This window comes from Ruegeria sp. CRTD044, from assembly GCF_059613485.1.
In genome coordinates this window covers 557,322-611,651 of record NZ_JBXWSP010000004.1, presented here as the reverse complement: position 1 = coordinate 611,651, position 54,330 = coordinate 557,322, and the positions used below count along the sequence as shown (strand labels likewise).

General features: G+C 61.7%; 61 protein-coding genes (2 of these 61 running past the window's edge). 24 read left to right on the top strand and 37 right to left on the bottom strand.

The annotated features are described in order from the left end of the window. Nucleotides 1-299 carry the 3' portion of a hypothetical protein gene (locus tag AC2FNL_RS06005; protein WP_496832819.1) on the top strand. The gene continues 133 nt to the left of window position 1, outside the view, so only the last 299 of its 432 coding nucleotides appear in the window; its start codon lies beyond the left edge, outside the window; the stop codon is at nt 297-299. Here AC2FNL_RS06005 and AC2FNL_RS06000 read toward each other — a convergent pair. The 4 genes from AC2FNL_RS06000 to AC2FNL_RS05985 form a co-directional block, all read right to left on the bottom strand. Then, complete coding sequence (locus AC2FNL_RS06000) at nt 296-874, bottom strand: DUF924 family protein (RefSeq protein WP_496832818.1); 579 nt, start codon at nt 872-874, stop codon at nt 296-298. The genes AC2FNL_RS06005 and AC2FNL_RS06000 overlap by 4 nt on opposite strands. A gap of 108 nt (nt 875-982) precedes the next feature. Beyond that, nucleotides 983-2,254, bottom strand: a complete 1,272-nt coding sequence (locus AC2FNL_RS05995) for an MFS transporter (protein ID WP_093962373.1) — start codon at nt 2,252-2,254, stop codon at nt 983-985. A gap of 108 nt (nt 2,255-2,362) precedes the next feature. Next, a complete protein-coding gene (queA, locus tag AC2FNL_RS05990; protein WP_260066292.1) occupies nt 2,363-3,409 on the bottom strand; it encodes a tRNA preQ1(34) S-adenosylmethionine ribosyltransferase-isomerase QueA in 1,047 nt (348 codons plus the stop codon). Nucleotides 3,410-3,453: 44 nt separating this feature from the next. Beyond that, nucleotides 3,454-6,840, bottom strand: coding sequence for a YhdP family protein (locus AC2FNL_RS05985; protein WP_496832817.1), 3,387 nt, complete (start codon nt 6,838-6,840; stop codon nt 3,454-3,456). A 68-nt stretch (nt 6,841-6,908) separates the two neighbouring features. Here AC2FNL_RS05985 and AC2FNL_RS05980 point away from each other — a divergent pair, with 68 nt between their 5' ends. From AC2FNL_RS05980 to AC2FNL_RS05955, 6 genes are all read left to right on the top strand, one after another. Further along, a complete protein-coding gene (locus AC2FNL_RS05980) occupies nt 6,909-7,370 on the top strand; it encodes a peroxiredoxin (RefSeq protein ID WP_496832816.1) in 462 nt (153 codons plus the stop codon). 77 nt (nt 7,371-7,447) lie between these two features. Continuing rightward, complete coding sequence (locus AC2FNL_RS05975; protein WP_496832943.1) at nt 7,448-8,266, top strand: ferritin-like domain-containing protein; 819 nt, start codon at nt 7,448-7,450, stop codon at nt 8,264-8,266. Nucleotides 8,267-8,441: 175 nt separating this feature from the next. Further along, entirely contained in the window at nt 8,442-9,767 is a 1,326-nt protein-coding gene (locus AC2FNL_RS05970; protein WP_093962376.1) for a M23 family metallopeptidase, read from the top strand. Continuing rightward, nucleotides 9,757-10,260 (top strand): bactofilin family protein, encoded by a 504-nt coding sequence (locus AC2FNL_RS05965; RefSeq protein ID WP_093962377.1) that lies wholly within the window; start codon nt 9,757-9,759, stop codon nt 10,258-10,260. Before AC2FNL_RS05970 ends, AC2FNL_RS05965 begins: the two co-directional genes overlap by 11 nt. 178 nt (nt 10,261-10,438) lie before the next feature. Next, nucleotides 10,439-11,128 (top strand): aquaporin Z, encoded by a 690-nt coding sequence (gene aqpZ / locus AC2FNL_RS05960; protein WP_093962378.1) that lies wholly within the window; start codon nt 10,439-10,441, stop codon nt 11,126-11,128. Between the two features lie 152 nt (nt 11,129-11,280). After that, nucleotides 11,281-12,585, top strand: coding sequence for a hypothetical protein (locus AC2FNL_RS05955; protein ID WP_496832815.1), 1,305 nt, complete (start codon nt 11,281-11,283; stop codon nt 12,583-12,585). 16 nt (nt 12,586-12,601) lie between these two features. Here AC2FNL_RS05955 and AC2FNL_RS05950 read toward each other — a convergent pair whose 3' ends face one another. From AC2FNL_RS05950 to AC2FNL_RS05940, 3 genes are all read right to left on the bottom strand, one after another. Further along, a complete protein-coding gene (locus AC2FNL_RS05950; RefSeq protein ID WP_496832814.1) occupies nt 12,602-13,564 on the bottom strand; it encodes a DUF3179 domain-containing protein in 963 nt (320 codons plus the stop codon). Nucleotides 13,565-13,686: 122 nt separating this feature from the next. Further along, entirely contained in the window at nt 13,687-14,232 is a 546-nt protein-coding gene (locus AC2FNL_RS05945; protein WP_496832813.1) for a peptidylprolyl isomerase, read from the bottom strand. Beyond that, nucleotides 14,225-14,731 (bottom strand): peptidylprolyl isomerase, encoded by a 507-nt coding sequence (locus AC2FNL_RS05940; RefSeq protein ID WP_093962382.1) that lies wholly within the window; start codon nt 14,729-14,731, stop codon nt 14,225-14,227. The genes AC2FNL_RS05945 and AC2FNL_RS05940 overlap by 8 nt, the downstream gene beginning before the upstream one ends. Nucleotides 14,732-14,865: 134 nt before the next feature. Here AC2FNL_RS05940 and AC2FNL_RS05935 point away from each other — a divergent pair, with 134 nt between their 5' ends. The 3 genes from AC2FNL_RS05935 (at nt 14,866) to AC2FNL_RS05925 (ending at nt 16,923) form a co-directional block, all read left to right on the top strand. Beyond that, a complete protein-coding gene (locus tag AC2FNL_RS05935; RefSeq protein WP_496832812.1) occupies nt 14,866-16,056 on the top strand; it encodes a phosphoglycerate kinase in 1,191 nt (396 codons plus the stop codon). Between the two features lie 176 nt (nt 16,057-16,232). Then, nucleotides 16,233-16,460 carry a lysozyme inhibitor LprI family protein gene (locus AC2FNL_RS05930; RefSeq protein ID WP_496832942.1) on the top strand — a complete coding sequence of 76 codons (228 nt, stop codon included), beginning with the start codon at nt 16,233-16,235 and terminating at the stop codon, nt 16,458-16,460. A gap of 163 nt (nt 16,461-16,623) precedes the next feature. After that, the gene (locus AC2FNL_RS05925) at nt 16,624-16,923 is read left to right on the top strand and encodes an FtsB family cell division protein (RefSeq protein ID WP_170338112.1); all 300 of its coding nucleotides are present in this window, start codon (nt 16,624-16,626) and stop codon (nt 16,921-16,923) included. Here AC2FNL_RS05925 and AC2FNL_RS05920 read toward each other — a convergent pair. Continuing rightward, nucleotides 16,920-17,639 (bottom strand): hypothetical protein, encoded by a 720-nt coding sequence (locus AC2FNL_RS05920; protein ID WP_496832811.1) that lies wholly within the window; start codon nt 17,637-17,639, stop codon nt 16,920-16,922. The genes AC2FNL_RS05925 and AC2FNL_RS05920 overlap by 4 nt on opposite strands. Nucleotides 17,640-17,863: 224 nt before the next feature. Here AC2FNL_RS05920 and pdhA point away from each other — a divergent pair, with 224 nt between their 5' ends. From pdhA to AC2FNL_RS05905, 3 genes are read left to right on the top strand one after another with little or no spacing between them, the layout of a single operon-like run. After that, a complete protein-coding gene (gene pdhA, locus AC2FNL_RS05915; protein WP_093962386.1) occupies nt 17,864-18,853 on the top strand; it encodes a pyruvate dehydrogenase (acetyl-transferring) E1 component subunit alpha in 990 nt (329 codons plus the stop codon). A 15-nt stretch (nt 18,854-18,868) separates the two neighbouring features. Continuing rightward, nucleotides 18,869-20,242, top strand: a complete 1,374-nt coding sequence (locus tag AC2FNL_RS05910) for a pyruvate dehydrogenase complex E1 component subunit beta (RefSeq protein ID WP_093962387.1) — start codon at nt 18,869-18,871, stop codon at nt 20,240-20,242. A gap of 14 nt (nt 20,243-20,256) precedes the next feature. Further along, the gene (locus AC2FNL_RS05905; RefSeq protein ID WP_170418302.1) at nt 20,257-21,567 is read left to right on the top strand and encodes a pyruvate dehydrogenase complex dihydrolipoamide acetyltransferase; all 1,311 of its coding nucleotides are present in this window, start codon (nt 20,257-20,259) and stop codon (nt 21,565-21,567) included. Between the two features lie 69 nt (nt 21,568-21,636). Here AC2FNL_RS05905 and cysE read toward each other — a convergent pair whose 3' ends face one another. Beyond that, nucleotides 21,637-22,446: a serine O-acetyltransferase gene (gene cysE / locus AC2FNL_RS05900; RefSeq protein ID WP_093962389.1), complete on the bottom strand. Its 810-nt coding sequence runs from the start codon at nt 22,444-22,446 to the stop codon at nt 21,637-21,639. 86 nt (nt 22,447-22,532) lie between these two features. On the opposite strand from cysE, the gene AC2FNL_RS05895 reads away from it, so the two are divergent. Beyond that, a complete protein-coding gene (locus tag AC2FNL_RS05895) occupies nt 22,533-22,871 on the top strand; it encodes a TraR/DksA family transcriptional regulator (protein ID WP_496832810.1) in 339 nt (112 codons plus the stop codon). Here the strand turns inward: AC2FNL_RS05895 and AC2FNL_RS05890 are convergent. From AC2FNL_RS05890 to AC2FNL_RS05815, 16 genes are all read right to left on the bottom strand, one after another. Next, nucleotides 22,852-23,148, bottom strand: a complete 297-nt coding sequence (locus tag AC2FNL_RS05890) for a DUF7742 family protein (RefSeq protein ID WP_496832809.1) — start codon at nt 23,146-23,148, stop codon at nt 22,852-22,854. The genes AC2FNL_RS05895 and AC2FNL_RS05890 overlap by 20 nt on opposite strands. A gap of 7 nt (nt 23,149-23,155) precedes the next feature. Then, nucleotides 23,156-27,121 (bottom strand): baseplate multidomain protein megatron, encoded by a 3,966-nt coding sequence (locus AC2FNL_RS05885; protein ID WP_496832808.1) that lies wholly within the window; start codon nt 27,119-27,121, stop codon nt 23,156-23,158. After that, the gene (locus AC2FNL_RS05880; RefSeq protein WP_093962393.1) at nt 27,121-27,564 is read right to left on the bottom strand and encodes a C40 family peptidase; all 444 of its coding nucleotides are present in this window, start codon (nt 27,562-27,564) and stop codon (nt 27,121-27,123) included. Before AC2FNL_RS05880 ends, AC2FNL_RS05885 begins: the two co-directional genes overlap by 1 nt. Continuing rightward, nucleotides 27,564-28,451 carry a phage/gene transfer agent baseplate hub protein gene (locus AC2FNL_RS05875; protein WP_093962394.1) on the bottom strand — a complete coding sequence of 296 codons (888 nt, stop codon included), beginning with the start codon at nt 28,449-28,451 and terminating at the stop codon, nt 27,564-27,566. Before AC2FNL_RS05875 ends, AC2FNL_RS05880 begins: the two co-directional genes overlap by 1 nt. Beyond that, nucleotides 28,451-29,083 (bottom strand): phage distal tail protein, Rcc01695 family, encoded by a 633-nt coding sequence (locus AC2FNL_RS05870; RefSeq protein WP_496832807.1) that lies wholly within the window; start codon nt 29,081-29,083, stop codon nt 28,451-28,453. The genes AC2FNL_RS05875 and AC2FNL_RS05870 overlap by 1 nt, the downstream gene beginning before the upstream one ends. 15 nt (nt 29,084-29,098) lie before the next feature. Then, a complete protein-coding gene (locus AC2FNL_RS05865; protein ID WP_496832806.1) occupies nt 29,099-29,761 on the bottom strand; it encodes an RcGTA-type gene transfer agent tail tape measure protein in 663 nt (220 codons plus the stop codon). Then, nucleotides 29,739-29,957 carry a rcc01693 family protein gene (locus AC2FNL_RS05860; protein ID WP_170449621.1) on the bottom strand — a complete coding sequence of 73 codons (219 nt, stop codon included), beginning with the start codon at nt 29,955-29,957 and terminating at the stop codon, nt 29,739-29,741. The genes AC2FNL_RS05865 and AC2FNL_RS05860 overlap by 23 nt, the downstream gene beginning before the upstream one ends. Continuing rightward, nucleotides 29,954-30,274, bottom strand: a complete 321-nt coding sequence (locus tag AC2FNL_RS05855) for a gene transfer agent family protein (protein WP_170538692.1) — start codon at nt 30,272-30,274, stop codon at nt 29,954-29,956. The genes AC2FNL_RS05860 and AC2FNL_RS05855 overlap by 4 nt, the downstream gene beginning before the upstream one ends. Continuing rightward, nucleotides 30,274-30,687: a phage major tail protein, TP901-1 family gene (locus AC2FNL_RS05850; protein ID WP_170363235.1), complete on the bottom strand. Its 414-nt coding sequence runs from the start codon at nt 30,685-30,687 to the stop codon at nt 30,274-30,276. Before AC2FNL_RS05850 ends, AC2FNL_RS05855 begins: the two co-directional genes overlap by 1 nt. A gap of 20 nt (nt 30,688-30,707) precedes the next feature. Continuing rightward, nucleotides 30,708-31,121 (bottom strand): DUF3168 domain-containing protein, encoded by a 414-nt coding sequence (locus AC2FNL_RS05845; RefSeq protein ID WP_170338594.1) that lies wholly within the window; start codon nt 31,119-31,121, stop codon nt 30,708-30,710. Then, nucleotides 31,118-31,456 carry a phage head closure protein gene (locus AC2FNL_RS05840; protein WP_496832805.1) on the bottom strand — a complete coding sequence of 113 codons (339 nt, stop codon included), beginning with the start codon at nt 31,454-31,456 and terminating at the stop codon, nt 31,118-31,120. Before AC2FNL_RS05840 ends, AC2FNL_RS05845 begins: the two co-directional genes overlap by 4 nt. Further along, nucleotides 31,453-32,052, bottom strand: a complete 600-nt coding sequence (locus AC2FNL_RS05835; RefSeq protein ID WP_496832804.1) for a head-tail connector protein — start codon at nt 32,050-32,052, stop codon at nt 31,453-31,455. Before AC2FNL_RS05835 ends, AC2FNL_RS05840 begins: the two co-directional genes overlap by 4 nt. 177 nt (nt 32,053-32,229) lie before the next feature. Next, nucleotides 32,230-33,408: a phage major capsid protein gene (locus AC2FNL_RS05830; RefSeq protein WP_496832803.1), complete on the bottom strand. Its 1,179-nt coding sequence runs from the start codon at nt 33,406-33,408 to the stop codon at nt 32,230-32,232. 34 nt (nt 33,409-33,442) lie between these two features. After that, entirely contained in the window at nt 33,443-33,988 is a 546-nt protein-coding gene (locus AC2FNL_RS05825; protein ID WP_496832802.1) for an HK97 family phage prohead protease, read from the bottom strand. 26 nt (nt 33,989-34,014) lie between these two features. Next, nucleotides 34,015-34,239 carry a GTA head formation protein, RCAP_rcc01685 family gene (locus AC2FNL_RS05820; RefSeq protein WP_093962401.1) on the bottom strand — a complete coding sequence of 75 codons (225 nt, stop codon included), beginning with the start codon at nt 34,237-34,239 and terminating at the stop codon, nt 34,015-34,017. Beyond that, nucleotides 34,232-35,404 (bottom strand): phage portal protein, encoded by a 1,173-nt coding sequence (locus AC2FNL_RS05815; protein ID WP_496832801.1) that lies wholly within the window; start codon nt 35,402-35,404, stop codon nt 34,232-34,234. Before AC2FNL_RS05815 ends, AC2FNL_RS05820 begins: the two co-directional genes overlap by 8 nt. Nucleotides 35,405-35,596: 192 nt before the next feature. Here AC2FNL_RS05815 and AC2FNL_RS05810 point away from each other — a divergent pair, with 192 nt between their 5' ends. Beyond that, nucleotides 35,597-36,439, top strand: a complete 843-nt coding sequence (locus tag AC2FNL_RS05810) for an SDR family NAD(P)-dependent oxidoreductase (RefSeq protein WP_496832800.1) — start codon at nt 35,597-35,599, stop codon at nt 36,437-36,439. Here AC2FNL_RS05810 and AC2FNL_RS05805 read toward each other — a convergent pair whose 3' ends face one another. Both AC2FNL_RS05805 and AC2FNL_RS05800 read right to left on the bottom strand, forming a co-directional pair. Then, nucleotides 36,440-37,810 (bottom strand): DNA-packaging protein, encoded by a 1,371-nt coding sequence (locus AC2FNL_RS05805; protein WP_496832799.1) that lies wholly within the window; start codon nt 37,808-37,810, stop codon nt 36,440-36,442. Next, nucleotides 37,719-38,063, bottom strand: coding sequence for a hypothetical protein (locus AC2FNL_RS05800; RefSeq protein WP_093962994.1), 345 nt, complete (start codon nt 38,061-38,063; stop codon nt 37,719-37,721). The genes AC2FNL_RS05805 and AC2FNL_RS05800 overlap by 92 nt, the downstream gene beginning before the upstream one ends. Nucleotides 38,064-38,402: 339 nt before the next feature. Here AC2FNL_RS05800 and AC2FNL_RS05795 point away from each other — a divergent pair, with 339 nt between their 5' ends. Both AC2FNL_RS05795 and AC2FNL_RS05790 read left to right on the top strand, forming a co-directional pair. Then, nucleotides 38,403-38,702, top strand: coding sequence for a hypothetical protein (locus tag AC2FNL_RS05795; protein WP_496832798.1), 300 nt, complete (start codon nt 38,403-38,405; stop codon nt 38,700-38,702). Nucleotides 38,703-39,011: 309 nt separating this feature from the next. Beyond that, entirely contained in the window at nt 39,012-40,262 is a 1,251-nt protein-coding gene (locus AC2FNL_RS05790; protein ID WP_496832797.1) for a DEAD/DEAH box helicase, read from the top strand. Between the two features lie 115 nt (nt 40,263-40,377). On the opposite strand, the gene mltG is transcribed toward AC2FNL_RS05790, so the two are convergent. The 7 genes from mltG to fabD all read right to left on the bottom strand — a co-directional run bounded on the left by mltG (nt 40,378) and on the right by fabD (nt 46,694). Further along, on the bottom strand, nt 40,378-41,538 hold the full coding sequence (gene mltG / locus AC2FNL_RS05785) for an endolytic transglycosylase MltG (RefSeq protein WP_170338572.1): 1,161 nt from the start codon (nt 41,536-41,538) through the stop codon (nt 40,378-40,380). Next, nucleotides 41,539-42,804, bottom strand: a complete 1,266-nt coding sequence (gene fabF, locus AC2FNL_RS05780; RefSeq protein WP_093962406.1) for a beta-ketoacyl-ACP synthase II — start codon at nt 42,802-42,804, stop codon at nt 41,539-41,541. Between the two features lie 183 nt (nt 42,805-42,987). Then, entirely contained in the window at nt 42,988-43,731 is a 744-nt protein-coding gene (locus AC2FNL_RS05775) for a 1-(5-phosphoribosyl)-5-[(5-phosphoribosylamino)methylideneamino]imidazole-4-carboxamide isomerase (protein WP_496832796.1), read from the bottom strand. A 123-nt stretch (nt 43,732-43,854) separates the two neighbouring features. Then, entirely contained in the window at nt 43,855-44,394 is a 540-nt protein-coding gene (locus AC2FNL_RS05770) for a GNAT family N-acetyltransferase (RefSeq protein WP_093962408.1), read from the bottom strand. 138 nt (nt 44,395-44,532) lie between these two features. Then, a complete protein-coding gene (locus AC2FNL_RS05765; RefSeq protein ID WP_005982462.1) occupies nt 44,533-44,766 on the bottom strand; it encodes an acyl carrier protein in 234 nt (77 codons plus the stop codon). A gap of 210 nt (nt 44,767-44,976) precedes the next feature. Continuing rightward, a complete protein-coding gene (gene fabG / locus AC2FNL_RS05760) occupies nt 44,977-45,714 on the bottom strand; it encodes a 3-oxoacyl-[acyl-carrier-protein] reductase (protein ID WP_093962409.1) in 738 nt (245 codons plus the stop codon). Nucleotides 45,715-45,755: 41 nt separating this feature from the next. Next, nucleotides 45,756-46,694, bottom strand: a complete 939-nt coding sequence (gene fabD, locus AC2FNL_RS05755) for an ACP S-malonyltransferase (protein ID WP_093962410.1) — start codon at nt 46,692-46,694, stop codon at nt 45,756-45,758. A gap of 172 nt (nt 46,695-46,866) precedes the next feature. On the opposite strand from fabD, the gene AC2FNL_RS05750 reads away from it, so the two are divergent. Beyond that, nucleotides 46,867-48,096: a cytochrome b/b6 domain-containing protein gene (locus AC2FNL_RS05750; RefSeq protein WP_093962411.1), complete on the top strand. Its 1,230-nt coding sequence runs from the start codon at nt 46,867-46,869 to the stop codon at nt 48,094-48,096. Nucleotides 48,097-48,167: 71 nt separating this feature from the next. Here the strand turns inward: AC2FNL_RS05750 and AC2FNL_RS05745 are convergent, their stop codons facing one another. Both AC2FNL_RS05745 and AC2FNL_RS05740 read right to left on the bottom strand, forming a co-directional pair. Beyond that, on the bottom strand, nt 48,168-48,740 hold the full coding sequence (locus tag AC2FNL_RS05745; RefSeq protein ID WP_093962996.1) for a YceI family protein: 573 nt from the start codon (nt 48,738-48,740) through the stop codon (nt 48,168-48,170). A 127-nt stretch (nt 48,741-48,867) separates the two neighbouring features. Continuing rightward, the gene (locus AC2FNL_RS05740; RefSeq protein ID WP_254920134.1) at nt 48,868-49,377 is read right to left on the bottom strand and encodes a hypothetical protein; all 510 of its coding nucleotides are present in this window, start codon (nt 49,375-49,377) and stop codon (nt 48,868-48,870) included. A gap of 279 nt (nt 49,378-49,656) precedes the next feature. On the opposite strand from AC2FNL_RS05740, the gene rpsF reads away from it, so the two are divergent. From rpsF to AC2FNL_RS05710, 6 genes are all read left to right on the top strand, one after another. Beyond that, entirely contained in the window at nt 49,657-50,010 is a 354-nt protein-coding gene (gene rpsF / locus AC2FNL_RS05735) for a 30S ribosomal protein S6 (RefSeq protein WP_093962413.1), read from the top strand. 28 nt (nt 50,011-50,038) lie between these two features. Next, complete coding sequence (gene rpsR / locus AC2FNL_RS05730) at nt 50,039-50,266, top strand: 30S ribosomal protein S18 (protein ID WP_005608650.1); 228 nt, start codon at nt 50,039-50,041, stop codon at nt 50,264-50,266. A gap of 12 nt (nt 50,267-50,278) precedes the next feature. Beyond that, nucleotides 50,279-50,899: a 50S ribosomal protein L9 gene (gene rplI, locus AC2FNL_RS05725; RefSeq protein ID WP_093962414.1), complete on the top strand. Its 621-nt coding sequence runs from the start codon at nt 50,279-50,281 to the stop codon at nt 50,897-50,899. 149 nt (nt 50,900-51,048) lie between these two features. After that, nucleotides 51,049-51,531, top strand: coding sequence for a lytic transglycosylase domain-containing protein (locus AC2FNL_RS05720; protein WP_170338057.1), 483 nt, complete (start codon nt 51,049-51,051; stop codon nt 51,529-51,531). Nucleotides 51,532-51,757: 226 nt separating this feature from the next. Next, complete coding sequence (locus AC2FNL_RS05715; RefSeq protein WP_170338055.1) at nt 51,758-52,459, top strand: helix-turn-helix transcriptional regulator; 702 nt, start codon at nt 51,758-51,760, stop codon at nt 52,457-52,459. Between the two features lie 95 nt (nt 52,460-52,554). Then, entirely contained in the window at nt 52,555-53,418 is an 864-nt protein-coding gene (locus AC2FNL_RS05710; RefSeq protein ID WP_222456842.1) for an acyl-homoserine-lactone synthase, read from the top strand. A 225-nt stretch (nt 53,419-53,643) separates the two neighbouring features. Here AC2FNL_RS05710 and tig read toward each other — a convergent pair whose 3' ends face one another. Then, on the bottom strand, nt 53,644-54,330 hold the 3' portion of the coding sequence (gene tig / locus AC2FNL_RS05705) for a trigger factor (protein WP_170338051.1). 645 nt of this gene lie beyond the right edge of the window; 687 of the gene's 1,332 nt are visible here — the last part of the coding sequence; its start codon lies off the right edge, out of view; the stop codon is at nt 53,644-53,646.

The window sequence follows — 54,330 nt, the reverse complement described above, 5'->3', positions numbered from 1 at the left end:
TGCAAATCGTTCAGCCGCTGCGAAAACAGGCGCAGGGCGTCCGAGAGGATCTTGCAAGTCTGCGCGCTGATCTGTCCGGTATTCGCATCCTGGGAGATGATGAGCCGGAGTTGAAGCAGAAGCTTCAGCAGGCGCTGGTGCGATTGGACGAGGTTCAAGCCAAGCTGGAAACCACGCAGGCCCGCCTCAACGAACTGGTCGAAAATCCTCAGATGCTGATTGATTACGCAATCACCACGACCGTCGATGCCACAACGGCCAGGCTTATCGAATTGCGCGGATGTGGAGAGGCGGCCTAACCCGCCGCCTGCAACTCACGCACCGTTGTGCCGTATCCACCGCCGCTGACATATGCGGCTTCGGGTGCCGTGGTCTGACGGGCAAGCGCCGCGTTGCGGTACGGGAAACGCCCGAACTGGCGGATCACCTCACGATGGGCCCGGGCATGCAGCAGATTGCTTGAACCATGTTCAGGCATACGCTGGCACATCAGGCGCACACAGCGCTCCTGATCGCACAGGTTCTCTGAATGCATCATCGGCAGGTAGAAGAACTGTCGGGCGGGCTCGTCGATCTTCAGATCCCATTCCTTGTCGACGGCACATTTCGCTGCTGCCAGTGCCGCCTTGTCCGATGAGAAGGCTTTGCCGCTGCCTCGGAACATGTTGCGCGGAAACTGGTCCATGAGGATGATGTAGGCCAGCGATCCGCTGGGATACGTCAACCACAGAGAGAACTTACCCTCGCACGCGGCTTGCCATGTCTCAAGGAAGCGGTCCCGTATCTGCGCATCCAGCGCTTCATCTTCGCGGTACCACCCCTCGGGGCCTACTTCATCCAACCAGAAACTCAGTACTTTTTCAGGACCAACCATTGCCCTTGACTCCGTCTGTTCCCCCCCGAGGGACGTAACGTCATTTAAGTCGGTTTTACAGACTTGTTACAGTAACATATTGCAACAGTGACGACACAAATCCGGCGGTCAGGCAGGTTGGTGCTCATCCTCTTCGTCCTGAGCCGCTTCGATCGCGACTTCCTGAGCAACTTCCAGTGCGACCGGCGATGCCGTCGGGTACAGCGGCGACATGGTGCCGGTCTCGTCCACGGGCACCGAGGCGCGCTGGGTCATCCGGTAGACCGCATAGCCTGCCATGACAAAAAGCAGTGCGGCAATGAACAGGAAAAAGCCGGGCGGCCCGAACACGGCATCCCCCATCAACCAGCCGGTGATCAGCGGGCCGGCAATTGCGCCAAGCCCGTTGATGAAAATAAGCCCGCCGGACGCGGCCGCCATATCTTCATGTTCGAGGTAGTCGTTGGTGTAGGCGATGAGCAGGGAATACAGCGGATTGGACATGCCACCGATGACAAAGGCCGCAGCCAGCAAAACCGGGAAGTCGACCCCAAAAACCATGCCCACCGCCGCACTGATGCCGCCAACGACCGAAACCAGCAGGATCAACAGGCGCCGGTCCATGCGATCCGAAAACCAGCCCAACGGATACTGCAGCACCAATGCGCCGATATAGAATGACGCCACGAAGGTCGAAATCTCGACCAGTGTCAGCCCGGCCCGCGCGCCGTAAACCGCGGCCATGCCGAACTGAGCCGAGAAGATGCCGCCCAACAGGAACATGCCGACACAGCCCAAGGGCGACGTGTCCATCAGCTGCTTGAGCGTCATCGGCTTGGTCGTATCAAAAGCCGGGGTAGGAGAAATCGACAACAGGATCGGAGCAAAGGAAACGGAAACCAGGATCGAGGCAATCACAAAGGTTTCGTACCCGGCCGGGTCCCCTGCAAGCATCAGTGCCTGCGCGCTGACAATGCCGATCATCTGGACGATCATATATAGCGACAATGCCTGGCCACGGTTTTCGTTGCTCGCGGCGTTGTTCAGCCAGCTTTCGGCGGTCACGTACACGCCGGAAAAGCAGAACCCGATGACCACACGGCCCAGCGACCACGCGATCGGATCGGTCAGCATCGGATAGCTGATCATCACGGCAGAAATGAATGACGCCAGCGCCGCGAAGACCCGCACGTGCCCGACCCGCCGTATCATCTCGGGTGCAAGTCGGGATCCGCCCAGAAAGCCCAGGAAATACGCGGACATGACAAACGACATCTGCAGGGTCGAAAACCCTTCGATCTCGCCCCGGACACCCAACAAGGTGCCCTGCAGGCCGTTGCCGATCATCAGCAGACCCATTCCGAGTAGAAGCGCCCACGCGCTGGCAAGTACCTGAAGCATGTTTGCACTCCAAATCCGCTGAACAATGGCTTTCGTTAAAGGATCAAACGATGTCCCGGTCGCGCTTGTCTACGACATTCACCAGATTCGATCCCGCGATCCCGCCCTCTAAGGGATCAAAAGCGACGCGTCACCATAAGAAAAGAAGCGATAGCCACTTTTGATCGCATGATCATAGACCCGCAGCATCCTGTCCCGGCCCATCAGCGCCGAAACCAGCATCAGAAGCGTCGATTTCGGCAGATGGAAATTGGTCATCAACGCATCGGTGACCTGAAACTGGAAGCCGGGGTAGATGAAGATGTCGGTCTCTCCCTCCCAAGGCTGGATCGATCCATCGCGCGCGGCACTTTCGATCAGTCGCAAGGCCGTGGTGCCAACCGGGATGACGCGGCCACCCGAGGCCTTGGTCGCCTGAATCTCGGCTGCGGCCTGCGGGCTGACCTGCCCCCATTCGGCGTGCATCTTGTGGGTCGTCACATCCTCGACCTTGACCGGCAGAAACGTTCCGGCCCCGACGTGCAGGGTAACATGGGTGAACTCGACTCCTCGATCTGCAAGGGCTTGCAACAATGGCTCGTCAAAATGCAGAGAGGCGGTGGGTGCCGCCACGGCCCCGGCCTGCCGTGCCCAAACGGTCTGGTAATCGGTCTTGTCACGCTCGTCCGCCGGCCGTTTGGCCGCGATGTAGGGGGGCAAAGGCATTGCTCCGGCCTGCTCGAGCGCCCGGTCGAAATCATCGCCCTTCAGATTGAAGCGCAGATGGGCCTGGCCGTCGGCGACCCCTTCCAGAACCGCGCTGAGGTCGTCGGAGAACACGATCTCTTCGCCCAACCGGATCTTCTTGAGCGGTTTCAGCAATGCGCCCCAGGTGCCGTCGGCGCGGGGCTCCAGCAAGGTGGCCTCGATTGCGGCCGAGACCGGACCCTGGGCGCTGTCGCGATGGCGCCGACCGCTCAGCCGGGCCGGGATGACGCGCGTGTCGTTCAGCACCAGCCGATCACCGGGGCGAAGCCAGTCGGGCAGGTTGAACACCCGATCATCCGAGATCGCGTCACCCTGTGCCACCAGCAGGCGCGCCGAAGACCGCGGGCTGGCGGGCCGCGTGGCAATCAGGTCATCAGGCAGGTCGAAATCGAAATCACTCAGCTTCATGGCCGCGCCATACATCGCCCGAACAGATTCGGCCACACTCTGCGTCAGCGGTCCTCGCCCCGGCTTCCCACCGAAGGGCTGGGTCCTTCCGGTGCAACCGGCGTTGCGTTGGGGCCGTCGGAAACGGTTGGGGCAGGTTCTCGCAGCAGGTTGCGCAGAAACAGTGGCGCCAGACCGGACAACGGGTTCACCGACACTTGCGGGGCCGAAATCGGGCCCACCAGCGTATAGTTGAACGCGAAAACGCCCTCGCCCTTTTTGGTCAGGACGCTGCCAATCGCGTTCACCATATAGATCGGAGAGATCGCCCCGCGTAGGTTCAGGAACTTTCGTTCGGTGTCCACAGTCCCGTCGAAGGACAGCCCCATCGACGGCCCGACTGCGCTGCCGCTGAGAATCTTGACCTCGGTCGGCGTGATCCGCATCTCGCTGTCGATTGATGAGAAGTAGATCCCCTGCCCGGCCATCTCGGTCAGCAAACCGACCAAGCTGATTGCGTTCAGCAACGCCGCCATGGCCGGAGCATCCTGAATCCGCGTGTCCGTGATTTTCAGGGTCAGATCGTAGTTGCCCGGGCCAGCCACCGGATTCAACCGGAGTTGCAGCTTTCCCCCTCTGGCCTGGGTCAACAAACCGGCAGACCGCAGCACCGCACCGGCGTCCACGGACTGCAGGCTGACCGCACTGCGAGATCCGCTGGGCACAACCTGCCCCTGAACAGGGGCACCTCCGTTGACCTGAGCGGAAAATCCACCCTTCAACCCACCGGTCGTTTCGAAATTGCCCTTCAAACCGGTCAGGGCCACTTCCTCGGTCACCTGCAGCCGGTCCAGCGCCACGTCAAGGTTCGGGCCTCGACCGGATGACGCGCCGCCGCCGCTGCTGCTGCCGAACGTCGCTTTGCCCAGGTTGAGAACGCCGCCCAGCACGCGGATATCCGGCGCTGCTGCGCCGCGGCCGATCAGCTCGGCCGGCACAGCCAACCAATCGCCCAGTTCAAAAGAACTGAACTGAACCCGATCCAAAGCGCCATTTGCGATCGAGATCGAAGCCACCGCACGCAATCCGGCGGCATCAATCCGCAGGCTGTCCACCCGCAGTTGATCGCCCAGCGTCGCCTCGGTAGCCAACGTCCCGGCAGTGGCTGCGGATTTTTGCCAACCCAGTTCGGGAATTGCCATTCCGACGTCGACCAGATCGGAGGTCGCGGTCAGCTTTGTCGGCTCTCCCCCTCCAATTCCAAGACTGATCTCCGCCACGCCTTGCCCGGTCAGCATACCGGACGGCAATCCGGCTTTCAGTTCATCCATCAGCCGCGGGGACAGTTCGATCTGCCCGCTGAGCGTGCTGCGTTGCGCTGTCTTGCCGCCGATCGGCTGTCGCCAAGTCGCCTGTATCGGCACCTCTCCGAACAGACCGTCTCCGTCGATCGCCACCTGGGTCTGATCCCCGCTCAGGCGCAGTTTGGCGGCGCTGATGCGAAAGCCCGGAACCAGTTTTTCCGTATCCAGATCAATCAATTCGCCCAGAAAGTGAAATTGCGTATCCTCGAATTTCAGCCCCTTGATCAAGGGCAGAGACAGAGTGCCGCCCAGTCGCACACTGCCCGAAGCCAGATCGACCGGAAGGTTTGCCTTGGTCAGCAATTGCAGCGGCGCCCGGTCAAGCAACGACAAGGCCGAGGTCACACTGCCACTGGCCTGAACACGCACAATGCCCGGTGTATTCTTTTTGATGTCGGTATCGGGGATAATGAACGACGTCCCAGAGGCATCAACCGCGCCACCGTCATCGGCGATCACGACGCCCTTGCGGGCGGTTACCGTGAACCGACGGCCAATCAGCGTGGCCTGCCCACGCCCGCCTTGGATCGGCGGCAAGGTCTTGGCAAACCGAACCAGCGCATCATCGAAATCGAAATCAAGATACAATTCGGGCTTGGAGTCTCCGGGCCGCAGCCTCAGAACAAAGTCCATGTCCGACAGATTGCCTTCGTACAGGTTCTCGGTCACCCATTTGCGCGGTTTCGGAGCCAATCGGGGCGGCCAGTAATGCAGCAGCTTGTCCGATGCCATGTGCCCCAGCCGCGCGTTCAGATCCACGCTCCACCCCTCCGGCAGGCCCACAAGCTCGCCCGAAGCGCGCAACAGGTCTTCGCCATCTTCGACCACGACCTGCCCCAGTTGCAGCCGGAAGGGGTTCAGGCGCACTTGGAAGTCCAGATCGGCCTGCTTGACCTCAAGCGCATCAACGAACAGGTCGGCCGGGTTCACCCGGATACCGTTCAGACGGAACTGCACCGCCATGCTTTCCAGCGTGCCGGCCTCTACACCCTTCAGATAAGCTTTGCCCTCGCCCTGTACGCTGCCCCAGCCCGACACCACGGAAACCTCGTTGAAATCCAGTACCTGCTGCGCCGGGTCATAGGTAAAATACGTGCGGGCCGAGTCGAACGGAACCGGTCGGGTCTCGGGGTTGGGCTGAACGGCCCCGGCCCCAAGGTTCAAGGTTGCAAATACAGGCCCAAGCGCCCCGGCCCCGTCGATACTGCCGCGCAATGCGCCCGAGATCGGCGTGTCGAGCACCTGCAACCAGGCCAGTGCCGGGGATTGCGCCGCGACGTCGGTCGCCGGAAGATCGGTGATCGAAATCCCGAACTGCGCCTCGGGTGAGCCGAGCGTGCTGGTGTAGTTCGCTTCGATCATGCTGACATAGTCACGGCCCGCCAGCACCGAGAACCCGGTCGCCAGGCGCAGGGCGCCTTCGCTCCTCGTCGCCAGAATATGCCCGCCGTCCAGAACCCAGGACCGCCCAAGGCGCAGGTCCCGATAATCCAGCGTAATGGCGTCAAGCTCGACCGAGGTCAGGGACGACAGGACCGGTGACAGGAACACCTGATCGGACTGTTCGATCAATTCGGCCAAGGTTGGCGCATTCTGCACGGGCGCGCTGCCGGAACCGACGGTCAGCGAGAGCGATCCGTCCTCGGCTCGGGTCAATGCGATCTGCGCGCCGTTGAGGGTGATCCGCTTGGGCCGGACATGGCCGCGCAGCAGCGGGCGCATCGCCAGGCTGGCCTGCATGCTTGAGACCTGTGCGATCTGGCGCCCCTCGGCGTCGCTGATCGAAACATCGCTGAGCCGCAGACGCGGGCGCCATTCCTTGTTGATGATAAAGCTGACATCGCCGAACCGGATCTGCAGACCGCCCAATGCGTTTTCCAGCCGCGTTTCGACCCGGTCGCGCAGCCATTCCGGCGCATGGATCCGATGACCAAACACCATGACCCCGGACAGGACGGCCAGAAACACCAGCAGGAACACCCCGCGCAAGGCCCACAGCCCGGCTGTCCGCCGACGGGATCGGCGGCGCGGCGGTTTCCCGCCCTTCTCAGCCTCGTCCTGTTCGTCTTGCGCCAATTTGCCGTCCACGTCTTTCAACCTGCCCGAGCCGCCCTATGATACGCGGCATCACCTACAAATCCTGACCGGAGTTCAAAATGCCTGACGTTGCAGACATCGCCCCCGATTTCACCTTGCCCCGCGATGGCGGCGGCACGGTTACCCTGTCGGACATGCGCGGTCGTCCCGTTGTTCTGTTCTTTTATCCCCGCGATGATACGCCGGGCTGCACCAAGGAATCCATCGGTTTCTCGGAGCAGCTTCAATCCTTTGCAGACGCCGGCGCACAGGTTTTCGGCATCTCTCGCGACAGCGTTGCCAAACACGACAAGTTCGTTGCCAAGCACGGGCTGACCACTCCGCTGCTGTCCGACGAAGGTTCGACCGTGTGCGAGGATTACGGCGTCTGGGTCGAAAAAAACATGTATGGCAAGAAGTCGATGGGGATCGAGCGCTCAACCTTCCTGATCGACGCCGACGGCAAGATCGCCCGCGTCTGGCGCAAGGTCAAAGTTCCCGGCCATGTGGATGAGGTGCTGGAGGCCGTACGCGCGCTTTGACGCTGCGGGCCATCCGGTCTAAGAGGCGGCAGTTTTCATCCAACCCGAGGATTACCGTGGCCAAAACCCTGACCAAGATGGCAACCGAGGTTCTGACCACTGCGGATGGGCGGTCCAAGACCGCCCTTTCCAAACGCTATGCCGCCGAATGGTTTGCAGCGCGCAACGGCGACGCCCCCGCGATCGAAGTCGGAACAGCCACGCCACCGTTGCATCCGTCGCGTCCTGACAAGCCCAAGCTGCTGTCGCCGCGCGACGTGCCGCGCCGTCGCCCCGGCTCAGAGGCTGGGCGCATCGCGCTGCTGCACGCTGTGGCCCATATCGAGTTGAACGCAGTAGACCTGCACTGGGACATCATCGCCCGGTTCGGGCATGTGCCGATGCCGATCGGATTCTACGACGACTGGGTCAAATGCGCCGAGGAGGAGTCGCGCCATTTCGAGATGGTCTGCGACTGCCTGGAAGCGATGGGCAGCCACTACGGCGCCCTGCCCGCCCATGCCGGGATGTGGCGCGCGGCCGAGGACACCGCCGAAGACCTGATGGGCCGGTTGGCGGTGGTGCCGATGGTGCTCGAGGCGCGCGGCCTCGACGTGACACCGGGCATGATCGACATCTTCCGCAAGGCAAAGGCCGATCAGGCCGTGGCCGCGCTTGAGGTGATCTATGCCGAAGAAGTCGGGCATGTGGCCTATGGCTCGAAATGGTTCCACTTTCTGTGCGGCCGCGAGAATGCCGACCCCAAGTACGTGTTCCATCAACTGGTCCGGCGCTATTTTCATGGCGCGCTCAAGCCGCCCTTCAACGAGGAAAAGCGGGCCGAAGCCGGCCTGCCGCCCGATTTCTACTGGCCTTTGACCGAGGATCTGCCGCTCCCGGGAGACGGGAAGCGCTGACGGAAACGCGCCGATTTCGGCAATTTTCTGCCGATGACGTGCGGGAAAACACCGTAATTGTCGACCAATCGGTTAACAAACTTGCCCAACCGGGAACGGCCCTTTAAGCAATCGGCCCAAGGGGCGGCGATCCACTCACGACCGTTCCCGACATTGGGGATGAGAGGTAAGGCGCGTGAGAACACGTCTGGCAATCAAACTACACTCACTGCTCGAACGGCACTTCCCGGAACGCCGGGTCTTCCTGAAATCCGACAATGACACACGCTTCATCCGGCTCAGCTCGGAGACGCAGATCGTGGCGGCGCTTGGCGTTTCGATCATGGTCGGCTGGACGGCCGTCGCCACGGCAATCCTGCTGATGGACAGCATCGGGTCGGGCAATTTCCGTGAACAGGCCAAACGCGATCAGGCGACATATCAGGAGCGGCTGAACATCCTGTCGCAGGAACGCGACGCGCGCGCTCAGGAAGCATTGGCCGCACACGCCCGGTTCAACTCGGCGCTTCAGCAGATCTCGGCGATGCAGTCGGAACTGCTGGAATCCGAAAACCGTCGACGCGAGCTGGAAACCGGCATCGAGGTCATTCAGACCACACTGCGGTCGACCATGAAGCAGCGTGAGGAAGCCCGGGCGCAACTCGCCGAGCTTCAGGAGAAATCCGATGGCGCATCGGTTGCGATGTTCGCCTCTGCCGCTCCGGCACAGATCGAATTCATGGCCGACGCCCTGACCAGGACAGCACAGCAGCGGGACCAGATCGCCACGGATGCACAGGCGGCACTGGACCAGCGCGATGAGCTTGAGCTGGAAATCCTGCTGATGCAGGAACGCAATGACGAGATATTCCGCCAGCTGGAAGAAGCCATGGTGATCTCGGTCGAACCGCTGGACAAGATGTTCCGCGAGGCCGGAATGCCCACCGACCGGATGCTTGACGAAGTGCGGCGCGGTTACAGCGGCATGGGCGGCCCGCTGACGCCGATTTCGTTCAGTACCCGCGGCGAAGAGCTTTCAGCAGACGAGGTGCGCGCAAATCAGCTTCTGCAGCAGATGGACCAGCTGAACCTGTATCGCATAGCGGCCGAAAAGGCCCCGTTTGCCACGCCGGTCAAATCGGCCTTCCGGTTCACCAGCGGCTATGGTTATCGCCGCGACCCCAAAACCGGCGGGCGCCGGATGCACAAGGGCACAGACTTTGCGGCCCCGACGGGCACGGATATCTTCGCCACCGCCGACGGTGTCGTGGCCCATGCGGGCTGGCAATCCGGCTATGGCCGTCTGGTCAAGATCAAGCACGCCTTCGGGGTTGAGACACTTTATGCCCATAACTCGAAGATCCGCGTGAAGGTCGGCCAAAGGGTCTCGCGCGGGGATCACATTGCTGATATGGGTAATTCCGGACGGTCGACCGGAACGCATCTGCACTACGAGGTGCGCGTGAACGGAAAACCTGTAAACCCAATGGACTTCATCAAGGCTGCGAACAATGTTTTCTAAAAGCAAAATCAACGAGCCCGCACCCAAGGCATCCGAAACGGCCAAGCCGGCAGCCCCGGCGCCTCAGGCGACCCCTGCCCCGACCGAACAGAAGGCCGCAAGCACCGCGCCCAAGCCCAAGCCTCCGGCATCGGTTCTTTCGTCGGACCTGCACATCACCGGCAACATCAAGACCACCGGTGACATCCAGGTCGAAGGCACCATCGAAGGCGATATCCGCGCGCATCTGCTGACCATCGGCGAAACCGCGACCATCAAAGGCGAAGTGACCGCGGACGACGTGGTCGTGAACGGCCGCATCGTGGGTCGCGTGCGGGGTCTGAAAGTACGTCTGACCTCGACCGCTCGGGTTGAGGGCGACATCATCCACAAGACCATTGCCATCGAAAGCGGCGCGCATTTCGAAGGCTCGGTTCAGCGTCAGGACGATCCGCTGAACCCAGGACGCAGCGGCAAAACCGGAGCCAATCCGGCGGCTGAAGTCAGCCAGTAAACCGCTTCGAGTACCGAGTTCAAAGAACGCCGCGGCCACTGTCCGCGGCGTTTTTTATGCCCATCAGGCAACAATCCGGACCCCTATCAGGGCCGCAAAGCCCTGCACGCGCGATACATTTTCACAAAAGGTGTTTTTTGAATTAAACTTCACCTCGTTGAAATTGGGAGGTTTTATCATGCGAGCAAAACTGATGGCCGAATTCTTCGGCACGTTCTGGCTGGTTCTCGGCGGTTGTGGCAGCGCGGTTCTGGCTGCCGGGGTCGCCGATGTGGGCATCGGATGGCTGGGCGTGTCCTTCGCCTTCGGCCTGACGGTCCTGACCATGGCCTTTGCGGTCGGCCACATATCGGGTGGTCACTTCAACCCTGCCGTCAGCCTCGGGCTGATGATCGGTGGGCGTTTCCCGTCCAAGGATCTGCTGCCCTACTGGGCCGCGCAGGTGCTTGGGGCGATACTGGCCGCAGCCATTCTGTACGTGATCGTCAGCGGCGCACCTGGTTTCGAAGGCGTGGGCAGTTTTGCCTCGAACGGGTATGGCGAAGCTTCGCCCGAAGGATATTCGATGATGTCGGCGCTGGTGATCGAGATCGTTTTGACCGCCTTCTTCCTTATCATCATTCTGGGCGCTACGTCCGAAAAGGCTCCGGCCGGGTTTGCGCCCATTGCCATCGGCCTTGGGCTGACGCTGATCCACCTGATTTCGATCCCGGTCACCAATACGTCGGTGAACCCGGCCCGCTCGACGGGTGTGGCGCTGTTTGCCGATGGACCCGCCTTGGCGCAGCTGTGGCTGTTCTGGGTCGCCCCGCTGATCGGCGGCGCTTTGGGGGCCGCGATCTGGAAGATGATGGCCTCGGACGAATAGGAACTCGTCCTTTTAACGCAAACCCCTCCCGGTCTCTGCCGGGAGGTAATCTTGTTATCCGGTTGCGTGGGCCACACCCGCGGCAAGAATTCGACCGGTCGGATCAGGGTGGTTGAATTTCCGGAACGAACCGCCAGAATTCGCAGAACTCTGTGAAAGACCTGATCATGATTTTCTGGCCAAAGTTCCGGCGCCCCGCTTCCGCAATTCCCGCATCCACCGCATGGATTGCGATGGCCAGTATTCCGCTGGTTCATTATTTCTGGCCAGACCTCGGCGCGGTCTCTGATCGGGATCAGACTGTTCTGTTCGCTCTGACGATCTTTGCCATTCTGGCCCTATCCGAGATTTTCATAGCGCGAATTCATCGCAAGCCGGGCAGCGGCTTGGTCTACAACCCGGAAAACTTCAAAAACCCGGCGTATCTGTCTGATTTCTGGATCAAACTTATTGGTCTGGCGGCCAGTCTTGCGCTGCTTGCGCTGTTCTACTCCACCGCCGACCTCTACCGGGATGAATGGTATCAGCCGTTCTTTTCGCTGTTTGCCGACTACTGGCCTCTGATCCTTGCGGTTGTCCTTTCCGTTGTCACGGCGGTTCATTTCTCGATGCGACATCCGCGCGACGGCATGTGGCATCTGGGACGTGTGGTTTTGTCTTTTGGTCGCCAATCCACCGGAGCCCGCGAGTTGAAATCCTTTCTTCTTGGGCTGGGCGTCAAAGGGTTCTTTCTGCCACTGATGTTCTGCTATCTGGTCTATGACTGGAGCTTTCTGCAGACCCGTTCGCTGTGGGATGCGCAGGACTTTCAGCAGGTCTATGCATATCTCTACCGCTTTGCCTTCTTTCTGGACCTGACGATCGTCACCATTGGCTATGCCACTGCCACCCGGCTTCTGACCTCTCATATCCGTTGGACCGAGACGACGGTGAGCGGATGGCTGGTCTGCGTGATCTGCTATGCCCCGTTCTGGCAACTGCTGTCGCGCAGCTATTTCAACTATGTCGAGGATGGGTTCGCCTGGGGTGTCTGGCTGTGGGATTACCCTGTCCTCTACGGATTGTGGGGCGGCACCATCCTGTTTTTCCTGGCGGTCTATTGCCTAACTGCCGCGCGTATGGGTCTGCGGTTCTCGAACCTGACCTATCGCGGGCTGGCCTGCGACTTTCCCTACAACATCAGCAAACACCCGTCCTACATCAGCAAGAACATCACCTGGTGGATGATTTCGATCCCGTTCATCGCGGTCGACTTCTGGGCAGGCCTGGCCAACTGTCTGGCCCTGCTGGGCGTGAACCTGATCTATTTCGCACGGGCCTGGCACGAAGAGCGCTGCCTGTCACGCGCGCCGTCCTACCGAGCCTACAAAAAACACGTGAACGAATACGGTCTTCTGGCCCGCATCCGACGCGGCCTGAGCGGCTGGACCCGGAGCGTTGCCAGACAGGTGAATTGATCGCGCGACGCGCGTGTCAGCGCCTTGTCATCCAGATACCGTCGGGCCAGAAGGCGTGGAAGGCAAAGGCGAACATCACATCATGCACGACATCCCGTCCGGCACCATCCGTGACGCGGATGGATCCTATGTCGCGTCCCTTGTCGACGCGCCCGGCGTCCAGAGCCGAGGCTTGCCCCGCCGACCAAACGATGACAACGCCTGCTTCTGACAATCGCCCAGCCGCACGCAATCGCGTCAGAGGCCAGGCCCGCTCTCCGACACGCACCACCCGTTCGAGCGGTTGAATACCATGCGGAGGCAGCGCGCCGTCATACAGGAACGGTCTGCGCGCGCTGTCGTAACCGCGATAGGGGTTGCGCCCGTAGTCCCGCGCAAAATTCGGCTCGGCCATTACCAGACCGTCGGGATTGCGCTTGCGGAACTGGTCCCACCCTTCCATCCACGCTGGCAGCGCTGTCAACTGAGCACCGGTCAACTGGCCAACGATCGCCTCGCCGGTGGCTTGCTGCCACCAGCTTTCAGTTTCGCGGTCATACATGATCATGTCCGAATTTCGCAACTTGCCGGACACGCCAAAACTGAGCACCCGTCCCGAGATACGCCGATCAAACACCAGCCCCGAATTGCACAATGGGCAATATGTAACCGCGACTGGGCGGTTTCCGAAGCGATCATTCACGATCTCATGCCAGATCAGATATCGAAGCGGATAGGCGCGCGGGCGCTTACCGGGCAGTTCTACCGTGATCACGGCTTCGGTCATCCCCAGCCCGGCTGCCGCCGAAACCGGGACAAACTCGGGCTTGTCGATGGCCGGGATACCGTCTTTTGGCGGCCCGCCGGACCGGACCTCAGACCAGTTACCGATCGAGGTGACCGAAAAATCGGTTCTGGGCCATTCGTCGCGCCACAGGCTCGGGTCCGCGGACACCGCGGTTGCGCAGAACAGCAGAAGGGCAAACAGACGGCTTCGCATGAGGCACCTTTGGCTACCTGCCATCGTGCGTCAGGCCGTGCGGTCGGGCCAAGCCCCTTACACAGGGACGTGAAGCGCCGTGCGCGGACAACCCGGCGCGCAGTCCGCGCCGGGTCTAGGGATCATTCGGTGACGGTCACCTTGGTCATGACGTCCGGTTGGCCGACCACCGCGCCGTTCGGGCCTGTGCCGCGTTTGATCGCATCAACAACGTCCATGCCGTCGGTCACCTTGCCCACCACCGTGTACTGGCCATTCAAGGTCGGGGCCGGTTCGAACATGATGAAGAACTGCGAATTTGCGCTGTTTGGGTTGCTGGCGCGAGCCATTCCGACGATGCCGCGCTCGTACGGAACTTCGGAAAACTCGGCTGGCAGGTCCGGACGGTTTGAACCGCCGGTACCGGCGCGACGCATGTCGCTGCCCAGTTTACCGTATTCCACGTCCCCGGTCTGTGCCATGAACCCCTCGATCACGCGGTGGAACACCACCCCGTCATACTTGCCTTCGGCGGCCAGAGCGGTGATCTGCTCGACATGCTTGGGCGCGACGTCTTCGAACAGGTCGATCGTGATCGTGCCGTTGGCCTCGCCCTCGACTTCGATCTGCAGGCCTGCGGCCAGCGCGGGGCTGGACAACAGGGCAAAGGCGGCAGCCAGCTTATACATCGGCGGCCACCTTGACGCTGATCATGCGGTCGGGGTTCGCAGGCGGCTCGCCGCGGGTGATGGCGTCGACATGCTCCATCCCCTCGATCACGCGGCCGTATACGGTGTATTGGCCATTCAAAAAGTGGTTGTCCTTGAAGTTGATGAAGAACTGCGAGTTGGCCGAGTTCGGGTTGGCCGACCGAGCGGCACCCAGGGTGCCCCGGTCATGCGGCAGCTTGGAAAACTCGGCCGGAAGGTTCGGCAAGGACGAGCCGCCGGTGCCTGCCATGCGGATGTTGAAGCCGTCTTCCATGTCGCCGTGCTGCACGTCGCCGGTCTGGGCCATAAAGCCGTCGATCACCCGGTGAAAGGCCACGTTGTCATACTCGCCCGCGCGCGCCAGTTCCTTCATGCGCTCGCTGTGCTGAGGCGCCACGTCCGGCAGCAGCTCGATGACGACGTTGCCGTCCTTCAGCTCGATGATGATGGTGTTTTCGGGATCCTTGATCTCGGCCATGGGGCCCTCCTGTGGAATTGATTTGCGCAAATACCTATGCGCCAGACGCGCGAAAGCCAAGTGACGCATTGACCTGAGGGCAAAATGCAGGAAAAGAACCGCTTACGCGTGGTGACAACGGCGAGGATGATACGATGGGCTGGAAAACTCTGGACGACATGGATTTGCAGGGCAAGCGCGTTCTTGTGCGCGTGGACATCAACGTCCCGGTTCTGGATGGCGCCGTGACCGATGACACCCGGATCCAGCGGATCGTGCCCACGGTCCGCGACATTCTGGCCGCTGGCGGCAAACCCATCCTTCTGGCCCATTTCGGCCGACCCGGCGGTGAACGTCGGCAGAACCTGTCGCTGAAACAGCTGGTGCCCACACTGGAAGCCGCCTTTGGCACGAAGGTCCGTTTCGGAGAGGATTGCGTCGGATACGAGGCTGAAATCGCTGCCGCAAACCAGGGCGACGGCGAGGTTCTGCTGCTGGAGAACACCCGCTTTCACGCCGAAGAGACCCAGAACAGCATGACCCTGGCCGAAGGTATGGCCAAGATGGGAGACATCTACTGCAATGACGCCTTCTCGGCGGCTCATCGGGCGCACAGTTCGACCGAGGCACTGGCGCGCCTTCTGCCTTCCTGCGCCGGGCGCCTGATGCAGGCAGAGCTCAGCGCACTCGAAGCCGCTCTGGGCAACCCTCAGCGTTCGGTGACCGCTGTGGTCGGTGGGGCCAAGGTATCAACCAAGCTGGATCTGCTGGGCAACCTGATCGAGAAGGTCGACAACCTGATCATCGGCGGCGGCATGGCCAACACCTTTCTGCTGGCCAAAGGGCTGGACGTTGGCAAATCGTTGGCCGAGCACGCGATGACCGATACTGCAGCCGAAATCATGGCAAAAGCAGACGAGGCAGGCTGCCGGATCGTCCTGCCCAGCGATGTTGTCGTTGCCGAGAAATTCGAAGCACTCGCCCCACACAAGGTCGTCCCAGCGAACCAATGCCCCGCAGATTCGATGATCTTGGACGCCGGGCCGGACAGCGTCGCCGCGATCTGCAACATCTTCGAACAGAGCAAGACTCTGATCTGGAACGGCCCATTGGGGGCATTCGAACTGGAACCCTTCGACGCGGCGACAAATGCCGCTGCATTGAAAGCCGCAGAACTGACGCGGGCGGGCAAACTGGTTTCGGTCGCCGGTGGCGGCGATACGGTTGCAGCCCTCAACGCGTCGGGTGCCGCGCAGGACTTCACCTACATCTCGACCGCCGGCGGTGCGTTCCTGGAATGGATGGAGGGCAAAACCCTGCCAGGTGTGGCAGCGCTGGCCCAATAGCCCCATTCTAGTTGCCGATAGGCATTCATGGTATTCTCCCACAGACCGGGAGATGGGCCATGAAAGCCGTTGCCACGTTTGCAGTTATCCTCCTGCTCAGTGTTTCTGGCGCGCAGTCCCATTGCGCCGGGCAAACTCAGATCGACGCCACTTTCTGTGCCAAAGAGAAATAGGAAATCGCTGATAAAGAACTGAACCGCCTCTGGAAAGAGGTCAAATCAGCGGCGGATAGGCGCGGAAACGGCGAGGCCTTGTTGAACGAACAGCGCGCTTGGTCGAAATGCAGGGATGCAACTTGTGACCCCGAACTCAAAAGCGATGGCCGTGCTGCGCAAATGTTCTATTGGTCCTGCATGGAAGAACAGACACTGAATCGAAATCAGGAACTGACCGCTTTGCGTTGAGCGGGTACCTACGCGGTCATGGCTCTTAGAGCATCACTTTTTTCGTCGAATTGCAAAAAGTGCGAATCGAGGGATTCACAACCCGAATCACCTGTGACATAGTGCCGACAGATGCCCGCAAAGGGCACGTTTTTGAGGCAGTATTCATACGGCGGTTAACAGAGTGTCCCGTTCCAATCGGCCCGGCCTGGGCGCAGTCGCATTCTTCTCGGTGGCTTTCATGCTGGGTGTCTATTTCACCTTTGCTGCCGTTCAGGGCGACTACGGCCTGTTCCGACGGATCGAGATTTCAGCGGAACGGGACGCTCTGTCACGCGACCTTGCGGCGCTGAACGCCGACATCGCTCGGATGGAAAACCTGACCAGACGCCTTTCAGACACCTACCTGGATCTTGACCTGCTGGATCAGCAGGCCCGAACCGTTTTGGGAATGATCCGAGCTGATGAAATCGTCATCCGCTAATTAGCTGTTTGCCCGACCGCCCCGGGTTCCTCTGCAGTTGGCAACTGATACCCGAAAGCGTCGATTTCCCGTCGGAACAGGTCAGCCACCACGTCCACGGCTTCGCCGTCCCAGTTTTCACCGTAGAAAACATCGAACTGCTTTGATTTTCGAATGCCGGAATTCAAACGTTTGTCGCCGAGGCTGACATCGCCAAGGCCGAAGTCATCCAGCACCTGCGCCAAATCACTGTCCAGGCTTTCGTATCGCAACACCCGATCAACCGCGATATCGCCGCCCTCAGAATAAAGATGGAAGTCAGAGAAGAACTTCAGGCGAGTCCGGCAAAAGCTCAGGAACAGTGCATTTGCGTCGTTGATCTGTGTTCCGCGCTGATGCATCCAGAAATAGAACGCTGAGACAGCCTTGTCCCAGGGATTTCTCTCAACCCAAATGCTGCTGCAGCCCTCCGCAATATCGGACAGATACCGATTGACCACGCCGATCCCATTGTGGGGATACCGGGCCTGCACTTCGCCTTTGGCTCTGTCCCGCAAAAGCTTGACCGACCGGCGGACGATGTATTGCTTCCCCGGACGTTGAAGTTCGGCTTCCTTGCCGAACGGTGTTGCGAAATCTCCGTCCTGCAGCTTCGCGCTCAATGCAATTTCGATGGATGATCCGGCGGTTTTCTTCGTTTTGATGAAAACCAGCTTCGGCTCTCTGAGGATCATCATGCCAATCTGTCTCCGACGCCCGTTCAAAATTGCCTGCCAATGGAGGCATACTACCCGTGCATACGTCGAACCAAAAGGCGAAAACCTGCCGGATTTCGGGTGGAAACAGATACTGCCACCCGGTCCAGGACGCAGCGTCACATTTCCGCTCGCCAGAAAGCGCGAAATGCTTTATGAGATAGTTTAACGCTAAACTATCTTGCCGGAAGGGAGAGGTCGCCACGATGGCTGCGCGAAAAACCACAAAGAAACCAAATGTTTCTGCGGAAGAACTCAAAACCTACTACCGCGAGATGCTGTTGATCCGCCGATTCGAGGAAAAGGCCGGTCAACTGTACGGCATGGGTCTGATCGGCGGTTTCTGCCACCTCTACATCGGTCAGGAAGCCGTCGTCGTGGGGCTCGAAGCTGCGGCCGAGGATGGCGACAAGCGCATCACCTCCTACCGCGACCACGGCCACATGCTGGCCTGCGGGATGGATCCGGGCGGCGTCATGGCTGAATTGACCGGACGCGAAGGCGGCTTGTCCAAGGGCAAGGGCGGCTCGATGCACATGTTCTCGAAAGAGAAGCATTTCTACGGTGGACATGGCATCGTCGGCGCACAGGTTCCGCTGGGTGCAGGCCTGGCCTTTGCAGACAAGTACAAAGACAACGGCCGCGTGACCTTTACCTATTTCGGTGACGGCGCAGCGAACCAAGGTCAAGTCTATGAAACCTTCAACATGGCGGCCATCTGGCAATTGCCGGTGGTCTTCGTGATCGAAAACAACCAGTACGCGATGGGCACAGCGCAGTCGCGCTCGACCTCGACCAAGGACATCTATCACCGCGGTGAGGCGTTCGGCATCCCCGGCGAGATCGTCAACGGCATGGACGTTCTGGCGGTGAAAGAAGCCGGCGAAAAGGCCGTGGCGCACTGCCGGGCCGGGAAGGGCCCGTACATCCTCGAGGTCAAGACCTACCGCTACCGCGGACACTCGATGTCGGATCCCGCCAAGTACCGCACCCGCGAAGAGGTTCAGAAGGTGCGCGAGCAGAGCGACCCGATCGAACACGTGCGCGAGCTGCTGCTGACTGGCAAGCACGCCACCGAGGATGACCTGAAGGCGATCGACAAGGAAATCAAGGAGGTCGTCAACCAGGCCGCCGAGTTCGCCAAGGAAAGCCCCGAGCCGTCGCTGGACGAGCTCTGGACCGACATTTACGCCTGAGAGGACGAATAAGACATGGCAACCGAAATTCTCATGCCCGCCCTTTCGCCGACCATGGAGGAAGGCACACTGGCCAAGTGGCTGGTCAAGGAAGGCGACACCGTAAGCTCTGGCGACATTCTGGCCGAGATCGAAACCGACAAGGCCACGATGGAGTTCGAAGCCGTCGATGAAGGCATCGTCGGCAAAATCCTGATTGCCGAGGGCACCGAAGGCGTAAAGGTCAACACCCCGATCGCGATCCTGGTCGAAGAGGGCGAAGACGCCTCGGCCGTGACCACGGCTGCACCCGCAGCCGCAGCGGAGGCCGAAGCCGCCCCGGCGGCGGTCGAGGCCCCCGCTCCTGCCCCTGCTGCACCGGCCGCGCCTACCGTGGACCTGTCGCCGGACTGGCCAGCAGATGCCGAGATGAAATCGATGACGGTCCGTGAGGCTCTGCGCGACGCGATGGCCGAGGAAATGCGCTCGGACGAAGACGTCTACCTGATGGGCGAAGAAGTCGGTGAATACCAGGGCGCCTACAAGGTGAGCCAAGGCCTGCTGGACGAATTCGGCGCAAAACGCGTGATCGACACGCCGATCACCGAGCATGGATTTACCGGCATTGCCGTGGGTTCCGCCTTTGGCGGCCTGAAGCCGATCGTCGAGTTCATGACATTCAACTTCGCCATGCAGGCGATCGACCAGATCATCAACTCTGCCGCCAAGACGCTGTATATGTCCGGCGGTCAGATGGGCTGTCCGATCGTGTTCCGAGGCCCCAACGGCGCCGCCGCGCGCGTGGCGGCCCAGCACTCTCAGGACTATGCTGCTTGGTACATGCAGATCCCGGGCCTTAAGGTCGTGATGCCCTATTCGGCAGCCGACGCCAAAGGTCTGCTGAAATCGGCCATCCGCGATCCCAACCCGGTCGTGTTCCTGGAAAACGAAATCCTCTATGGCCGCTCGTTCGACGTGCCGCAGGTCGATGACCTGACCGTGCCGCTGGGCAAGGCCCGCATCTGGCGCGAAGGCACCGATGTGACCATCGTCAGCTTTGGAATTGGTATGCAATACGCATTGGAAGCCGCCGACAAGCTGGCCGAGGATGGCATCAGCGCCGAGGTGATCGACCTGCGCACCATCCGCCCGATGGACACTGGCGCGATCGTCAACTCGGTGATGAAAACCAATCGTCTGGTCACGGTCGAGGAAGGCTGGCCGCAAGGCTCGGTCGGCAGCTACATCAGTTCCGTGGTCATGCAGGAAGCGTTCGACTATCTAGACGCGCCCGTCATCACGCTGACCGGCAAGGACGTGCCCATGCCCTATGCGGCGAACCTGGAAAAGCTGGCGCTGATTACCACCGACGAGGTGATCGCCGCCGTCAAACAAGTGACCTATCGGTAAGGAGCGACTGACAGATGCCCACCGAAATTCTGATGCCCGCCCTTTCGCCGACCATGGAGGAAGGCACGCTTGCCAAATGGCTGGTCAAGGAAGGCGACACCGTCTCCTCCGGCGACCTGCTGGCCGAGATCGAGACCGACAAGGCCACGATGGAGTTCGAAGCCGTCGATGAAGGTATCGTCGGCAAGATCTTGGTTCCTGAGGGCACCGAAGGGGTCAAGGTCAACACCCCCATCGCCGTGCTGCTGGAAGAGGGCGAAAGCGCCGATGACATCGCCGCCGCCGCCAAAGCGCCCGAGGCTGCACCCGCAGCCGACGCGGGCAACGAGGCCGCCGCACCTGCGGCGTCCGAGGCGCCCGCCCCCGCTTCGGCACCTGCGGCTCCGGTCAAGGCAGATGGCGGTCGCATCTTTGCTTCTCCGCTGGCCCGTCGCATTGCCGCCCAAAAGGGTCTGGATCTAGCACAGATCAAGGGCTCGGGCCCGCATGGCCGCATCGTCAAAGCAGATGTCGAAGGCGCAACCGCTCCGGCAGCGGCACCGGCACCGGCTGCTTCGGCAAGCGCAGCGCCGGCCCCTGCCGCTGCTCCTGCAGGCCCCTCGGCCGACATGGTGGCCCGCATGTACGAGGGCCGCGAGTACGAGGAGGTCAAGTTGGACGGCATGCGCAAGACCATCGCCGCCCGTCTGGCCGAGGCCAAGCAGACCATCCCGCATTTCTACCTGCGCCGCGATATCAAGCTGGACGCGCTGCTGAAATTCCGCAGCCAGTTGAACAAGCAGCTGGAAGCCCGTGGCGTGAAGCTGAGCGTCAACGACTTCATCATCAAGGCCGTCGCCAACGCGCTGCAGCAGGTGCCCGAGTGCAACGCCGTCTGGGCGGGCGACCGGGTGCTGCAGCTGAAACCCTCGGACGTGGCCGTGGCCGTCGCGATCGAAGGCGGCCTGTTCACCCCGGTCCTGCAGGACGCCGACACCAAATCTCTGTCGGCCCTGTCGACCGAAATGAAGGACCTGGCCGCGCGCGCGCGCGAGCGCAAGCTGGCCCCGCATGAGTATCAGGGCGGCACCTTCGCGGTTTCGAACCTGGGCATGTATGGCATCGAAAATTTCGACGCCATCGTGAACCCGCCGCATGCGGGTATCCTGGCCGTCGGCACCGGCGCCAAGAAGCCAGTCGTGGGCGAGGATGGGGAGCTGACCGTGGCGACCGTGATGTCGGTTACCATGTCGGTCGATCACCGGGTGATCGACGGCGCGCTTGGGGCACAGCTCCTGCAAGCCATCGTGGACAACCTCGAAAACCCCATGGTCATGCTGGCCTGATCCAAGTCACAAAAATCAAAAAAGCCGCCTCGGACCCCGAGGCGGCTTTTTTCGAACCTGAGAACAGGTTTACTGATCCTTGCCCAGCATGTGATCCATCGAGATCGAGGGCTGGTCGCACCCCGCCTCACCCACGATCTTGGCGGGGATACCCGCTACGGTCTTGCAGGGCGGCACATCCTGCAGCACCACCGAACCGGCGGCGATGCGGCTGCAATGACCCACGCGGATGTTGCCCAGAACCTTGGCCCCGGCCCCGATTAGAACGCCATCCTCGATTTTGGGATGACGATCCTCTTCTTCCTTGCCGGTCCCGCCCAGAGTCACCGAATGCAGCATCGAGACGTTGTCGCCCACGACCGCAGTTTCACCGATCACGATGGAATGCGCGTGGTCGATCATGATGCCCTTGCCGATCTTCGCGGCGGGGTGAATATCGATCCCGAAGATTTCCGAACTGCGCATCTGGAAGAAATAGGCCAGATCGTGCCGGCCCTTCTGCCACAGCCAGTGTGCCACGCGATAGGCCTGCATGGCTTGGTAGCCTTTGAAATACAGAATCGGCTGCAGCAGACGATGGCAGGCCGGGTCGCGCTCGTACACGGCCATCAGATCCGCGCGGGCTGCATTCATCAGCGCCTTGTCATCGGCATAGGCCTCTTCGACGATTTCACGCAGAACCATCATCGACATCTCGTTCGAGCACAGCTTGGCCGAGATCCGATAGGACAACGCACGTTCCAGAGATTTGTGGTGCAGGATACAGGCATGCACCAGTCCGCCCATCAAAGGCTCTTTTTCGACGGCGGCCTGTGCTTCGGCCGTGATCCGGTCCCAGACGGGGTCAACTGACGTTACTTGGGTGCGCGTTTCAAACATGGCTTTTGATCCTCTGCTGCGCCTAGAATAGCCATCTAGGCCCAAAAAGGCCAAACGCAAACCCTTGATGTGCAACACAACAGAAAATGAACCGGTCCGAACTCAGGGAATTTGAAACACTTATCCTGTCCCGGCTAGAGGAATTGGAACGCATTTCCCTGGCCGGTCAGGACGCTCAATCCGTGGTCGAGCTTGACCAGCAGGCGGTCGGGCGGCTCAGTCGAATGGATGCGCTGCAGAATCAAGCCATGGCCAAGGCGCAACAAACGCGACGAGATCTCGAAGCCCTACGGCTGAGGGCCGCCCTCGACCGGATGGCCGAGGGCGAATTCGGGTATTGCGAGGATTGCGGTGACGACATTCCGCGCAGACGCCTGGACCTGGACCCGGCCGCCAGCAAGTGCGTCAGCTGCGCGGCCGGTTGAGTTGAAACCGGATAAGTTGGCGCAGTACCGTCTCGAAACACCGGCAATACTCGGTGTCGCTGAAACTCGGCTCGTCTGCCAACGGGCGGCTGCGTGCCGCTCCCATCAATGCTCCGTTCCCGTAAACAGGATGCAAACGACCCGTCGCGGTCAGGTGACGGTCAGCCAACTCGGCCTCGGCGATCATGCGCGCGCACAGCCGCTCACGCTGGGCTTGCGGCACGGTCAGCAAAACCCGCGCCGCAGAACTGACATCGCCGTGCAAAACAGGGCGCATGGTCTCCCTACCCCACACTCAGCCGCGCGGCCGCGCCCGGCCCGTAGCTGGCCGAAACCTGCGCCACCTCGACCTCGTAGAGGCCCGTGACCCCGTCCGAAGACTGTGCCGCAGCGGAATAGGTCCAACTTGGCGTCGTGGCGATCTCTTCCCGAACAAGGGTGCCACCTGACCGAATCCGGATCAGATAAGTCTCGGACTCCTCGCCCAGCGGCACGTCCAGCACGTCCCAATCGTCGCCGTCGATCCGGGTTCGGCGTACCCAGGTGAACAGGTCATCGCCCCCGTGTCTTTCGACCTTCAGATGAACTGGCGCGTAGGGGCGCAGACCGTTTCCATCAAAGACCTCGACCTTATGGACATAGGAATCGTCGTCGTATCCGCGGGTGGCAGGCCCGATCCGGTAGTGCCGGGCAATTCGGCGTTCGGTCCGCAGCAGGCTGGTCTGAAAAACCCTCTCGTCAAGCAACACGAACACGGAACCCTCCGGCCAGCTTTCAGGTATGACTGCGTCCGTACCCAATTGGCCGCGCTGGCGGCCAGACAGGGCATAGACCCCGGGTTCCTGCAAGACGGCATCCGCGAACTGAAACACTTCCCAATTTCCGGGCGTGCCGTCTCCGATCGCCGCCAAGTTGGCTCCTGTCAAAAGCGAGTCACGCGACCGCGACTGCAAGACGCCATCGACAAGGCGCACGCGCAGCGGCGCACCTTCATCCCAAACCCCTGCACTCGCGGACGGCAAGGCGGATTCAGTGAACCCGATCACAGCCTGACCAGTCACCAGATCGCGCAGCGCGTAGCCCTCGTCGCTGTCCGAGGAATAGACGGCGACGCTGCCTTGCCAAGGATCGGCCGTGACGGCCAGATAAGGGGCGTGCGGCTCTTCGGCGCCGGTAATGAGTGGCAGATCCAGAAAAATCGGAAGAACCGGGACCGGGGCCACAAAGGGTTGTGAGACAAACCCATCATCCGCCATGTCGGACGGCGAATAGACCCCGGGCTCGATCCGCACGGCATCTGCCAACTGGATGTCAGCCTGTTCCAATCGGTCTATGCGATACAGCGCACCGGCTCCCCCATTCCAGGATGGAAGTCGAACAATGTCGCCGGCGCCCAGATGCATCTGCGACGGCGGCAGCGCGAACCGAGCGGTGTTGCGCGCGACGCGGGCCTCGGCCAGCCAACGTTCGACCGTCTGCCTCCCTTCGGCGCGGGTCATCGACAGAGGCATTTCGTTCACGGCAACAGAATGTGTCCGATCATCGGGCAGCACGGCCTCCTCTGATACCACATCGTGGTCCGCATCCGACTGCACGAAGCGCAGACGCACGCGGCCGGCCATTTCGGCCTCGGCTTCGCGCTGGTACTGGACCCTGCCATCGACCTCGGGGCTTTCCGCGACCTGATCCAGCGACAGATCGAATGCCCGGCGCCCGGCCCTCATGCGGAATGTCAGAACACCGTCCCGCTCAATCGCATCAAATCCGTAGTGCAGCATCAGCGGTTGCAGGGCCGCCCGCGCGTCCGATACATCTTCGATCACGTATCCACGGACAACTCCGTCCAGCGCAGACACATCAAAATCGGCAACGCCTGCAGCCTGACAAATCTCGGCCACCACCGAGGCCAGTGTCCTGGCACCTGAACGCCCGTTCAACCAATGACCACGGGCGTAGTTTTCGCCGTCGCTCCACTGCGAACGCAGGTTCGGGAATGTCGGGTAAGGTCTCGCGTCCCACGCCCATACATAGGCATTCGAAACGTCGACCATCGGACCATCGTAGATGTCCGAAACCGGGTTGATCTGCGGATCGGCCCAATATCCCAGAACTGCCTTCAAATACTGAACCTGAATGAAATCGTCGCGTTGACCGTTTGAGTATTTGGGCAGATCGGATTCCGAGGATTTCGGATCCAAAAACTTGTTGGGTTGGTTCGTTCCCTTGTCTATGGCCGCACAGCCCAATTCCGTGAACCAGATCGGCTTTGATCCCGGAACCCAATCGGTCGGGTCAGCTTGGCGCACTCCTCCGATCCGTTCGTGGTGCAAGTTCGACCACCAGTTGCGGATGTCCTTATATCTCCAGACCCATGGCTCTGCATGTTCGCCGTCCTCGATCGGATACCTTATCTGCGCGTCCTGTTCCTCGGGCGTTGGATAGTACCAGTCGTATCCTTCACCGCCTTCGATGTTGCCGCGCAAATAATCCAGGTCGTAGATTGACCGGGCACCATCCAGCGCATCCCGATGATCGTTGCCATCCCGCCAGTCCGAGACCGGCATGTAGTTGTCGATCCCGACGAAATCGATGTTTTCGTCTGCCCACAGTGGGTCCAGATGGAAGTATCGGTCACCGCTGCCATCGGCAGGCTGGTACCCGAAATATTCCGTCCAGTCCGCAGCGTAGCCGATCTTGGTGTCTGGCCCCAGTATCTGCCGCGCTTCTGCCGCCAATGCCTTCAGCTGAGCGACGGCCGCGAACCCGGACGCGCCGCGTATCTGGGTAAGACCACGCATTTCCGAACCGATGCAAAACGCCTCGACCCCGCCTGCTGCCTTGCACAACGCCGCGTAGTGAAGAATGAAACGGCGCATGCTCCATTCTTCCGGGCCGGTATAGGTCACGCTGCCATTACCGATGATGAAATCCGAGGCTTGGGCTGCACCAAAAAAGCTTGCCACCTGAGCGTCCGCACCTGCGGTTCCGTCCAACGACCCCGGACGCCCCGGAGCCACGTCCAGCGTGATCCGGCCGCGCCACGGCAGATGCGGCTGATCGCCGGCATCCGACCATGGGTCTGGAAGACCATTGCCCTGCATCTGATCCATCAGGATGAAAGGATAAAACATCACCCGGCTGCCGGATTCCTTGAGGTGTTGAATGGCCTGAACCACCGACGCATCGGCCGGGGTACCGCCATAGACCGGTCGCCCGTCCACCTGTTGCACGACCTGAGCCGATTTGCGCTTTAGCCCAGAGACTTTCCACGGCATGTTGGCGCCGTCCACGTCTTGGCGGATCACCTTGGGTCGAATGCTGCAAGCGCCGCAACGCAAGTCATCTCCGAACCAAGAAACCACCAGCGATGCAGCCTTGCAGCCCGGAAGTTCTTTGCTCAGGGCACGCATCGAGGCCACCAGATCGGGCTCGCCCGAGGGCGAATTGACGTTGGCGGCCCAGCTTTGACCCGACCCTTTGGAGTAGTTTACCTGCGTGCTGGCCAGCGTGTATTCCCCGGTGCCAGGCATCAGGGCCACGGCCCGGACAATCCGTTGCAATTCGAACTCGTAGTCTGGTGCGGATTTCTGGTCCGGCCGAACAACCTCGAAGGAGAACTGGGGAACGCGATTGCCAAATTGCGCCAGCGGCAGATCTTCGATCACCACATACGCTGTGCCGCGATAGGCCGGAACCGTCCCGGCACCTTCGATCGTTTCGATCAGGGGATCCGGCAGCTGATCCTGGCTACCCGTATAAACCCGCATGTTCAGGCTGTTGCGCTCAAGCTCTTCCCCATCGGCCCATATCCGCGCGATGTCCGCGATCTCTCCGACGCCGACAGCAATCGCCAGTGATATCGAATAGCTGTAGCTATGGGTGGTCGTGGTGACTTCGGCAGGTTTTGGGGTTCCTTTGCCGCCAGCAGACTGCGTAGACGTCGTGGTTTTGCGGGTCTCAAGGAAATCCGACGCCCAGATCACCTGCCCACCGACCCGCATTCGGCCGAACACGGTGGACAACGGCGCGCCCTCGCCTGTTTCCGTAAGTCTGAACCGGTCCAGCCGGCCGGACTCGACCACCTCGCTTCCGGCGCCCATGACCGACTGGCTCATCAATCGCTGGTCGATAACCCGCCCGAGCGTTGCGCCGACTGCCCGCCCCACGATGGCCGTTGACAACCCTGCAACGGTTCCACCGATGGACCCGCCCAGCGCGGCCCCCGCCGCAGATAAAACTATCGTCGCCATCAGTTGCCCTCCAAAGGAAATTCAAAGCAGGCGACCACCCGGCGGCGCCAGGGGTCGCTCAGAGTGTTCTCGACAACGCCATGTCCGGAATAGGCATGGATAAAGCGTGGCACGGCGCCCGCTTCACTCACGATACCGAGGTGTTTGGCCACACCGGCATCGCGCATCCGGAACAGCAGCACGCACCCGGGAGCAAGAAAGTTGCCCGGACGTTCGACCAGATTGCGCCTCGCAGCCGCCCACATGCGCTCTTCACCCTGCGGTTCAGACCAGTCCATGCTGTAGGTAGGCACCGCCTCGGGCTCGTGGCCGATGACGGATCGCCAGACGCCGCGCAGCAATCCCAAGCAATCGGTTCCCGCTCCCTTGACCGAGGCCTGATGCACATAGGGCGTTCCCAGCCAGCCTCGCGCTTCGTCCACGATATCCTGAGTCGTCACCATCACCGCCTGCTGCCTCCATTATTCGCGTTGCCCTGTTTCGGCACGGCCATCACCCAGTCTTCGCTCGGCAGATCCGGAAAACCTTGGAAATTTATGACGTTGTTGAATTTCAACCGGCAGGTCTCCATCCGCTTGTCGCAGCCCGCCAGCACCCGCACACGGTCACCCGTGGCCAGACCCGAGCCCAGAGCAGTCCAAAGGTGCAATTCCCGCCCTATCTTGATGCTCCGGTCCGTCTTCACCGAGGCCCAGAGCCCCTGAGAGCGGCCAGTCAACACATCGACGCGGCCACGTTCGAACCAGCCGTCCTCAAACGCCTCGGCACCCTGCAGTCTGAGGATCGGCCCATCGTCGATCTCGGCAATCTCGGCCTCGGCCCAGTAGCCGGGCGTCAACCTGTCGAAGCCGCAGGCTTTGTCACCCAAAACGGCCGTACAAGGTTTTTGGTAGATCCGCCCCAAGGGTCGGTTCAGCAGATCGGTCAGCCCGCGCAACTCGGCATGAAACGCGCCCCCAGCGCGGCGCAGCTCGCCGATTGAGCCACGGAACTGCAACATGCGCTGTTCCGGCGCGGCCCAGTTGACCAGCCATGCTCGGACATCGGCACCGTCAAAGCGGCCGTCTTCGATATCCTCGTCGCACACGGCCGCATCAGACAGCGCCCCCATGGCCTCGGAATTGTCGATCGACAGGCCCGTCGCTTGTTCGATCGCCGAGGCTGTGAGGCCGGTGCTTGCCTTGAACACCAGCCCTTCGAAGGCCAGTTCGCGGTCATGGTCGGTGAACCCGAAGGACACGCCATCGGTTCGAGTGATCACCCAACAGCGGCAGACCGTGGTCATGCCGGACTGAAGATGGGTCAGCAATGCCTGCTTGTCGCCGCTCATCAGACCCGCACCTCCACCACCGGAACATTGGGCACGTCGCCTGCCTGAAAGCTGGCCACGCTGACCTGAATCCTGTCGGTGTCGAAGCGCACCGGCACGTCGAACTCGAACCCGGCGGTAACATCGACCCCCTCGGCCGGCGGGACGGCGAATTGGATCAGACCGCGATTGAGGTCCACCTCGAAATCGACGCCTTCTCGGGCCTCATCCTGATCCAGCCCAACCTTGACCGTGCCGAGCACCGGCTTGACGATGGGCCTGACATAACTGGCCACGCCCGAGGCATAGGTCTTGACCAGTTGGAACACGGTCGTGACCCCGTCGCCTTGCCCGATCACCTGGTCGCCCTTTTCGACCTCGGCAGTGGCGGCGCAGGACTTGTAGTCCGACCAGTCCTTCCAGCGAAAGCCGTACATCTGCCCCTGACGCGCCTCGAAAAAGGCGATCAGCGTCTGGATGTCGTCCAGCGACCGCATCCCCAAACCGGCGTCGTATCGCCGCCGCGAATGCGCCCAGGGCGTGTTGCGTTCCTCGAACCCGTTGGCCAGCGTCACGATATCCGTGCGCCGCTCGGGTCCGCCGACCGAGCCGAAACTCAGGCTGGCGGGAAATCTGACTTCGTGGAAATTCATGTCCTGCTCCCTAAACTACCGGTTGCGATTGCCGCGCCCCATGGCACGGCTCATCTGGGCGGCGATCTGGCCCTGGCTGCGGCGGAAGCCCTGCACGTCGGGCGTGGTGATATTCATCACCACGTTCACCGCCCCTCCGCCGCCCGAGTTGCGCACGCCCAACTTGCCGTCGGGTCCGCGCGCCAGCGGCATGATCGCCTCGGGGCCGGCCTCGCCCATCAACCCGGTCGCACCGCGCATCGGAAAGGTGGTGGGCCCGGTGACCACGCCGCCATTGGCAAAAGGCATGACGCGCCCCTGCGCGAAACTGCCGCCATCGGCAAAGGGCAGCAGCCCCTGAACCAGGCCGCCGACCGTATTGGCCAGCATGCCGCCGAAATGATCCGTCACCGGCTTGATCGCCGCCGAATAGGCCGTGCGGATCATCGAGTTCTTCAGCACGTCCAGCGCATCCGACAGGTTCATTCCGTCCAGAACCACGCCGTCGAAGGCCTTGCGAAGCCCGCTCGACATGCCGCGTTCCAGGGTGGCGACATCCTTCCCGGTCTCTTCAAAAGCGGCGCTGATCCGCTTCATCTGGGCGTCGAAGGCCGCCGCCATCGTGGCGGCATCGCCCAGGGCGTCGCCCAGCGCCTCGCCGCGCTCCTGCAGGTCGTCAAACCCGTCCCGATCCGTCATCACGCTCTCCTTGTATCTTGTCGGGCCAGGCGGCCAGCAGCTTCTCCAGCCGCGCCCGGTTCATCGCCGGCATCCCGCGGCCCTGCCCCAGCATCAGCCGCAGTTCGGCCGGGGTCAGACGCCAGAACTGATCCGGCGTCAGCCGCAGCCCGTGCAGCCCGGCCCGCATCAGGCCGGGCCAGTCAAAGCCGCTCATGGCTCACCCGGCACCATGAAGGCCCGCGCGAGCAACTCGGCCGCCGCCCGCGCCGCGGCCATCGGGCCGCCCTCGATCTCGGCCCGCAACATGTCGGCGCGGGTCACATCCGTGCCGCCTCCGCGCAGCCCCGCAACGATCAGCCCCAGCACGTCACCGCTGGAATAGGCGCCGCTCTCGAACCGCTGCACCAGCTCCACCAGCGACCCTGCGCCCAGCTCCTGCTCCAGCTCGGCCAACGTGCCCAGCGTCAGCTTGAGCACCCGGCGCTGGCCATCGATCACCAGCGCCACCTCGCCCGTCCACGGATTGACCATCACAGCGCCGTAAAGGTCAGGGCGCCGGCGCTGGCCAGGCTCATCTCATAGGTCGCCTCGCCATTGTGCGAGCCCGAATACTCGATCCCGGTCACCTGGAACGGTCCTTCGACGATGCCGAAATCGGGAATGATCACCTGGAAGGCGGGCGTTTCACCGTCAAAGAACAGCTGCCGCGCGCGTTCATCCGTGCCGGCGTCCTTGAACACGCCCGATCCGGAAATCGAGGCCGACTTGACCCCCGCCCCCGACAGCAGCTCGCGCCAGCCGCCCTGGCTTTCCAACGAAGTGACATCCACGCTTTCTGCGTTGAAACTGATCCGCGTGGCCCGCAGCCCCGCGATGGTCTGGAACAGACCCGTGCCGTTCATGTCCACTTTGACCAGCAGGTCCTTACCGTTCTGGGCACCCATTTGCTCTCTCCATTGATTGCTTAGTTGTCTTCCACGCGGGCGCGGAATCTCAGGTCGATCTGCCGGATCGCGCCGCCGGTTCCGGTGCGCCGGGCCGAGGCCCGCTCGAACCACAGCCCCACCAGCCGCCCCCGATCCAACGTCAGCGGGGCGCCGTCCAGCGCGTCGCACACGGCCCCGGCCAGCGTCTTGGCCGCGCCGAACCCGGCCGCCTCGGACACCACCGACACCGTGAAACGATGCAAAGTGCCCTGCCCCGTCTTGTCCGAAGCCTCGCGCACCTCCTCGGGGCCAAGCGTCACGTAGGTCTGCGGAACCGTCCCCGAAGGCACCGCGTCATAAATCGCGCCACCGCTCAGCGTGCCCACCTGGGCATCCGCCACCAATTGCTGGAACACAGCCGCCTGCAGCGCCGCCGAAACGCCATAGCTCATGCCGCCACCTCCTCATCCGCGAAACAGGTCAGATAGCGCCCGGCCGCGTCGTATTCGGCCACCGCGCGGATCACGAAGCGCCGCCCGCCCTCGCGGAACCTCTGATCGGGCGCCGGGCGCATCGACGACCCCTCGGGCGCGCCACGCACCACGATGCGGTAACTCACGCGCGAAACCGCCACATTCGCGACCGCGCGCTCGGTGCCGGTCCGGGCGGTCACCTCGGCCCACAGCGTGCCCAGCGGCGCCCATGTCTCGGCATAGCCCCCCGCACCGTCGGCCACCCGCACAGGGGCCTCCAGCACCAGCTGCCGGTTCAGACGGGGCGCGCTCATTGCATCATCCCCGCGCCGAAACGCACCATGCGATAGCGCTGGATCAGGCTGGTCACGCCGAAGGGCATGCAGCCGTCGCTCAGGCTGGTCTCGTCACGATACTCGTAGTAATGCGCCGCCAGCAGCAGCACCGCCTGCCCCAGATCCGCCGGCAGCCCGCCCCAGTCCGCCGCCATCCCGGCCGTCAGCGCGATGGTCACCTCTCCACCGGTGGGAATCGCGGGCAGGCAAGCCCCCATCGGGCGCAGGCAGGGGCGCTGGTTGTCGCGCTCCAGGCGGTAAGTCCCGGGCGCCACCATCTGCTGGGTGCCCCGCGCGTCGGTCAGCGTCACCGCGTCGATGCTCGTCACCGGCGCGACCGGCAGAACCTCGCCCGCGTCGTTCCGCCAGCGACTCAGGGTCCAGGTGAAACTGCGCGATATCAGCACCTTGCCCGTGCGCGCCTCGATCGCGGCCATCGCCGCCCTCAGGAACCCTTTCAACACGTCGTCCTGCAGGCTGGTCTCGGCAAATCCCGTGCCCAGCCGCAGATGCGCCTTGAATTGATCCATCGGCAGCGCCGCATCCGCGATGGCGGTTTCTTCGATCAACATCATCCATTCACTCCGCAATCTCGGACCCCTCCGGGGGCCGCATCCTTGGAAAATGGCGGGCACGTGCCGCCCCACGTTGCTCGGACGGAGGGGAGCAGCTAGACAACGCGGGGGATCTCACCCCGGCCCGCGCCCGCCGCCCGAGGGACCGGCCCACCGGCCCCCCGGATCCGTCACCGCTTAGGCGGTGCCGAATTTCACCAACTTGATCGCGGCAAAGTCGCTGATGTCGCCGCCCACGCGCTTGGTGGCATAGAACAGGACATGCGGCTTGGCGCTGAACGGATCGCGCAGCACGCGCAGGTCGGGGCGCTCGGCGATGGTATAGCCGGCCGAGAAGTCACCGAAGGCGATCGAGAAGCTGTCGGTGCCCGGATCGGGCATGTCCTCAGCGATCAGCACCGGATAACCCATCAGGCGAGCGGGCTCACCCGCGGCCAGGCCATCCGACCACAGGAAGCGGCCGTCGGCATCCTTCAGCTTGCGGATCACGCCCGCGGTTTTCGAGTTCATCACGAAGGTGCCGTTCACGCGGTACTGCGCGCCCAGCGCATAGACCACGTCAACGATCGCATCCGCGTCGATGCCGCCCGCGACACCGGTGGGCACATAGCCCAGGTTGCCCCAGGTCCAGACGTCGTTGTCCACCGCCGGATGGCTCAGGATGCCCTTCGGCTTGTCGATGCCGTCACCGTTGATAAAGGCCGCCGCCTCGGCGCGGGCAAACTTGTCGGCGATACGGCCGGCCAGCCAGCCCTCGACGTCGAATGCGCTGTCGTCCAGCAACCGCTGCGAGGCCTTGGGCAGCGCGCTCAGCTCGTGCAGCGGGATCGAGATGCGGTCGATCGACGGGGTGCCGGTCTCGGTGGCCGCCGCTGTTTCATCGGCCCAGCCCGCGCCCACATCGGTGTGGTCGATCAGTACGTCGAACGAATTCGCCTCGACATTCACGACCGACGCGATCGAACGGATCGAGGCGGTGGATTTCAGCACCGACTTGATCATCTCGGCGGTCTGCGGATCGACCAGGTAGCCGCCATCGCTGTTGACGGCCGTCGACAGCGACTTGGTCTCCATCTCCAGCCCGCGCAGGGCATCGTCATCGCCCGAACGCACATAGGCGTCAAAGGCCTTCTGGTGCGGCGCTTCCTCCAGCGTCGAGGCCGCAAGATGCGGGCGCGCCGCGATGGTTGATTTACGATCCAGCATGGTCAGTCGCTCTTCTGTTTGTTGCAGTTTCTGTTGAACTTCAGCCTTCAGACCCTTGAATTCGCTCACGAAGCCAGCCATCGCCTGCTTCACCTCCTGAACCAGGGGCACACCCTCTCCGGTCAAGGCCGCGGTCTCGGTCTTGCTCATCAGCACTTCCTTTCTGGGTGGGGGTTGAGGCGCGCTAGGTTCGCGCCAGCTCCAGCCGGGCGTTCCGGAACACCTCGGCAATACTGCGCCAGGTTTCCTCGGCATCGAGGTCCGACCCCTTTGCCGCCACCCGCGCACTGGGCAGCATCGGGAAGGTCACCAGCGACACCTCCCACAGCTCCAGTTCCGTCAAGAGCCGCCGGCCCTTGTCATCCTTCACGGCCCGCTTGGTGCGATAGCCGATCGACAGCCCGTCCAGCGCCCCCGCGCGGATCAGCTCGGCCGCCTCGCGGCCCTTCTGGGTGCTTTCCAGCAGCCGCCCCTTGACCCACAGGCCACGGTCGTCCTCGCGCACCTCGTCCCACACGCCGATGGGCTGGGCCGGGTCGTGCTGCCACAGCATCTTGACCCGCTGCCCGGCCGCCTTCAGCCCGGCCAGAGACGCGGCATAGGCCCCTTTCTGCACCACGTCGCGGCCCTGATCGACCTGGCCGAACAGGCTGGCATAGCCCTCGATCACCGCGTCCTCGGTCACCGACAGCCCATCGCCGAACCGCGCGAACTTGCGTTCCAAATTCATGAAATACTCCTCGTAAGCCGCTGAATTCATGGCGCCACCGTCAGGAATGACTGGAACGCCTGCGCCAGGATCACCGCCGCCACGCCATAGACCGTCAGCCACAACCGCCGCTCCAGCCGCTCCATCATCTCCTCGATCTGATCCAGCCGCCTGCACAGATGCGCATGCTGGATCTCGGCCACCCTTTCATGCGCGGCCAGACGCAGGCCCGGCGCGCAGTCAAAGGGCGGATATCCCGGCGTGTCAGCCATCCGCCGTCTCCGCCAGCACCGGCAGGCCCAGCAGAGCACGCTTTTCGGCATCGGTCAGGAAATCGGCATTGGCCACCCGCGCCCATAGCGCATCGCGTTCCGCCGCCAGCGCCGGCACCTGGTCCAGATCGGGCTTCAGCATCAGGTCCTCGCCGGTAAAGTCCGACAGCCAGTCCGACAACGCCGCCGCCACCCGCGTCACCAGGGGCAGAACGGTCAGGCGATAGAACGCCCGGTTGGCCTCCTGATAGTTCGAATAGGTCGCGTCACCCTGGATCCCCAGCAGCATCGGCGGGACACCGAAAGCCAGCGCGATCTCGCGGGCGGCGGCTTCCTTGGTCTTCTGAAACTCCATGTCCGACGGGGAAAAGCCCATTGGCTTCCAATCCAGCCCCCCTTCCAGAACCATCGGACGGCCTGCATTCCGCGCCCCGCGATAGTTCGCCTCGATCTCGTCGCTCAGGCGGCGGAACTGCTCTTCGGCCATCACGCCCTGTCCGTCGCCGCCCTTCCACACCAGCGCGCCCGAGGGCCGCGCAGCGTTGTCCAACAGTGATTTCGACCAGCGCGAGGCGCTGTTGTGCACGTCAATCGCCATCGCCGCCGCCTGCAGGGGCGAGAAGCCATAGTGGTCATCCTGCGGGTGGAACGACTTGATGTGGCAGATGGCCTCGGCCGGGAACCGGTGCGTTTTGCCCCCGGCGGTATAGTCATAGGCCCTGGGCCAGCCATCCGCCCCCGGCACCACGCTCATCCGGTCCGAGCGCAGCACGTGCAGCTCGACCGGCAGCCCGCCCTCGGCCTGCACCGCCTCGACATAGGCATTGCCCGACAGCAGCAACTGCCCGAACAGCGCCTCCAGCAGCTCGGCCTTGCCCTGCGCCGCATTCGGACGGCGCATCAGGCGCAGAACCGGGTGCGTCTCGTACCGCTGCGCATCGTCCTGCAGAACCAGGGGCAGCGCCGCCGCGGCCTCGGCAATCAGCTTGACCGACCGGAACCCCACCGGGTTGCCCGAGAACCCCGTGCGCGTCAGCGAGGCGGTGTCGCGCGGGCTCCAGGCCACGCGCCCACCGGTTTGCCAGGCCACCACCGGCCCGGCTGCGCTTGCTTTTGCCTCGGGGGCCTTCTCAGCCGATCCACGACGCAAGAAATCGAATACCATGTCCAGATGCTCCTTTCTGCCGCCGCTCTGCCCGGCTTGTTGAAAGGAGTTATGACGGAAAGGTCTTTAAGCCTCGGGAATGGGGCGTACGGCGGTTGCGCAACGGCGTCGGAGCCTATGCCTTCAGGTTTTACCTCGGCATCAACCAGAAATGCGCTACCCTCGTCGTCAATCTGTCAGGAGGGACCAGTCATGTACAAACGTGCAATTGAAACCGGCGGGATCGCCGTCGTGACCGGCGCCGCCAGCGGAGTCGGGCGCGTCGCGGCACAGCGTTTTGCCCAAGCCGGGCTGGACGTGATACTGGCCGACCTGCCCGGACAGGCGCTCGATGAAACAACGAAAGACCTCAAAGCTGGCTTTCACGCGGTAAACATCACTGCGGTGCCGACGGATATCACCTCTCAAGCCGACATCGAAAACCTGGCCGACACAGCTTTCGCCGCTGGGCGGGTCGCCGTTTTGATGAACAACGCAGGGATCAGCCTGCCGACGAAAACGTGGGATTCATTCGACAACTGGCAGAAAACTCTCGACGTGAACTTCCTGGGTGTCCTGCGCGGCGTCCAAGCCTTTTTGCCCCGCATGATCGAGGCTGACCGCCCGGCGGTCGTCATCAACACCGGATCAAAGCAGGGGATCACCACCCCGCCGGGCAACCCCGGCTACAACGTGTCCAAGGCCGCCGTCAAAACGCTGACCGAACAGCTCGCGCACGAGCTTCGCGAGGCTGGCGCTCCGATCTCAGCGCATCTCTTCGTTCCGGGCTTTACCTACACCGGCATGGTCGCGTCATTCCTGCCGGAAAAACCAGCCGCCGCCTGGACCAGCGAGCAGACCGTCGACTACTTCCTGGACCGCATGGCCCAGGGCGACTTCTACATTCTCTGCCCCGACAACGACGTCGATGCCGAACGCGACCGCCGCCGCATCCAATGGGCTGCCGAGGACATCATCCACAACCGCCCCGCCCTCTCGCGCTGGCACCCCCACTATGCCGAGGCCTTCGCGAAGTTCGAAAAGCCCGAGGGCTGATCACAAAACCCGCACCCGGGGCCGCCGGTAAGCCGCCGCCGGCCCCACCACCAGCTCATGCAACGCCCAGACCAGCGCATCGACCCGGTCGGGCGAACCCTGCCCCTCGAACCCCCGCGCGGTCATCTGGCACATCTGTTCTTCCAGCGCCTCCAGCCCGGCCACATGGAACACCCGCCCCTGCTCATACAGCGCCGCCACCGGCTCGGCCCGCGCCACCTTCCCGCGCGAGGCCCGCACCGCCCGGAACGGGACCAGAGGGTCCACCTGCCGCACCACCTCTTCGACCAACTGCCCGCCCTGATTGACCTCGGCCACCAGCCGCTCGGCCCCGAATTCGTCCATCGCGTCAATCGCCGCGCGCGCCCAGCCCGCCGGGCCAACACCTTGCACCGTCCGGTCGGCCAGCACATAGGCGCGCCAGTCCTCGGGCGCCCCCTGCACCTGCGCGCCGACCACCACGATCCCGCATGCATCGGCCCCCGACCCGCCGGTCACCGCCGGGTCCAGCGCCACCACCACGCGGTCCAGCTCGGGCAGCGCCTTGACCCGCGCCGCATCCAGCATCGAGCCGGTCCACAACGCCCCCTCGGCATCGGCTAGCAGCATACCGTCCAATTCCTGCCGCCCCAGCCGCGTGCCGGCATAGCGCGCGCGCACCTCCTCCAGAAATGACTCCGCCAGGTTGGCCCGGTTCGCCTCCGTCGGCGCATGGGTCATCACCGTGGACGGCGCTGCCAGCAGATCTTTCAGAACCTTCACGTTGCGCGGCGTCGTGGTGACGCAGACCCGCGGCCGCTCGCCCAGTCGCAGCGCGAATTGCAGCATGTCCCAGGTGTCGCCCGCCTTTTTCCACTTGGCCAGTTCATCGACCCAAGCCGCGTCGAACTGCGGCCCTCGCAGCCCCTCGGGGTCATGCGCCGAAAAGGCCTGTGCCTCGGCCCCGTTGGGCCAGACCAGCTTGCGTTCCGACGCCTTCCACTGCGGCCGCCGGTCGGGCGGAGAGCACTGCATGATCCCGCTGTCGCCAAAGATCATCACGTCGCGCACCTGGTCAAAGGTCTCGCCCACCAGCGCCACGCGCTGGGCCTCACCCTCGTCGAAAGGTTTGCCCCCTTCGACCATGGATCGCACCCATTCAGCCCCGGCCCGCGTCTTGCCCGCGCCACGCCCGCCCATGATGACCCAGGACCGCCAATCGCCCTCGGGCGGCAGCTGATGCGGCAGCGCCCAGAACTCGAACAGGAAAGGGAAGGCACATAGCCCCCCCTCCCCGATCTCACTCAGAAATATGTCCCGCACCGCAGCAGGCGCGGAGGCGAGCCAATCGGCACCCGATCTCAGATCGGGCCCGCTCCAGGTCGAGCGCATAGCCCCCTTGGGCGATTCCCGCTTGTCTGTGACATTGTTCGACAAAGCTTGTCTCCACTTTCTGGCAACTTCGGATCAGCCCCTCTAGCTGCCCGAGTTGTCTGGCTGAACTCGCCAGGTCTGCATCCTCCCCGGTCTCGATCCGCTTGCGCAGGTCTTCCGCCGCTTGCCGCAAACCGCGAATGGACACCTCCAACGACTGCAACAGCTCGGCCGTCCGGGACATCCGCTCTTCCGGGGTAATCAAAGTCATGTTTGCCTGTGACCTCATGCGTGAGTGATCTCCGCACGAGAGAAACAAATAACGGCCACCGGGTCGCCCCGGGGCCGTTGCCCACTTCTTCTAGCATGACACAACTTATACGAGAAAACGGGCGCTCAGTCAAGCTCTGAAGCAACAGCGCGCAACAAGTAACGCACTGTCATTGTTAACAAAATCCTAATCCGGCCCACGGACCGCAATCAATTCTCCGATCGGCGAGATTTCCGCGACGGAGTAATTCCCGTCGTGCGTTTCAAAAACTGATTGCACACGCAATCTGCACCAAAACCAAAAACCACAAGCATACGAAAAATATCTGAAGGACAAAATATGTACCATCCCCTCAGCTATGTCTCGGTAATCTGTCTGGGCGGCCTGATGCTCTTGGGCACAGTGGCGCAGGCTCAGACAGGGCACCGCGGGCCTGATCTTGGCAAGATCGCAAGCGAGATTGGCGTTCCGCAATCTGCGCTCCAAAGCTGCCTGGGCGATCGTCCCAAGCCCGGCAAGCGCCCCGAGCGCCCGGACGCGGGTAAAATTGCTTCGTGCCTGTCCAAGGCCGGGCACCCTTCCACCACACAGGCTATCGAAAAGGCGCTGGCTGCCGCCGCCCCGACGCCTCGTCGTTGACCATCCATTTGGAACGGATAGGACACCGGCAGCCTTGACTGCCGGTGTTGGCTTGACATTCGCCTCAGCAGCGCTCATCTACGCCACAGCGCTGCCGCGTGAGCACGCGGACCGAACCGAGGTCCGAGATAGCGCCAAATTTTCCCAGTTCCCATTCACGCAGGGTTCTTGACGCAAAAGCCGGATGTTGTGGGACTCGCCCGCAAATCCTGAGGCTGCGCACACTCCCTGCCGGTCGTGCAATCCGCGCGGCCAGCTACTCTTGTTCGCGCACGGCCAATGCCGGCGCGGATCACAAAGGAAGACGACTTGTTCGATTTCGACATGCTCGGCCTCGCGCCGGCACTGAACGACGCGCTCGAGCGCGCAAATTTCACTCAACCCACACCGATCCAGAACCAGGCCATCCCGTTGGCCTTGGAAGGACACGACATTCTGGGCCTTGCACAGACCGGCACCGGCAAGACGCTGGCCTTTGGCCTGCCGTTGATCGACCACCTTCTGGCGCAACCCGGCAAACCGGCGCCCAAAACCGCCAAGGCGTTGATCCTGGCTCCCACTCGCGAACTGGTGAACCAGATCGCTGACAGCCTCCGCACGCTTACCAAAAAGACGAAACTGCGTGTGGCCACAGTTGTTGGCGGACAGTCGATCAACAAACAGATCATGTTTCTGTCGCGCGGGACCGATATTCTTGTCGCGACCCCCGGTCGTTTGATCGACCTGATGGAGCGTGGCGCGGTCGATCTCGGCTCGGTTCGGCACCTAGTTCTGGATGAGGCCGACCAGATGCTGGACCTCGGCTTCATCCACGCTCTGCGCAAAATCGCGCCGCAACTGGACACTCCGCGCCAGACCATGCTGTTCTCGGCCACCATGCCGAAGCAGATGGAAGAACTCAGCCGCGCCTACCTGACCAACCCGCAACGGGTGCAGGTCTCGCCTCCGGGCAAGGCGGCCGACAAGATCACCCAGTCGGTGCATTTCGTTGAAAAGCCGGGAAAACCCGCCAAGCTGCGCGAGATCCTTTCGCGTGATACCGACGCCCTGACGCTTGTGTTCTCCCGGACCAAGCATGGTGCGGAAAAGCTGATGAAAGGATTGGTGGCTGACGGCTACAACGCAGCATCGATCCATGGCAACAAGAGCCAGGGCCAACGGGATCGCGCGATCAAGGCCTTCCGCGCCGGCGAGATCACAGTTCTGGTTGCCACCGATGTGGCAGCCCGTGGCATCGACATTCCTGGGGTGGCCTATGTCATCAACTACGACCTGCCGGACGTTCCTGACAACTATGTGCACCGCATTGGCCGCACCGCTCGGGCCGGCCGCGAAGGCGAAGCCATCGCCTTCTGCGCACCGGATGAATTTGATTTGCTGCGTCAGATTCAGAAATTGATGAAGATCGAGATCCCGGTCGCCAGCGGAACGGCACCCGAAGCCGCAGAAGCCGCCAAGCCCGGCGGTCGCCAGCGCAATCGACGCCGTGGCCCGAAACCGCAGGGCACAAACGGCCCCGCCAACCGCCGGCGCCATCCGCGCCGCAAATCGGCCGCATAAAAAACTGCGCGCATGTTTCCATGCGCGCAGTCTTTTTCCAAGATTTTGCCTTTTCATAAATCAGGTGGGTCGTCCGCCTGATTTTTGCTGGCTCTGATTTCAACCCGCGAGCGGATCAGTTACCCGAATTGTTCCGCTCGGCTTCGATCTCACGCCATTTGGCAACGTTTCGGTTGTGTTCCTGCAGCGTCTTGGCGAAGGCATGGCCGCCGGTTCCATCTGCGACGAAGAACACGAAGTCGGTCTCGTCTGGAGCCACGGCAGCCTGCAAGCTGGCCAGGCCCGGATTGGCAATCGGCGTGGGCGGCAAACCGTCGATCAAATAGGTGTTCCAAGGCGTGTTCCGCCGAAGCTCGCTGCGGCGAAGGCCTCGGCCCAGCGTACCCTGACCCTTGGTCACGCCATAGATCACCGTGGGATCTGTCTGCAGCTTCATGCCTTGCTTCAGGCGGTTCACAAAGACACTGGCAACCTGACCGCGCTCTTCCGGGATACCTGTCTCCTTCTCGATGATCGAGGCGAGGATCAGCATTTCTTCGGGGCTGGACAGGGGCAACCCGTCTTGACGCGTCTCCCAAACCCGCGCAATCCGCTCTTGCTGCCGGTCCTGCATCTTTTGCAGCAAAGCCGTTCGCTCATCACCGGGTGAGATTTCGTAGCTGTCCGGGGCCAACATGCCTTCCGGCGGAATTTCCGAGACCTCTCCGGTCAGGGCATCCACGGCCTTCAGCCCCTCAACGACCTGCCAACTGGTGACACCTTCGGCCAAGGACACACGGTATCGCGTATCGGCTTGATTCCGCTTTTCCTGATAGACTTCAGGAACTTCGTCCTCACCAACGACAAAAGACGCGACCTCGACGAAATTCAAGGTTGCAGGGTCCAGCTCACGTACGCGTGTCTGAGTGCGGGTCACACCGATGCGGTACTCGACCTCGGTTCCGCATGTGCTGGCGCCGCTGCGGGTGACTTCGTCGATGATTTCCGCCATCGATGCGCCTTCGGGGATCAGGAAACTACCCGCCTTCAGCTGCTGCGACTTGTCGGTGTAGTCTGCCGCCATACGAAAAATCGTTGCGCTGCTGATCGCGCCTTGATCTTCCAGGTCACGGCTGACCTTGTTCATGTTCGAGCCACCCTTCACCCGAAGGCAAATGGCGGTATCGAGCGGGCCCTCGGCCTTATATTGCGATTGCCCCCAAAGGATCAGACCGCCAAGAAGAAACATGGCGACCACAAGAAAGGTCAGCGCATTGGATGCCAGAGCCCGCCACATTTATGATGCTTTCCCGAAAATCACGCTGGCATTGGTGCCGCCGAAACCGAACGAGTTCGACAGCGCCACGTTGATTTCCCGCTCGCGCTTGGCATTCGGCGCAAGGTCGATCGGTGTTTCCACCGCCGGCTTGTCCAAGTTGATCGTCGGCGGGGCGACCTGATCGCGGATCGCAAGGATCGAGAAGATCGCCTCGATCGCACCTGCAGCCCCCAGCAGGTGACCGGTGGCCGATTTGGTCGAACTCATCGTCGCCTTGCTGGCATGTTCGCCCAGCAGCCGTTCAACGGCCCCCAGTTCGATCGTGTCCGCCATGGTCGATGTGCCATGCGCGTTGATATAGTCCAGGTCCTTCGGCTCGAGCCCTGCGCTGCGAAGCGCCGCCTTCATCGAGCGTTCCGCCCCGTCGCCATCCTCGGCCGGCGCCGTGATGTGATAGGCATCGCCCGACATGCCATAGCCCAGAACCTCGGCATAGATCTTGGCGCCGCGGGCCACGGCATGCTCGTATTCTTCCAGAACAACGATACCGGCGCCCTCGCCCATCACGAATCCGTCGCGGTCGACGTCATAGGGGCGGCTGGCGGCCTTGGGGTTGTCGGCATATTTGGTCGACAGCGCCTTGCATGCGTTGAAACCGGCAATACCGATCTCGCAGATGCAGCCCTCGCCGCCGCCGGCGATCATAACGTCGGCATCGCCCGAACGGATGATACGGCTGGCATCGCCAATCGCGTGGGCACCGGTCGAACAGGCGGTCACCACCGAGTGGTTCGGCCCTTTGAAGCCAAAGCGGATCGAGACCTGACCCGACGCGAGGTTGATCAGCGCGCCCGGGATGAAGAACGGCGACACACGGCGCGGACCCTTGTCACGGATCAGGTTGGCGGTTTCAGCGATCGAGCCCAGACCACCGATGCCCGACCCGATCAGCACGCCGGTGCGCAGACGTTCTTCCTCGTCTTCGGGCAGCCAGTTCGCGTCCTTGCAGGCCATCTCGGCTGCAGCGATCGAATACAGGATGAAATCCTCGATCTTGCGCTGTTCCTTAGGCGGCATCCAGTCATCGGGGTTGAAGGTCCCGTTGGTCCCGTCACCACGTGGCACCTCGCAGGCATAGGTCGTGGTGACCCCTGCGGCTTCGGCATCGAACAAGGTGATCGGGCCGGCGCCCGACTCTCCGGCCAGCAGCCGCGACCAGGTTTCCTCGACCCCGCTGGCCAGTGGAGTGACCAATCCCAGACCGGTTACAACGACTCTGCGCATGAAATGCCTCTTGCCTGCTTCCTGTTTGAGAAACGCTCATACCCCGGCCCGGGGGCCGGGGGCAAGAGCAACAGCATATTCCGCACCGGCAGCTTGCCGCCTGCCTCCGCGCACGGCCAGAGCAGAACCACACGAGCCGCCCCCGACAACCTGTCAGGGGCATCTCGGACGGATTAGGCTGCGTTACTGGAACTGCGCCACAGGTTCATGGGCGGTTTTGGCAACCGCCAACGCCTCGGACAGGTCGACCGTCTTGCGGAATAGCGCCCGCCCGACCAACGCACCCGAGATATTGGGAATGTACGCCAGACGCGAGATGTCGTCGCTGCTGCGCACGACGCCGCTGGCGATCACCGGTGTGCGCGAATGCGCGGCCAGCCCCGAAATCAGGCCCAGCTGCGCCTCGACGTCCACCATGTCGCTATCGATATCGGTGACCAGAATGGCAGCCAGCGGAGCATCGGCAAACGCTTCGATGAAAGCCTCCGGGGTGAACGCGCTTTGGGTGCGCCAGCCGTCGGTCATCACGTAGCCCTGCCACACGTCCACGGCCAACACGATCTGGTCTGGGTATAGCTTGGCCAACTCTTTGAACAGATGAGGATCACGCGCCGCCAGGGTGCCGATCACGATGCGGCCTGCCCCTTTGTCGATCCAACGCTCGACCTGCTCGCGCGAGCGGAACCCGCCCGCCAGTTGAACAGGCAGCTCGGCGCTCCGGATGATCTGTTCGACCAGCGCAGAGTTCGTGTCCTGCCCCTCGATCGCATCGAAATCGGTCAGGTGCATCCACTCGGCACCTGCGGCGGCCCAGCCTTGGGCCGTTTCCACCGGATCGACATGCCAGATCATCGGCTCGTCCAGACGGCCCTTGTCCAGCGTGACACAGCGGCCGTTCTGCAATTCCATTGTAGGATAAACCCTCATGAGCACACTCCTCCGCTCAATCGTTCCGGATATCCATGATAGCATACTGGTCGCGCGCAGGTTCGCATTTCTCAGTTTCGGCAAACGGCGATCCGTTTGCGGCACCGCAAAAAAAGAAGCGTTTCAGTTCCGGGCCGGAGGGCCGTCGCGGCGAAACAGTTTCACCGGGCTGTCCCGATACTCTGTCTCGCGAAGCAATTTGTATCCAAGCTTGGCCGCCAGCTTTTGCGAGGCCTCATGATCCGCGTCAATCATCGACACCAACGGTCCCGGCATGATCCGGTCGAACCAGTCATGCGCGGCCTGAACGGCCTCGTGCCCGTAACCCAGCCCATGCGCCTCGGGCGCCAACACCCAACCGGCCTCGGGGAAGGTATCGAAATCTTCGCCCAGACAGCGGTTGCCGTAAAAGAACCCGGCCTGACCTATCAATTTGCGATTCGCCTGCAAGAACACGGCCCATTGCCCGAATCCAGCCATCTGCCAGTGCCCCGCATTGCGCAGGAACGCGTCCCACGCCTCGCCGCGGGTGCGGGGTTTGCCCCCGATATGACGCACCACGCAGGGGTCACGCCAAATCTCCGCGAACCGTTCAAAGTCCTCGGGGCGCATTGCGCACATCATCAGGCGCGCGGTGTTAATCATCGGGGCGGATCTTTTCATGCCCTTACCCGGTGTTTTGTTGCCTCATCGCAAACAGTGCAAACCGATTTTCCACGAGGCAAGCGGGAATTCGAGCGGGCAATAAAAAACGGCGCTCCCGTTGCCCGGAAGCGCCGTTTTCGGTCAAATTCAAAGCGATCAGGAAGCTTCGCTGATGAACTTCACGGCGTCGCCGAAGGTTTGGATGGTCTCGGCTGCATCATCGGGGATCTCGATGCCGAACTCTTCTTCGAAAGCCATGACCAGTTCAACGGTGTCCAGGCTGTCCGCGCCCAGATCGTCGATGAAGGACGCGTTCTCGGTGACTTTGTCCTCTTCAACACCCAGGTGCTCAACAACGATCTTTTTAACGCGATCTGCGACGTCGCTCATGTCTATTCCTCATTCCATTTCAGGGCGGTCTGCCCGGTTCTGCCCTTGCCCGCTCGGGGTGGCCTTGGTTTGCCCGATCCGGGCGGTTTGGGTCCCGGGTCTCCGGGAAAGTAGAAGGCCGACCTGAACGACCGGCCCCTGATTACATGCGCCGCCTATAGCACAGACGACGCAAGAGGCAAACGCTTTCGCATCTGCCCCTGGCTGCGCCTACAACATGGCCATGCCGCCGTTCACATGCAAGGTGGTTCCGGTAACATAGCCCGCTTCGGGGCTTGCAAGGTACAGAACGGCCGCCGCAATTTCAGATGGCTCGCCCATCCGACCGGCGGGAACCTGCGTCAGGATACCGGATTTCTGCTCATCGGTCAGCTTGTCGGTCATCGCGGTCGTGATGAAACCCGGCGCGACGGCATTGGCGGTGATGCCACGGCTCGCGACCTCGTAGGCCAGTGACTTGGTCATGCCGACCATGCCCGCCTTGGACGCGGCATAGTTCACCTGTCCCGGGTTGCCGGTTGCTCCGACAACGGACGAGATGTTGATGATGCGGCCCCAACGCGCCTTCATCATGCCCCGCAGCACGCCTTTGCACAGCTTGGCGGTGGCGGTCAGGTTCACGTCGATCACGCTCTGCCATTCCTCGTCGGACATGCGCATGAAGATGTTGTCGCGGGTGATGCCTGCGTTGTTGACCAGAATATCAACGGACCCCATGGCATCGGCGGCCTGTTTCGGCAACGCGGCCACGGCCTCGGGGTCACCCAGATTGCACGGCAGGACATGAGCGCGCTCGCCCAGTTCATCCGCCAGCTTCTGCAGCGGTTCGACGCGCGTGCCGGACAGACCAACAGTAGCCCCTGCGGCGTGCAAGGTGCGTGCAATCTCGCCCCCGATCCCGCCCGAAGCCCCGGTGACAAGGGCGCATTTTCCAGTCAAATCAAACATACCGGTATCCTTTTTGAGTGTCCTGTCGGACCAGCTTTGAGTTAATCGCCTGCCTGCAGCGCTTTTTGAACGTCTTCCGGCGTACCAACGGCGGAGCAGGCCACAGACCGGTCGATCTTGCGGATCATGCCCGACAGAGCCTTGCCTGCACCGATCTCCCACGCTTCGGTCACACTCTGCGCCACCATGTACTGAACGGATTCGCGCCACCGGACCGAACCGGTAACCTGCTCGACCAGCAATTGCCGGATCAGGTCGGGATCGGTGACCGCCTCGGCGCGGACATTGGCAACCAGCGGAACCGCAGGCGCCTTGATTTCAACACCCGCCAGAGCTTCGGCCATCACCTCGGCGGCTGGCTGCATCAAGGCACAATGAAACGGAGCGCTGACCGGCAGCATTACGGCCCGCTTGGCGCCCTTTTCCTTGGCGATTTCAGCGGCGCGTTCAACAGCGGCCTTGGCACCCGAAACCACGACCTGTGTGGGGTCATTGTCATTGGCAGCCTGGCAGACCTCGCCCTGTGCGGCCTCTTCGGCCACGGCTCGCACGGCGTCCAGGTCGAGCCCCAGGATCGCGGCCATCGCGCCCTCGCCCACTGGGACGGCGCTCTGCATTGCCTGACCGCGCGTGCGAAGAAGGCGAGCAGTGTCCGCGACACTCAGCGCGCCGGCTGCGGCAAGGGCCGAGTATTCGCCCAGCGAATGACCGGCCACGAAAGCGGCCCGTGTCACATCGACCCCTTCGGCCTCAAGCGCGCGCATCGCCGCCATCGATGTGGCCATCAACGCCGGCTGCGCGTTCTGCGTCAGAGTCAGGGTCTCGATATCGCCATCCCAGATCAGGCTGCTTAGGCTTTCGCCCAGCGCTTCGTCCACCTCGTCAAACACGGCCTTGGCGGCCGGATAAGCGTCGGCCAGCGCCTTGCCCATGCCGATGGTCTGGGCGCCCTGCCCCGGAAAAACGAACGCAAGTGTCATTGCAACCTCTTGGATGACGTTAGGTTGCGCCGGGGTGTAAACCGAGTGAGGGTCCTGCACAAGCACTGCCTGCACTCTGCGTGACGACACCGGGTCTGTGCGCCACTCGCTATTGTCTATGTGCGTCACACGGTTACCTTGGCCACAGCAGAAAACCCGGAGCGCAAGATCAATGTCCCTAACCAACACCAATGTCAGCTATGGCAGCGTGACCAAGACATTCCACTGGCTGACCGCATTGTTGATCTTCACCGCCTTGCCCTTGGGGTGGTTCGCCAACAACCTGGCCCATGCAATCTATGACCCCACCATCCCCACCACCGAAGCCGATCTTGCCCAAGCCGCTCGGCTGTTTTCCCTGCACAAAACCGTAGGGATCACCGTCTTCTTCGTTGCGCTGGCTCGCATTCTCTGGTCGCTCACTCAAACCAAGCCCGGACTGCTGAACGCCGACAACAAGCCCGAGGCCTTTGCGGCCGAAACGGTCCACTGGCTGCTGTACGGGTCCTTGGTTCTGGTTCCGCTGTCTGGTTGGATCGACCACGCTGCTACCGAAGGCTTTGCGCCCATCCTTTGGCCATTTGGGCAAAACCTGCCTCTAGTGCCCAAGTCGGAGCATCTGGCCGAGGTGATGGCAACGCTGCACTGGCTTTTCATGCTGGTTCTCGTCGCAGCTTTGACCTTGCACATCGCCGGAGCACTGAAACACCACGTCATCGACAAGGACAGCACTCTACGGCGAATGTTGCCCGGGGCGTCCGCTGCGCCGGTTCCGCCGGAACAGAACCACTCGATGGTTCCCGCCGCCGCTGCTGGACTTGTCTGGGTTGGAGTTCTGTCAGCCGGCCTTTTGACCGGCATTTTTTCAGACAAGCCTGATGCCGAGGCTGAAACGGCCGAGTTGGCGGCAGTTCAATCGGATTGGCAGGTGGAAGAAGGCACGCTTGCCATCACGATCACACAGTTGGGCAACCCTGTTATCGGTCAGTTTTCAGACTGGACCGCAGCAATCACCTTTGACGACCCCGTCGAACCCGGTCCGGCCGGGTCGGTAGAGGTAACGGTCTCCATCGGATCTTTGAGCCTGGGTACGGTGACGGATCAGGCCATGGGGGCTGATTTCTTCGACAAGGCGCAATTCCCGACGGCGCAGTTCGATGCCGAGATCTACAAAACCGAAACGGGGTATGAAGCAAGGGGTCCGCTGACCATCCGCGATCAAACACTCGACGTTGTATTGCCCTTCTCTTTGGACATCCAAGGCGAGACTGCAAAAATGTCCGGCACGATGGACCTCAACCGCCTCGACTTCGGGGTTGGCCAATCGATGCCGAAAGAGGATTCGCTGGCCTTCGCCGTCAACGTTTCGGTCGAGTTGACGGCAACACCCAACGCTCAGTAAGCCGACAACACAAAAAAACCGCCGGGGCATCGGCCACCGGCGGTTTTTTAGCTCTCGCTCTGAAGCCCGGATCAGTCGGCCTTCTGCGCCTCGATCGAAATCGCGATGGCAACTTCATCTCCGACGAAAGGCGCGAACTTGCCCAGTTCGAAATCGCTGCGCACCAGGGTGGTGGTGGCATCGAACCCGGCCCAAGGCTTGCCCGCCATCGGATGCTCGCCGACCTGATTCAGCTTGGCGTCCAGCACCACCGGCTTGGTCACACCATTCAAGGTCAGGTCCCCAGTGATCTTTGCGGTGTTCTCACCCGTCACCTCAATCGAGGTCGAGGTAAATGTCACCATTTCCTCGGCGGTCGCTGCGAAGAAATCCTCGGACATGAAATGATCTTCACGGGGTTTCCAGCCGGTGATCATCTCGACCACGGGCATCGAAACCGTCACGCTCGACGCTGCAGGATCTTCCTGATCAAACATGATTTCGCCCTCGAAACCCGAGAACATGCCGGTGGTGGTCGAAAAGCCAAGATGGTTGTAGCTGAAAACAACCTGGCTGTGGCTCGGGTCCAGAACGTATTTTTCCGGGGCCGCGATGGCCGAGGTCGCCGCCGTGGCAAGTGCTGCTGCAATAAGGGTGGATTTCATGACAATCTCCGAAAGTTTTCAAAGCGCAAACCGGTTGGGTTGCTCCAAAACAAAGATGTGCCGCCCGTGGGCGGCACACAACCTTCATTCTCTCACAAATTCTGTTCTTCAATGAACAGAATAAAATTCAGGCGAAAATTGTTACGCTTCCGCTGAGTTGCCCTTTCAGCGCTCGGCTGACATCCGCCGATTCCAGCGGCAGCTTCATCAGAAGGCTGCCATCGACTTCAAAGAGTTCAACCTGGTTGTCCACGAACCGGGCTCCGCCCAGCGTATCGTAGCTGCGGCGCAGTACGGTCTGCGGACGCCCGTTTTCGTTCTTCTGCAGCACCCGAACCTCGCGGCGGATCGGGTCGAAATATGCATCGGGGCGCGGATCCAGAACCTCGATGGTCAGCAAGCTTACCCCGAGGATCAGGAACATCAGCGACGCGACCAGCTTGATGGTCCAGACGTCGGCACCGATGACCGAACCCGGCATCAGCCACATCGAAAAGGCCGATACGATCAGAAATGCACCCAGCACGCGGAACAGGACCAACCGGGCCTTCCAGTTCGGTGCAAAGGAAATAAGCACGGGCACGGATTTGTCGTATGCTGCGCCGGCTGCGGACTGTTGAAATGTGTTCGTGTTCATGACGGCCATCGCTTTTGCCCTGTCCAAGTTTCTTGAGACCCCCCGGGTAACGCCGGGCTTGCAAACAACCTCAAGCCGAAAAGCGTCAGGATTTGGGCAGCCCAAAGGTAATTGGACGGCGTGAGAAAGGCATTCATGGCAGGGCTTGCCCCCCATCCAGAAACGTGTATACGGGGCCATCCTTCGCTATACGCATGAACCGCGCAGCCTCTCGTGGCAGGGTCGCGAAGGGAACTGGCCCCGCCTATGAAATGCGCCTTGATATAAACAGGAGTGAACATGCCACTGTATGAGCATGTAATGATCGCGCGTCAGGATCTGTCCAACGCGCAGGCCGAGGGCCTGATCGAACACTTTGGCACCGTATTGGCTGACAACGGCGGCAAGATCGTCGACAGCGAGTATTGGGGCGTCAAAACGATGGCCTACAAGATCAACAAAAACCGCAAGGGCCACTATGCCTTCCTGAAGACCGACGCACCGTCGGGCGCCGTTCAGGAAATGGAGCGTCTGATGCGCCTGCATGAAGACGTGATGCGCGTTCTGACCATCAAGGTCGACGAGCATCCCGAGGGCCCCTCGGTCCAGATGCAGAAGCGCGATGAGCGCGATGGCCGCCGCGAGCGCCGTTGATCAACGCCTGAGGAAAGGACACCAAACCATGGCCGCAAAACCGTTTTTCCGCCGCCGCAAGGTCTGCCCGTTCTCGGGCGAGAACGCGCCGAAGATCGACTACAAAGACACCCGTCTGCTGCAGCGCTACATTTCCGAGCGTGGCAAGATCGTGCCTTCGCGCATCACCGCCGTTTCGGCAAAGAAGCAGCGTGAACTGGCCCGCGCCATCAAGCGCGCCCGCTTCCTCGCCCTGCTGCCCTACGCCGTGAAGTAAGGAGAGACTGACATGCAAGTTATCCTTCTGGAACGCGTTGCGAAACTGGGTCAGATGGGCGATGTCGTCGACGTCAAGCCCGGCTACGCCCGCAACTTCCTGCTGCCGCAAGGCAAAGCGCTGAGCGCGTCCGAGGCCAACATCGCCTCGTTCGAAGCCCAGAAAGCACAGCTGGAAGCCCGCAACCTGGAAACCAAGAAAGAAGCTGAAGCTCTGGCTGAAAAGCTGGACGGTCAGCAGTTCATCGTGATTCGCTCGGCATCGGACGCCGGCGCGCTGTACGGCTCGGTCACCCCGCGTGACGCAGCCGATGCCGCAACCGCTGCGGGCTTCACCGTTGACAAGAAGCAGGTCGTTCTGGTCTCGCCTATCAAAGAGCTGGGCCTGCACACGGTTTCCGTCAAACTGCACCCCGAAGTCGAGGTCGAAATCAAACTGAACGTTGCCCGCTCGGAAGAAGAAGCCGAGCTTCAGGCATCGGGCAAGTCGATCCAGGAACTGGCCGCTGAAGAAGAGGCCGCCGCAGATTTCGAAATCGCGGAACTGTTCGACGACATCGGCTCGGCCGCTTCGGAAGACGAAGAATTGGTTGCCGCCGATGCTTCGACCGAGGAAGACGAACCCAAAGCCTGATCCGATCAGGTCTGTTAATCTCAAAGGCCGCGCTGCATTGCGCGGCCTTTTTCTTTCGACTGGCAATTTTTGGCCACCACAGCGCGCCGGACTTGCGACGCCGGGCCACTTTCGTATCATCCAGCCGCGTAACAATCCGGAGAAGTTGCATGGCAAAGGTCCTGCGTCGAATAATGCTTTCAGTGCTTCTGGCTGCCCCGATTGCCGCCTGCAGCGACCCATCTGGCAAAGCGACGAAGGAACAGGCATTCGAGCCGCCGCTCCACCCCAACGAAACGCCCGAATTGCGCGAATCGATCAACAAATGGGCTGATCACTACGAACTTCCGCGAGAGTTGGTCCATAAGCTGGCGATCCGCGAAAGCACGCATCGCCCCTGGGCGACGAACCGGCCATATTACGGCCTGTTGCAGATCCTTCCCGCCACCGCTCGTTCGATGGGCTACAAGGGCGACGCCAAAGGTCTTCTGGATGCTGACACCAACCTGGAGTATGCGGGCAAGTATCTTCGCGGCGCATGGATGTTGGCCGACGGCGACCAGCAGCGCGCGATCTTCCTCTATGCAAAGGGGTACTACCCCGAAGCCAAGGCTCGCGGAATGCTGGTTGAAACTGGCTTGCGGTCCGAATAGCTTGAACGGGGCAATCGACACCGATCTATACAGCATTCAATTTGACCGAGAATACCTCACAGGATGAAATAATCCGGAGGTTGTCTGTTGCCATTAGCACTCAATAACTCCATGTGATATGTACAAATGGGTTGCGCAATCTGTTCAGATTGACGCAACGTAGGCTGTGATACGGGCAGATACGGCATTTTTCGGGGGAAATGCCGTAGGGACAAAGGTTGGACGAGTGAAACTTATTGACTTGGCCACAATTGATCATGATGAACGGTCGGCTTACGACATCATCAATTCTGTCTGCAACGAACTTGGGTTCGACTATGCGTCCTATGCGACGACCCATCCCGTGAATGGTGACGTCCAAGGTTACGCGAACTACCCGGACGAGTGGAAGATCCACTACGCCACGCAAGGCTACCATCACCTTGATCCCACCCTATATCAGTCGGCGCTCAGCATCGCGCCGGTGGACTGGGGCCGCTTCAATCACGACGACAAGTTCAACGCAGTGTTCCGCGACGCTCATGATTTCGGGATCACCGACCGCGGCCTGACGGTTCCGGTTCGGGGACCTTATGGCGAAACTGGCTTGCTCAGCGTGACCAAGGATTGCACGGACGAGGAATGGAAAAAGCTAAAAAAGCACGTGATGGGTGACCTGCAGATGGCCGCGGTTCACGCGCATGACACAGTCATGCAGTCTGGCCTTTTGGCCAAGGCTCTATACCTTCCGACCCTGTCCTCGCGCGAAAAAGAAATCTTGCAATGGGTCGCCGAGGGCAAGTCCCAGCAGGATATCGGGGACATTCTGTGCATTTCGCACCGGACGGTCGAGGTGCACATGCGTTCCGGGCGAGAGAAACTGGGCGCACTCACGACCGCCCAGGCGATCGGCCGTGCCATTGGTCTGGGGTTAATTTACCCCGGTTAACAATTAAGGCAGAAAAATACGGGATATCCCCAATAGTCTTGTTTCGAAACTTGGTTAATCTGCTCCTTACGGTAACCAAACTGTAGGGGGATGGAATGATCATCGTTATTGATGGCATCAACCAGCATAAGTTCAAAGACGTCTTGGATGAGATGTTCAAGCTGCGCGCACGCGTGTTCGGGGATCGCTTGGGCTGGGAAGTGAACATCCAGGACGGGCGCGAATTCGATCAGTTCGACTCGCTCAATCCTGCACACGTGGTCAGCATCAACGACGAGGGGGACGTTGTTGGGTGCATGCGCCTCTTGCAGACGACCGGCCCGCACATGCTGGCCGATGTGTTCAGCTCGATCCTTGATGGCGAGCCGCCAATCCGCAGCGCCCAGGTCTGGGAAGCCACGCGGTTCTGCGTCGACACGAAACGGCTCGGCCGGGGACGTGGCAAAAATTCCGTATCCTACGTGACCAGCGAGGTCATGATTGGGTCATTCGAATACGCCCAGGAAGCTGGAGTGCTCGACTCGGTCGCGGTCATTGATCCGGTTATGAACCGGGTGCTGCAACGGTCCGGAAATGCTCCGTACGACTATGTCGGCACCGCCAAGCCGATGGGCAAAGTGGTCGCAATGGCCGCTCTGATGGATTGCTCGGACGAGCGTATCCAATCGATCCGCGAGTATTCGAGTATCGACTACGACGTGTTCCTGACCGACGATAAGGCGCTCGAACTGTTCAATTCGGGTCATCAAGCCAAGATGGCACAAGCCGGTGCCGCCAATCTTGACCACCAGCCACTGACCGATCTTGAGAAATACTTCGTCGAGCAGATGCATGCTGCGACGACGAAAGAAGAGGTCCAGGCCGTACTCAAATTGATCGAGAGCCTGTCGGACCGCTTTACCCCAGAGCAGAAAACCGCTCTGTTGCAAACCCCCCGTGCTTTTGCTCATGAGGCCTGACCCCCTCACCTCATAAGTCCAAAAGCCACCCATGCGGAGCCGTCTCATTCCAGGCGGCTCCGCTCTAATTTTGGCGACCGATCCGCCGCTGACGCATACGTTCCGGTTCTCGGCAGCAACAAAAAAAGCCCTCCGAAGAGGGCCTGATTTCATTTCTTTATGTTCAAGCAATCGCCGTTTGACCGGCCGGGTGCGGCGGCACCCGGACCGACCAGAAAACGCGGCTTATTCCTCTTCGAGGGCTTCGATTGCCTTCTGCAGCTCTTCCTTGCTGACTTCCTTTTCCGTCACTTTGGCCAGCTCGACCACGTAGTCCACAACCTTGTCCTCAAAGATCGGCGCGCGCAGTTGCTGCTGCATCTGAGCGTTCTGCTGAACGAACTCGAAGAACTGACGCTCCTGACCCGGGTATTGGCGAGCCTGGTTCATGATCGCCTGGGTCATCTCAGCGTCGGTGACTTCGACTTCAGCCTTCTGGCCCAGCTCGGCCAACAACAGGCCCAGACGCACGCGGCGCTCAGCCAGTTTGTTGTGCTCTTCGGTCGGCTCGATCTCATCGTGGTTGTGATCGGTCACCTCGGGGTTTTCTTCATGCCACAGCTGATGCGCGATCTGCTTGGCTTCGGCTTCGACCAGGGTCGGCGGCAGGTCGAACGACACTTTCTCGTCCAGCGCATCAAGCAGCGCGCGCTTCATCACCGCGCGCGACGCACCCGCGTATTCGGCTTCCAGACGCTCGGCAATCTGTGCCTTCAACGCAGCCAGATCCTCAGCGCCAAACTTCTGTGCCAGTTCGTCGTTGATCTCGGCGGCAACAGGTTCCTTCACCTCTTTGACGGTGCAGGTAAACACGGCCTCTTTGCCGGCCAGGTGCTCGGCACCGTATTCCTCGGGGAAGGTAACGGTGACGTC

Excerpts from the sequence above, each read along its gene's own strand:
- AC2FNL_RS05775 (WP_496832796.1), bottom strand. The coding sequence starts at position 43,731 with ATGAGGGTTTATCCTACAATGGAATTGCAGAACGGCCGCTGTGTCACG.
- AC2FNL_RS05795 (WP_496832798.1), top strand. The coding sequence starts at position 38,403 with ATGTACCATCCCCTCAGCTATGTCTCGGTAATCTGTCTGGGCGGCCTG.
- AC2FNL_RS05805 (WP_496832799.1), bottom strand. The coding sequence starts at position 37,810 with ATGCGCTCGACCTGGAGCGGGCCCGATCTGAGATCGGGTGCCGATTGG.
- AC2FNL_RS05820 (WP_093962401.1), bottom strand. The coding sequence starts at position 34,239 with ATGGCTGACACGCCGGGATATCCGCCCTTTGACTGCGCGCCGGGCCTG.
- queA (WP_260066292.1), bottom strand. The coding sequence starts at position 3,409 with ATGAAGCTGAGTGATTTCGATTTCGACCTGCCTGATGACCTGATTGCC.
- AC2FNL_RS05770 (WP_093962408.1), bottom strand. The coding sequence starts at position 44,394 with ATGAAAAGATCCGCCCCGATGATTAACACCGCGCGCCTGATGATGTGC.
- mltG (WP_170338572.1), bottom strand. The coding sequence starts at position 41,538 with ATGTGGCGGGCTCTGGCATCCAATGCGCTGACCTTTCTTGTGGTCGCC.
- AC2FNL_RS05740 (WP_254920134.1), bottom strand. The coding sequence starts at position 49,377 with ATGAACACGAACACATTTCAACAGTCCGCAGCCGGCGCAGCATACGAC.
- AC2FNL_RS05710 (WP_222456842.1), top strand. The coding sequence starts at position 52,555 with ATGATCATCGTTATTGATGGCATCAACCAGCATAAGTTCAAAGACGTC.
- AC2FNL_RS05910 (WP_093962387.1), top strand. The coding sequence starts at position 18,869 with ATGGCAACCGAAATTCTCATGCCCGCCCTTTCGCCGACCATGGAGGAA.
- pdhA (WP_093962386.1), top strand. The coding sequence starts at position 17,864 with ATGGCTGCGCGAAAAACCACAAAGAAACCAAATGTTTCTGCGGAAGAA.
- AC2FNL_RS05890 (WP_496832809.1), bottom strand. The coding sequence starts at position 23,148 with ATGCGCCCTGTTTTGCACGGCGATGTCAGTTCTGCGGCGCGGGTTTTG.
- rpsR (WP_005608650.1), top strand. The coding sequence starts at position 50,039 with ATGGCCGCAAAACCGTTTTTCCGCCGCCGCAAGGTCTGCCCGTTCTCG.
- AC2FNL_RS05880 (WP_093962393.1), bottom strand. The coding sequence starts at position 27,564 with ATGGTGACGACTCAGGATATCGTGGACGAAGCGCGAGGCTGGCTGGGA.
- AC2FNL_RS05950 (WP_496832814.1), bottom strand. The coding sequence starts at position 13,564 with ATGCGAAGCCGTCTGTTTGCCCTTCTGCTGTTCTGCGCAACCGCGGTG.
- fabG (WP_093962409.1), bottom strand. The coding sequence starts at position 45,714 with ATGTTTGATTTGACTGGAAAATGCGCCCTTGTCACCGGGGCTTCGGGC.
- AC2FNL_RS05825 (WP_496832802.1), bottom strand. The coding sequence starts at position 33,988 with ATGAATTTGGAACGCAAGTTCGCGCGGTTCGGCGATGGGCTGTCGGTG.
- AC2FNL_RS05995 (WP_093962373.1), bottom strand. The coding sequence starts at position 2,254 with ATGCTTCAGGTACTTGCCAGCGCGTGGGCGCTTCTACTCGGAATGGGT.
- AC2FNL_RS05905 (WP_170418302.1), top strand. The coding sequence starts at position 20,257 with ATGCCCACCGAAATTCTGATGCCCGCCCTTTCGCCGACCATGGAGGAA.
- AC2FNL_RS05895 (WP_496832810.1), top strand. The coding sequence starts at position 22,533 with ATGAACCGGTCCGAACTCAGGGAATTTGAAACACTTATCCTGTCCCGG.
- AC2FNL_RS05920 (WP_496832811.1), bottom strand. The coding sequence starts at position 17,639 with ATGATGATCCTCAGAGAGCCGAAGCTGGTTTTCATCAAAACGAAGAAA.
- aqpZ (WP_093962378.1), top strand. The coding sequence starts at position 10,439 with ATGCGAGCAAAACTGATGGCCGAATTCTTCGGCACGTTCTGGCTGGTT.
- AC2FNL_RS05885 (WP_496832808.1), bottom strand. The coding sequence starts at position 27,121 with ATGGCGACGATAGTTTTATCTGCGGCGGGGGCCGCGCTGGGCGGGTCC.
- AC2FNL_RS05800 (WP_093962994.1), bottom strand. The coding sequence starts at position 38,063 with ATGACTTTGATTACCCCGGAAGAGCGGATGTCCCGGACGGCCGAGCTG.
- fabF (WP_093962406.1), bottom strand. The coding sequence starts at position 42,804 with ATGCGCAGAGTCGTTGTAACCGGTCTGGGATTGGTCACTCCACTGGCC.
- AC2FNL_RS05720 (WP_170338057.1), top strand. The coding sequence starts at position 51,049 with ATGGCAAAGGTCCTGCGTCGAATAATGCTTTCAGTGCTTCTGGCTGCC.
- AC2FNL_RS05875 (WP_093962394.1), bottom strand. The coding sequence starts at position 28,451 with ATGAGCGGCGACAAGCAGGCATTGCTGACCCATCTTCAGTCCGGCATG.
- AC2FNL_RS05870 (WP_496832807.1), bottom strand. The coding sequence starts at position 29,083 with ATGAATTTCCACGAAGTCAGATTTCCCGCCAGCCTGAGTTTCGGCTCG.
- AC2FNL_RS05965 (WP_093962377.1), top strand. The coding sequence starts at position 9,757 with ATGTTTTCTAAAAGCAAAATCAACGAGCCCGCACCCAAGGCATCCGAA.
- AC2FNL_RS06000 (WP_496832818.1), bottom strand. The coding sequence starts at position 874 with ATGGTTGGTCCTGAAAAAGTACTGAGTTTCTGGTTGGATGAAGTAGGC.
- AC2FNL_RS05750 (WP_093962411.1), top strand. The coding sequence starts at position 46,867 with ATGTCCCTAACCAACACCAATGTCAGCTATGGCAGCGTGACCAAGACA.
- rplI (WP_093962414.1), top strand. The coding sequence starts at position 50,279 with ATGCAAGTTATCCTTCTGGAACGCGTTGCGAAACTGGGTCAGATGGGC.
- AC2FNL_RS05860 (WP_170449621.1), bottom strand. The coding sequence starts at position 29,957 with ATGAGCGGCTTTGACTGGCCCGGCCTGATGCGGGCCGGGCTGCACGGG.
- cysE (WP_093962389.1), bottom strand. The coding sequence starts at position 22,446 with ATGTTTGAAACGCGCACCCAAGTAACGTCAGTTGACCCCGTCTGGGAC.
- fabD (WP_093962410.1), bottom strand. The coding sequence starts at position 46,694 with ATGACACTTGCGTTCGTTTTTCCGGGGCAGGGCGCCCAGACCATCGGC.
- AC2FNL_RS05855 (WP_170538692.1), bottom strand. The coding sequence starts at position 30,274 with ATGGTCAATCCGTGGACGGGCGAGGTGGCGCTGGTGATCGATGGCCAG.
- AC2FNL_RS05850 (WP_170363235.1), bottom strand. The coding sequence starts at position 30,687 with ATGGGTGCCCAGAACGGTAAGGACCTGCTGGTCAAAGTGGACATGAAC.
- AC2FNL_RS05840 (WP_496832805.1), bottom strand. The coding sequence starts at position 31,456 with ATGAGCGCGCCCCGTCTGAACCGGCAGCTGGTGCTGGAGGCCCCTGTG.
- AC2FNL_RS05935 (WP_496832812.1), top strand. The coding sequence starts at position 14,866 with ATGGGCTGGAAAACTCTGGACGACATGGATTTGCAGGGCAAGCGCGTT.
- AC2FNL_RS05975 (WP_496832943.1), top strand. The coding sequence starts at position 7,448 with ATGGCAACCGAGGTTCTGACCACTGCGGATGGGCGGTCCAAGACCGCC.
- AC2FNL_RS05940 (WP_093962382.1), bottom strand. The coding sequence starts at position 14,731 with ATGGCCGAGATCAAGGATCCCGAAAACACCATCATCATCGAGCTGAAG.
- rpsF (WP_093962413.1), top strand. The coding sequence starts at position 49,657 with ATGCCACTGTATGAGCATGTAATGATCGCGCGTCAGGATCTGTCCAAC.
- AC2FNL_RS05745 (WP_093962996.1), bottom strand. The coding sequence starts at position 48,740 with ATGAAATCCACCCTTATTGCAGCAGCACTTGCCACGGCGGCGACCTCG.
- AC2FNL_RS05845 (WP_170338594.1), bottom strand. The coding sequence starts at position 31,121 with ATGAGCTATGGCGTTTCGGCGGCGCTGCAGGCGGCTGTGTTCCAGCAA.
- AC2FNL_RS05815 (WP_496832801.1), bottom strand. The coding sequence starts at position 35,404 with ATGGTATTCGATTTCTTGCGTCGTGGATCGGCTGAGAAGGCCCCCGAG.
- AC2FNL_RS05835 (WP_496832804.1), bottom strand. The coding sequence starts at position 32,052 with ATGATGTTGATCGAAGAAACCGCCATCGCGGATGCGGCGCTGCCGATG.
- AC2FNL_RS05945 (WP_496832813.1), bottom strand. The coding sequence starts at position 14,232 with ATGTATAAGCTGGCTGCCGCCTTTGCCCTGTTGTCCAGCCCCGCGCTG.
- AC2FNL_RS05765 (WP_005982462.1), bottom strand. The coding sequence starts at position 44,766 with ATGAGCGACGTCGCAGATCGCGTTAAAAAGATCGTTGTTGAGCACCTG.
- AC2FNL_RS05865 (WP_496832806.1), bottom strand. The coding sequence starts at position 29,761 with ATGACGGATCGGGACGGGTTTGACGACCTGCAGGAGCGCGGCGAGGCG.
- AC2FNL_RS05980 (WP_496832816.1), top strand. The coding sequence starts at position 6,909 with ATGCCTGACGTTGCAGACATCGCCCCCGATTTCACCTTGCCCCGCGAT.
- AC2FNL_RS05830 (WP_496832803.1), bottom strand. The coding sequence starts at position 33,408 with ATGAGCAAGACCGAGACCGCGGCCTTGACCGGAGAGGGTGTGCCCCTG.
- AC2FNL_RS05810 (WP_496832800.1), top strand. The coding sequence starts at position 35,597 with ATGTACAAACGTGCAATTGAAACCGGCGGGATCGCCGTCGTGACCGGC.